This window comes from Salinibacterium sp. UTAS2018 (genome assembly GCF_004118935.1).
Classification (GTDB): Bacteria; Actinomycetota; Actinomycetes; order Actinomycetales; family Microbacteriaceae; genus Rhodoglobus.
Map to the genome: position 1 here is coordinate 2,063,204 of NZ_CP035375.1, position 56,717 is coordinate 2,119,920.

Annotated in this window: 55 protein-coding genes (1 of these 55 cut by a window edge); 32 read left to right on the forward strand and 23 right to left on the reverse strand. The window is 61.7% G+C overall.

What is annotated here, in order from left to right:
• Positions 1–433: 433 nt before the first annotated feature.
• On the forward strand, positions 434–1,117 hold the full coding sequence (locus ESZ53_RS09840; RefSeq protein WP_129072656.1) for a hypothetical protein: 684 nt from the start codon (positions 434–436) through the stop codon (positions 1,115–1,117).
• Positions 1,118–2,488: 1,371 nt separating this feature from the next.
• Positions 2,489–2,713: a hypothetical protein gene (locus tag ESZ53_RS09845; protein WP_129072657.1), complete on the forward strand. Its 225-nt coding sequence runs from the start codon at positions 2,489–2,491 to the stop codon at positions 2,711–2,713.
• A 285-nt stretch (positions 2,714–2,998) separates the two neighbouring features.
• Here the strand turns inward: ESZ53_RS09845 and ESZ53_RS09850 are convergent, their stop codons facing one another.
• Entirely contained in the window at positions 2,999–3,517 is a 519-nt protein-coding gene (locus tag ESZ53_RS09850; RefSeq protein WP_129072658.1) for a hypothetical protein, read from the reverse strand.
• Between the two features lie 470 nt (positions 3,518–3,987).
• On the opposite strand from ESZ53_RS09850, the gene ESZ53_RS09855 reads away from it, so the two are divergent.
• Positions 3,988–5,337, forward strand: coding sequence for a hypothetical protein (locus ESZ53_RS09855; RefSeq protein ID WP_129072659.1), 1,350 nt, complete (start codon positions 3,988–3,990; stop codon positions 5,335–5,337).
• A 118-nt stretch (positions 5,338–5,455) separates the two neighbouring features.
• Positions 5,456–5,869: a hypothetical protein gene (locus tag ESZ53_RS09860; RefSeq protein WP_129072660.1), complete on the forward strand. Its 414-nt coding sequence runs from the start codon at positions 5,456–5,458 to the stop codon at positions 5,867–5,869.
• On the opposite strand, the gene ESZ53_RS09865 is transcribed toward ESZ53_RS09860, so the two are convergent.
• Both ESZ53_RS09865 and nucS read right to left on the reverse strand, forming a co-directional pair.
• Positions 5,862–6,524 (reverse strand): HAD hydrolase-like protein, encoded by a 663-nt coding sequence (locus ESZ53_RS09865; protein ID WP_129072661.1) that lies wholly within the window; start codon positions 6,522–6,524, stop codon positions 5,862–5,864. The genes ESZ53_RS09860 and ESZ53_RS09865 overlap by 8 nt on opposite strands.
• A gap of 50 nt (positions 6,525–6,574) precedes the next feature.
• The gene (gene nucS, locus ESZ53_RS09870) at positions 6,575–7,270 is read right to left on the reverse strand and encodes an endonuclease NucS (RefSeq protein ID WP_129072662.1); all 696 of its coding nucleotides are present in this window, start codon (positions 7,268–7,270) and stop codon (positions 6,575–6,577) included.
• A gap of 122 nt (positions 7,271–7,392) precedes the next feature.
• Here nucS and ESZ53_RS09875 point away from each other — a divergent pair, with 122 nt between their 5' ends.
• A complete protein-coding gene (locus ESZ53_RS09875) occupies positions 7,393–8,121 on the forward strand; it encodes an alpha/beta fold hydrolase (RefSeq protein ID WP_129072663.1) in 729 nt (242 codons plus the stop codon).
• Here the strand turns inward: ESZ53_RS09875 and pip are convergent.
• The gene (pip, locus tag ESZ53_RS09880) at positions 8,112–9,056 is read right to left on the reverse strand and encodes a prolyl aminopeptidase (protein ID WP_129072664.1); all 945 of its coding nucleotides are present in this window, start codon (positions 9,054–9,056) and stop codon (positions 8,112–8,114) included. The genes ESZ53_RS09875 and pip overlap by 10 nt on opposite strands.
• A gap of 115 nt (positions 9,057–9,171) precedes the next feature.
• Between pip and ESZ53_RS09885 the strand changes: the two genes are divergently transcribed.
• Together ESZ53_RS09885 and ESZ53_RS14495 are read left to right on the forward strand one after the other, a co-directional pair.
• Positions 9,172–9,648, forward strand: a complete 477-nt coding sequence (locus ESZ53_RS09885) for a hypothetical protein (protein WP_210403788.1) — start codon at positions 9,172–9,174, stop codon at positions 9,646–9,648.
• Positions 9,649–9,764: 116 nt separating this feature from the next.
• Positions 9,765–9,983, forward strand: a complete 219-nt coding sequence (locus tag ESZ53_RS14495) for a hypothetical protein (protein WP_246837288.1) — start codon at positions 9,765–9,767, stop codon at positions 9,981–9,983.
• A gap of 33 nt (positions 9,984–10,016) precedes the next feature.
• Here ESZ53_RS14495 and ESZ53_RS09895 read toward each other — a convergent pair whose 3' ends face one another.
• The gene (locus ESZ53_RS09895; RefSeq protein WP_129072666.1) at positions 10,017–11,438 is read right to left on the reverse strand and encodes an MFS transporter; all 1,422 of its coding nucleotides are present in this window, start codon (positions 11,436–11,438) and stop codon (positions 10,017–10,019) included.
• 75 nt (positions 11,439–11,513) lie between these two features.
• Here ESZ53_RS09895 and ESZ53_RS09900 point away from each other — a divergent pair, with 75 nt between their 5' ends.
• Both ESZ53_RS09900 and ESZ53_RS09905 read left to right on the forward strand, forming a co-directional pair.
• On the forward strand, positions 11,514–13,481 hold the full coding sequence (locus tag ESZ53_RS09900; protein ID WP_129072667.1) for a M13 family metallopeptidase: 1,968 nt from the start codon (positions 11,514–11,516) through the stop codon (positions 13,479–13,481).
• The gene (locus ESZ53_RS09905) at positions 13,475–14,389 is read left to right on the forward strand and encodes a serine hydrolase (RefSeq protein WP_129072668.1); all 915 of its coding nucleotides are present in this window, start codon (positions 13,475–13,477) and stop codon (positions 14,387–14,389) included. Before ESZ53_RS09900 ends, ESZ53_RS09905 begins: the two co-directional genes overlap by 7 nt.
• 18 nt (positions 14,390–14,407) lie before the next feature.
• Here ESZ53_RS09905 and ESZ53_RS09910 read toward each other — a convergent pair whose 3' ends face one another.
• The 5 genes from ESZ53_RS09910 to ESZ53_RS09930 all read right to left on the reverse strand — a co-directional run bounded on the left by ESZ53_RS09910 (position 14,408) and on the right by ESZ53_RS09930 (position 18,400).
• On the reverse strand, positions 14,408–15,403 hold the full coding sequence (locus tag ESZ53_RS09910; RefSeq protein WP_129072669.1) for a DUF2510 domain-containing protein: 996 nt from the start codon (positions 15,401–15,403) through the stop codon (positions 14,408–14,410).
• Positions 15,404–15,469: 66 nt separating this feature from the next.
• Entirely contained in the window at positions 15,470–15,829 is a 360-nt protein-coding gene (locus tag ESZ53_RS09915) for a hypothetical protein (RefSeq protein WP_129072670.1), read from the reverse strand.
• Positions 15,830–15,881: 52 nt separating this feature from the next.
• The gene (locus ESZ53_RS09920) at positions 15,882–16,301 is read right to left on the reverse strand and encodes a roadblock/LC7 domain-containing protein (protein WP_129072671.1); all 420 of its coding nucleotides are present in this window, start codon (positions 16,299–16,301) and stop codon (positions 15,882–15,884) included.
• Positions 16,301–16,864 carry an ATP/GTP-binding protein gene (locus ESZ53_RS09925; RefSeq protein ID WP_129072672.1) on the reverse strand — a complete coding sequence of 188 codons (564 nt, stop codon included), beginning with the start codon at positions 16,862–16,864 and terminating at the stop codon, positions 16,301–16,303. The genes ESZ53_RS09920 and ESZ53_RS09925 overlap by 1 nt, the downstream gene beginning before the upstream one ends.
• A gap of 300 nt (positions 16,865–17,164) precedes the next feature.
• The gene (locus ESZ53_RS09930) at positions 17,165–18,400 is read right to left on the reverse strand and encodes a glutamyl-tRNA reductase (protein ID WP_129072673.1); all 1,236 of its coding nucleotides are present in this window, start codon (positions 18,398–18,400) and stop codon (positions 17,165–17,167) included.
• Between the two features lie 17 nt (positions 18,401–18,417).
• On the opposite strand from ESZ53_RS09930, the gene hemE reads away from it, so the two are divergent.
• The 11 genes from hemE to ESZ53_RS09985 all read left to right on the forward strand — a co-directional run bounded on the left by hemE (position 18,418) and on the right by ESZ53_RS09985 (position 28,053).
• The gene (gene hemE / locus ESZ53_RS09935; protein WP_129072674.1) at positions 18,418–19,476 is read left to right on the forward strand and encodes a uroporphyrinogen decarboxylase; all 1,059 of its coding nucleotides are present in this window, start codon (positions 18,418–18,420) and stop codon (positions 19,474–19,476) included.
• A gap of 4 nt (positions 19,477–19,480) precedes the next feature.
• Complete coding sequence (locus ESZ53_RS09940; protein ID WP_246837289.1) at positions 19,481–20,806, forward strand: NAD(P)/FAD-dependent oxidoreductase; 1,326 nt, start codon at positions 19,481–19,483, stop codon at positions 20,804–20,806.
• A 57-nt stretch (positions 20,807–20,863) separates the two neighbouring features.
• Positions 20,864–21,544, forward strand: a complete 681-nt coding sequence (hemQ, locus tag ESZ53_RS09945) for a hydrogen peroxide-dependent heme synthase (protein ID WP_129072675.1) — start codon at positions 20,864–20,866, stop codon at positions 21,542–21,544.
• On the forward strand, positions 21,541–22,710 hold the full coding sequence (locus ESZ53_RS09950; protein WP_129072676.1) for a ferrochelatase: 1,170 nt from the start codon (positions 21,541–21,543) through the stop codon (positions 22,708–22,710). Before hemQ ends, ESZ53_RS09950 begins: the two co-directional genes overlap by 4 nt.
• The gene (gene hemC / locus ESZ53_RS09955) at positions 22,707–23,621 is read left to right on the forward strand and encodes a hydroxymethylbilane synthase (RefSeq protein WP_129072677.1); all 915 of its coding nucleotides are present in this window, start codon (positions 22,707–22,709) and stop codon (positions 23,619–23,621) included. The genes ESZ53_RS09950 and hemC overlap by 4 nt, the downstream gene beginning before the upstream one ends.
• Positions 23,618–24,613, forward strand: coding sequence for a porphobilinogen synthase (gene hemB, locus ESZ53_RS09960; protein ID WP_129072678.1), 996 nt, complete (start codon positions 23,618–23,620; stop codon positions 24,611–24,613). The genes hemC and hemB overlap by 4 nt, the downstream gene beginning before the upstream one ends.
• The gene (locus ESZ53_RS09965) at positions 24,610–26,016 is read left to right on the forward strand and encodes a glutamate-1-semialdehyde 2,1-aminomutase (protein ID WP_129072679.1); all 1,407 of its coding nucleotides are present in this window, start codon (positions 24,610–24,612) and stop codon (positions 26,014–26,016) included. The genes hemB and ESZ53_RS09965 overlap by 4 nt, the downstream gene beginning before the upstream one ends.
• Positions 26,017–26,192: 176 nt before the next feature.
• Positions 26,193–26,576, forward strand: a complete 384-nt coding sequence (locus tag ESZ53_RS09970; protein WP_129072680.1) for a YtxH domain-containing protein — start codon at positions 26,193–26,195, stop codon at positions 26,574–26,576.
• An 8-nt stretch (positions 26,577–26,584) separates the two neighbouring features.
• Complete coding sequence (locus ESZ53_RS09975; protein ID WP_129072681.1) at positions 26,585–27,013, forward strand: phage holin family protein; 429 nt, start codon at positions 26,585–26,587, stop codon at positions 27,011–27,013.
• Positions 27,013–27,258 (forward strand): DUF3618 domain-containing protein, encoded by a 246-nt coding sequence (locus ESZ53_RS09980; RefSeq protein ID WP_246837291.1) that lies wholly within the window; start codon positions 27,013–27,015, stop codon positions 27,256–27,258. The genes ESZ53_RS09975 and ESZ53_RS09980 overlap by 1 nt, the downstream gene beginning before the upstream one ends.
• 42 nt (positions 27,259–27,300) lie before the next feature.
• Complete coding sequence (locus ESZ53_RS09985) at positions 27,301–28,053, forward strand: uroporphyrinogen-III synthase (RefSeq protein ID WP_129072682.1); 753 nt, start codon at positions 27,301–27,303, stop codon at positions 28,051–28,053.
• Between the two features lie 9 nt (positions 28,054–28,062).
• On the opposite strand, the gene ESZ53_RS09990 is transcribed toward ESZ53_RS09985, so the two are convergent.
• The 6 genes from ESZ53_RS09990 to ESZ53_RS10015 form a co-directional block, all read right to left on the reverse strand.
• On the reverse strand, positions 28,063–28,470 hold the full coding sequence (locus tag ESZ53_RS09990) for a DUF1304 domain-containing protein (RefSeq protein ID WP_129072683.1): 408 nt from the start codon (positions 28,468–28,470) through the stop codon (positions 28,063–28,065).
• A gap of 53 nt (positions 28,471–28,523) precedes the next feature.
• Positions 28,524–29,513: an MDR family oxidoreductase gene (locus tag ESZ53_RS09995; RefSeq protein WP_129072684.1), complete on the reverse strand. Its 990-nt coding sequence runs from the start codon at positions 29,511–29,513 to the stop codon at positions 28,524–28,526.
• A gap of 99 nt (positions 29,514–29,612) precedes the next feature.
• Positions 29,613–30,638 (reverse strand): 6-phosphofructokinase, encoded by a 1,026-nt coding sequence (locus ESZ53_RS10000; protein ID WP_129072685.1) that lies wholly within the window; start codon positions 30,636–30,638, stop codon positions 29,613–29,615.
• A 67-nt stretch (positions 30,639–30,705) separates the two neighbouring features.
• The gene (locus tag ESZ53_RS10005; protein WP_129072686.1) at positions 30,706–31,593 is read right to left on the reverse strand and encodes a rhodanese-related sulfurtransferase; all 888 of its coding nucleotides are present in this window, start codon (positions 31,591–31,593) and stop codon (positions 30,706–30,708) included.
• 69 nt (positions 31,594–31,662) lie between these two features.
• The gene (locus ESZ53_RS10010; protein ID WP_129072687.1) at positions 31,663–32,031 is read right to left on the reverse strand and encodes a hypothetical protein; all 369 of its coding nucleotides are present in this window, start codon (positions 32,029–32,031) and stop codon (positions 31,663–31,665) included.
• Positions 32,028–32,381 (reverse strand): hypothetical protein, encoded by a 354-nt coding sequence (locus tag ESZ53_RS10015; protein ID WP_145963171.1) that lies wholly within the window; start codon positions 32,379–32,381, stop codon positions 32,028–32,030. The genes ESZ53_RS10010 and ESZ53_RS10015 overlap by 4 nt, the downstream gene beginning before the upstream one ends.
• Positions 32,382–32,423: 42 nt before the next feature.
• Between ESZ53_RS10015 and ESZ53_RS10020 the strand changes: the two genes are divergently transcribed.
• Positions 32,424–33,359, forward strand: a complete 936-nt coding sequence (locus tag ESZ53_RS10020; RefSeq protein ID WP_129072689.1) for a DNA-3-methyladenine glycosylase — start codon at positions 32,424–32,426, stop codon at positions 33,357–33,359.
• On the opposite strand, the gene ESZ53_RS10025 is transcribed toward ESZ53_RS10020, so the two are convergent.
• Positions 33,356–33,934: a hypothetical protein gene (locus ESZ53_RS10025; RefSeq protein ID WP_129072690.1), complete on the reverse strand. Its 579-nt coding sequence runs from the start codon at positions 33,932–33,934 to the stop codon at positions 33,356–33,358. The two genes, ESZ53_RS10020 and ESZ53_RS10025, sit on opposite strands and share 4 nt — an antisense overlap.
• Before the next feature lie 339 nt (positions 33,935–34,273).
• Here ESZ53_RS10025 and ESZ53_RS10030 point away from each other — a divergent pair, with 339 nt between their 5' ends.
• Together ESZ53_RS10030 and ESZ53_RS10035 are read left to right on the forward strand one after the other, a co-directional pair.
• Positions 34,274–35,482, forward strand: a complete 1,209-nt coding sequence (locus ESZ53_RS10030; RefSeq protein WP_168187221.1) for a heparan-alpha-glucosaminide N-acetyltransferase domain-containing protein — start codon at positions 34,274–34,276, stop codon at positions 35,480–35,482.
• Positions 35,479–36,474, forward strand: coding sequence for a hypothetical protein (locus tag ESZ53_RS10035; protein ID WP_129072692.1), 996 nt, complete (start codon positions 35,479–35,481; stop codon positions 36,472–36,474). The genes ESZ53_RS10030 and ESZ53_RS10035 overlap by 4 nt, the downstream gene beginning before the upstream one ends.
• A gap of 74 nt (positions 36,475–36,548) precedes the next feature.
• On the opposite strand, the gene ESZ53_RS10040 is transcribed toward ESZ53_RS10035, so the two are convergent.
• The 4 genes from ESZ53_RS10040 to ESZ53_RS10055 all read right to left on the reverse strand — a co-directional run bounded on the left by ESZ53_RS10040 (position 36,549) and on the right by ESZ53_RS10055 (position 41,024).
• Positions 36,549–37,394 (reverse strand): PHP domain-containing protein, encoded by an 846-nt coding sequence (locus ESZ53_RS10040; RefSeq protein WP_129072693.1) that lies wholly within the window; start codon positions 37,392–37,394, stop codon positions 36,549–36,551.
• Positions 37,391–38,806 carry an ADP-ribosylglycohydrolase family protein gene (locus tag ESZ53_RS10045; RefSeq protein ID WP_129072694.1) on the reverse strand — a complete coding sequence of 472 codons (1,416 nt, stop codon included), beginning with the start codon at positions 38,804–38,806 and terminating at the stop codon, positions 37,391–37,393. Before ESZ53_RS10045 ends, ESZ53_RS10040 begins: the two co-directional genes overlap by 4 nt.
• A gap of 71 nt (positions 38,807–38,877) precedes the next feature.
• Positions 38,878–40,077, reverse strand: a complete 1,200-nt coding sequence (locus ESZ53_RS10050; protein WP_129072695.1) for a hypothetical protein — start codon at positions 40,075–40,077, stop codon at positions 38,878–38,880.
• The gene (locus ESZ53_RS10055) at positions 40,074–41,024 is read right to left on the reverse strand and encodes an ARPP-1 family domain-containing protein (RefSeq protein WP_129072696.1); all 951 of its coding nucleotides are present in this window, start codon (positions 41,022–41,024) and stop codon (positions 40,074–40,076) included. Before ESZ53_RS10055 ends, ESZ53_RS10050 begins: the two co-directional genes overlap by 4 nt.
• A gap of 88 nt (positions 41,025–41,112) precedes the next feature.
• Here ESZ53_RS10055 and ESZ53_RS10060 point away from each other — a divergent pair, with 88 nt between their 5' ends.
• The 4 genes from ESZ53_RS10060 (at position 41,113) to ESZ53_RS10075 (ending at position 46,909) form a co-directional block, all read left to right on the forward strand.
• Positions 41,113–41,838, forward strand: a complete 726-nt coding sequence (locus ESZ53_RS10060; RefSeq protein ID WP_129072697.1) for an NUDIX hydrolase — start codon at positions 41,113–41,115, stop codon at positions 41,836–41,838.
• Positions 41,839–42,412: 574 nt separating this feature from the next.
• Complete coding sequence (locus tag ESZ53_RS10065; RefSeq protein WP_168187222.1) at positions 42,413–43,846, forward strand: DNA methyltransferase; 1,434 nt, start codon at positions 42,413–42,415, stop codon at positions 43,844–43,846.
• The gene (locus ESZ53_RS10070; RefSeq protein ID WP_129072699.1) at positions 43,839–45,584 is read left to right on the forward strand and encodes an McrB family protein; all 1,746 of its coding nucleotides are present in this window, start codon (positions 43,839–43,841) and stop codon (positions 45,582–45,584) included. Before ESZ53_RS10065 ends, ESZ53_RS10070 begins: the two co-directional genes overlap by 8 nt.
• Positions 45,584–46,909 (forward strand): McrC family protein, encoded by a 1,326-nt coding sequence (locus ESZ53_RS10075; protein ID WP_168187223.1) that lies wholly within the window; start codon positions 45,584–45,586, stop codon positions 46,907–46,909. The genes ESZ53_RS10070 and ESZ53_RS10075 overlap by 1 nt, the downstream gene beginning before the upstream one ends.
• A gap of 8 nt (positions 46,910–46,917) precedes the next feature.
• On the opposite strand, the gene ESZ53_RS10080 is transcribed toward ESZ53_RS10075, so the two are convergent.
• A complete protein-coding gene (locus ESZ53_RS10080) occupies positions 46,918–47,934 on the reverse strand; it encodes a class I SAM-dependent methyltransferase (protein WP_129072701.1) in 1,017 nt (338 codons plus the stop codon).
• 293 nt (positions 47,935–48,227) lie between these two features.
• Here ESZ53_RS10080 and ESZ53_RS10085 point away from each other — a divergent pair, with 293 nt between their 5' ends.
• Entirely contained in the window at positions 48,228–49,145 is a 918-nt protein-coding gene (locus ESZ53_RS10085) for a hypothetical protein (protein ID WP_371683532.1), read from the forward strand.
• Between the two features lie 96 nt (positions 49,146–49,241).
• Here the strand turns inward: ESZ53_RS10085 and ESZ53_RS10090 are convergent, their stop codons facing one another.
• A complete protein-coding gene (locus tag ESZ53_RS10090; RefSeq protein ID WP_129072703.1) occupies positions 49,242–52,760 on the reverse strand; it encodes a bifunctional RecB family nuclease/DEAD/DEAH box helicase in 3,519 nt (1,172 codons plus the stop codon).
• A gap of 155 nt (positions 52,761–52,915) precedes the next feature.
• On the opposite strand from ESZ53_RS10090, the gene ESZ53_RS10095 reads away from it, so the two are divergent.
• From ESZ53_RS10095 to ESZ53_RS10110, 4 genes are all read left to right on the forward strand, one after another.
• On the forward strand, positions 52,916–53,824 hold the full coding sequence (locus ESZ53_RS10095) for an endonuclease/exonuclease/phosphatase family protein (RefSeq protein WP_129072704.1): 909 nt from the start codon (positions 52,916–52,918) through the stop codon (positions 53,822–53,824).
• A 67-nt stretch (positions 53,825–53,891) separates the two neighbouring features.
• Positions 53,892–54,440: a thioesterase family protein gene (locus ESZ53_RS10100; protein ID WP_129072705.1), complete on the forward strand. Its 549-nt coding sequence runs from the start codon at positions 53,892–53,894 to the stop codon at positions 54,438–54,440.
• Positions 54,441–54,695: 255 nt separating this feature from the next.
• The gene (locus tag ESZ53_RS10105) at positions 54,696–56,012 is read left to right on the forward strand and encodes an ABC transporter substrate-binding protein (protein WP_129072706.1); all 1,317 of its coding nucleotides are present in this window, start codon (positions 54,696–54,698) and stop codon (positions 56,010–56,012) included.
• A gap of 72 nt (positions 56,013–56,084) precedes the next feature.
• Positions 56,085–56,717 carry the 5' portion of a carbohydrate ABC transporter permease gene (locus tag ESZ53_RS10110; protein WP_129072707.1) on the forward strand. Its footprint extends 480 nt past the window's final position, so 633 of the gene's 1,113 nt are visible here — the first part of the coding sequence; the start codon lies at positions 56,085–56,087; its stop codon lies off the right edge, out of view.

Sequence of the window (56,717 nt, forward strand, 5' to 3'; positions counted from 1 at the left end):
GCGCCGACCAGTGCGGGTCAATCTTTGCTCAGAGCAACTGACGCACTAGAGCAGGTGGCGCATTGGACAAGGTTTCAGCAAGTACGCCAGTAGGGCCGACAGTCTGGAAGTGGACATTGCGATGACCTAATTTCGAGGAGAGGTGAGAGGCTCCTCGACCAACCACACGATGGCCGCGTTGATGATGAAGACAGTGCGAACAGCCGTGCCCTAGACCGGGTTATGGGGTACTGCTGGAAGAGCAGTTTGGTCGAACGCCGGCTTCGAGGCTCAGCGCAACAATCGGGCGAAGCTGAATCCGCAAGCTTCGTGGAAGGTTATATCCGCAGTGCGGGTACGGTCGCAAGTTGGCATTTGAGGGGACTGCGAGATCAGCACCATATCGCTACACTCATGAGCATGTATTGAAAATTCTTCAGAAAGGAAAAAGGAAATGGAGCTTCAGTTGAAAATATTCCGCAGGAGAACTGCATCCATCGCCGGCGTCGCGGCCCTCATTCTAGTCGCCGTCGGAGCGGCGACTGGTGCCTCTGCTGCCGACAATACGTCCGATAGCACCCCACATATCACCGACGAGGTAAGGATTACGCCATCCGACGTTTCCTCTGAAGTAGAGAAGTTGACATTGCCTGCGATACCGCTCGAAACGCAAGAGTACATCGACGCGCTTCAAGGCGAACTTGACGGCGACGCGCGTTTCAGTGCGGTTGAGGTCAGCGAAAATCGCAAGCAAGTCACAGTGTGGTGGCATGGTGAGGTGAGCGAAGGACTCTCAGCTCTGCTCCGTGATTCGGTTGCTGTTGTCGAGGTGAGCGTGGCTCAGACAGCGTTCCTTCCCGGCGATTTGCGAGATGCAGCTCAGCACGTCTTGCGTGAGGGCGCGGCGCTTGGTGTTGAGCGAGTCACCGTTGCCGTCGATGGCTCACACTTGGAGGTTGCCACCGCCGGTATAGGAACATCGCGGGGAGATGTTCAACCTTCCGAAGAGCTGATTTCTCGTCTAGCGCAATTGACCGAGATTCCACTCACCGTCTCGCAAGGTGGCGTCAAACCGGCCGCGACGCGCCTAAACGATAATGACTACCACCTCGGCGGGGCACGCATCACCAATTTTTAGACAGGAAGCGCTTGTACAAGCGGCTTCTCTGTCCAGAAGGGCGAGGCTGAAGGAACCATGTTCGCAGCGCACTGCGGGAGCGTCGGTGACTTCTGGGTGACAACTGAAGGGCTGACCGCATGGAATTACGGCACAACCGAGTCCCGCCAAACAGCCTTCGATGGTGCGATTATGGCCAGCAACTTCTCGCAGCCATACGTGTGGTATGGACCGTATGATGCCTCAGGGGTGGGAGCGATCTCCGGGTCGGCCATTCCCGCAGTCGGAAGTGAAATTTGCTATTCGGGCTCATTCTCCGGCACTGTATGCGGAAACGTCGTCACAGCTAAGGACGTATATACGAACTTGGGAGGCGACCTGACATCAGTCCGGTCCATCGTCACGTTGAATAGCGCTGGGCTCCCTGCCGCAGGCAACGGCGACAGCGGGGGTCCTGGGTACATCCTTAGCGCATCAGGCGGCACCGTGGTTAGATTGGCAACAAGCATAATCTCCGCAATCCCGGGTAACTCCGGCTCTACGTGCAACGGAGTCCCCGGGGACAGCGGGACGAACGGTCGCAAATGCAGCTCCACCGTCTATAGCACGGAGGTGTGGCGCATCGCTAACGCGTCGGGGTGGTCTATTCAGGTGGCGCCCTAGGGCTACTAATGTGCCAATTCAAAGTAGGAGATCAGTGATGAGGGATGCTTCGAGGCGGAACGCCGTACGGTATTTCGGGGCACCCCCATCGCTGCTGCTGCCACATCCCGTCACGGAAGACACGCGTGGCAGATTCCACGGAGTCACAGTGACGGCTGAACTGCAGCGCGCAGCTGCCCCTTCTGCCCGATCGTACACCCGAAGTCCTCGCATAGGACGTGTATGGGGGCTACGGCAAGCTCTGACTGTGGGCGTCTTGGTAGGAATCATCCCTTTAGCAGGGTGCGCCGGAGCCTCCACCCCGAGGATAGTGGACGGTGATGCGCCCGTGTGGTCGGTAAGTGTTTCGAATCCCCGTTTTGCAGGCGAAGACCGCTGCGACGGAGACAGGATGGTTGACACGTCTGTCTCAACCGCAGATCTACCACCCTCTGGCTTTGGTATCACCCTCGTCCCCGGGGCGACTGAGGGCGACGCGGTGCAGGTAGCCGAATGCCTTCAGGATGCCCTCACGAGCGGCGAAATTACAATTATTAGGCCGAACTCTTCGTGAGGGTTGGACAACTCTCTCGCCGAGGGGCGTCACAACCATGCCGAGGCGGACACCGAGCAGGAGGACACCAAGATTCCAGATCCTTCTGCACTTAGTCGTTGTAGGTACTGCGGTCTTGGGCCTGCGCGGAACGTCATTGGTCGCCGGCGCGCGTTGGGGGCCTCCCAGGGCTCATCGTGGGGCTGCTCCTCACGCAGGTCGCAGTTCTGAGCAGCATTGGCGCGACCATCGGAAGTGTCGCCGCGGCGATCGGACTGCAGCTGAGCGGTGACCCGCTACCGGGGTTGAACTTCTTCCTCGCAGTAGCCATCTTGGCGATCGTCACCGGGCTCATTGCTGCCCTCATCCCGGCGCTCGCCGCCGCGCGCCGCGATCCCCTTAAAGAGCTTCGGGTTCCGTAACGGGGCGCTCAGCGCAGCCCCGCCAAGGGCAAGAGCTGCTCAGGCGGGCGTGGCGTCATCCCAAGGTTCAGTCGTGAGTTGGTAATGGCGGGCTGAAATTCAATCGGCAGCCGGCCGACTTGATTGGCCCAACAGCGACGTTCGGGCGGGATTCTGACGAATCGGATCTAGATCACCAAGCACGAACGTGGGGACGAAATCTTCCGGTTTCGCGTCGACTGATAGACATGGCGGTTGAAAAGCATGGGTATTGCCTCAAGTGGTGTGGGATTCTCACGACATATGTCAACCAATTGGGCCGTCGTACAGGAGTACGGCTTGCGGACACTCTGAATTGAGTGCTTCAAGCTCCGCCTTACCCTGGGCTTGAATGAGCGCTTGCGTGTGGGGGAGTGGGAAGCCGCCATTTTCAGCTGAAAGGTAGTAGCTGTCTATGTACGTCTGTTTTGTTGGTATTTCGATTAGATAACCCAAAGCTTCTAAACACTGCTCGGTTTCCAACTCAAACTCGTACATCGCGGCCAACTGGGAATCGGTCATTTCGCCAGTGGCATCGTATCCGTGACGGAGTTCACATTCTGCGACCGCTGCGTTGTAAGGTTCGATTTGTTCAAAACTGGTTTCCGCCGTCACGCCAGTGCCCTGAGCTTCAGCCTCAAAGCCGAACTCGTTCAGACACTCCACCATGAGCTTCCCGTAGTCCGCGATGGAGGGGGTTTCGGCGGCAGTGTCGCTCCTCGGCGGCCCAGAACATCCCGTCAGGATTAGAAGCAAGACCATTGCGCTGAGCGATACCCGATACATGATGATTCCCGGACCGTAACTAGATGCAGGTCGCGCCGCCGCTCCATAGAGTGCCTTCTGAATGAACGGTGTAACTGGTAGATGTACTAGAGCTATATGTCTGGAACTGGCCTCGAACCCCGCTCGCTTGTGAGGTGTTTACGAGCTTTGGGACGGATTGGTAGTAGTGGTAACCGGGACCCGTCTGATCTGAATAGATCGCTACTGACTTCGGAACAGAGCAGGACCGGCTCGCGTTTAGCGTGCCAGCAGAGGCAGGCGCCGCGACACTCATCGCTATTACGGCGGCCAGAAGTATCGGTCCAGCTATCCATTTGGTGCTTTGCCTTTTCACAATAACCCTTTCGCAATAACTGAAATATTCTCGTGGGCAGAATCTACGTCGTCATGCACGCTTTGTCTACCCCCCGTAAGAGGGGTAGACAAAGCGTGCACGAGTGATAGCTTTATCGAAAACTTTGGGGACTCAAATGGTTTTCGCCAGACGTTTTACAATCGTTTTGCTGGTGTGGTCGCTGAGTGTGGTCGGAGTCAGCACAGCATCAGCTTTTGGGGTTCCGGAAAGCGGGACAGGTTTTGAAGAGGCATCTAGCCCGTCTCTTCTTTCGACCAATGTCATTGATGATCGTGGCGTCAATGACGTCAAGTTGGTAGAGGTCGTCACGTCGGTAGGGGCTGCTCCTGAGCTTTCGCAAGAATCGCGGGCCGCAATTACTGCAATTCTAGAATCTGACGCAGGTGAAAGTATCAACACTGTCACTTGGGATAGCGATCGCGACAAGCTAAGTTTCTTCGTCTATGGAGATGCCCGAGTTGCAACTTCTGCTGTTCGGCTCGATCTTCCAGTAAAACAGGACTGGGAGATCGTATCTAGTGAGCGCCCGCTGTCTAAGCTCGAATCAATAATTGAATCGATCGCCGCCGACACAGCGGTTCTCGGGCATGATATTGAGTTTGCAGGCGGATTCCCCGCGGAAGATGGCTCAAAGATAACTGTCGCACTGACCTCAACGTCATTTAGCACTTACAGGCAGGGTGGTTTGGAATTGGCCGCTGAAGTTGAAGGCGTTCGAGTCGAGTACATTGAGGGTGAACTTGCACAGACGACTGCGCGGGCACGCAGCTCAGCGCCAGTACTGTCTGGCGGGCTGATGGCACACGAAGATAATACTTCGATCTGCACCACGGGATTCCCAATCCTTCGATTTGCTGATCTTGCGCACGCATACCTTTCTGCCGACCACTGCGGCAAAAACGGAGAAGCGTGGAACTGGGGTAAGCACAACGGTTCGTTGCGAGTGGGCTACTCGACGATGCAAGCGGCGGGCGGTAGCGATATCGAGATCTACACGGAAACCGAGCAGATGTCAGCGCTACAGATGATCGGTGGCTACACTGACACAACTAGTGTCGTCCCAATTCGTGGATACTACGCCCCAGTCGGCGGAGACAGCACCTGCTTCAACGGCGCGCTCTCCGGCCCAGTGTGTGGAAACGTGCTCCAGAATGTGGATGTGCTTACGCCGACAGATGCCGGTCTGTATTGGCTGCGGTGGACTTCTCAGGCAAACGGAATTCCGGCAGCCGGAAACGGCGACAGTGGAGGACCCGTGGGCGCATTCCAAGTGAGAAGCTCGGACGGCAGCATCGGCGCTTACGGCTTGGGGATCATATCCGCAAAGAACCCGTTTCCTCTAGCTACGTGTACGGGCGAACCGCCGACCGATACGAGGTCGTGTTCAGACAACGTGGCATTCGCTCCCCTGTCTAGGTGGGTTGGCACCCAGTACACCCACGGCCTAGCGGTAAGCAATTATTAGCGTGGGAGAAAAAGGAAAGCCTACCGCGCTGGCGGTGGCCCAGAGGTGTTCGGCCTGCTGCCACGCCAGGCCAAGATCCAGGTCGTTGTGTGCATGTTGCGTTCAGCGTCGGACAAGATTGAGAAGTACTGGGCTTGCCACCCTCCTTCTCGCGTGCGGTCTGGCCCTCACGGCCTGCGTCGGTCCGAGCGTCGCGCTCAAAGATGCCGGCGACTGCAACGATGCCGAAGTTGTGGCGGAAGACGACACCGGCGCCCTCGTCGCCTGCCTCATTGATGACGAGAAGGTCGGCATCCGCACCGGAGGGAGTAGCGGTCGGCAATGGACACCAACGAAAGCGTATGCGGCTGAAGACGGCGTGATGCACGTTGAGTTTCGTCAACCACCATCGCTGCTGCCGAGCATGAACAACATTGAGTACACGCTGCACGTGCTCGAGATCCCTGACGGCGTCGATCGAGATCCGCTCGTGATCGAGCAAACCTTCAACGATGAGTTCCCGAAAACGGTCGAGCTGCGGCCTTCTAGCTAGGAAGCAGCAGCGGCAGCAGTTCTTCTGCCTTTGACACGACAGCGATTGAGCCGTCGGACTCGCCGGAGTTGCCGTAACCCCAGTCGACATAAATGGTGGGGATGCCGTGCTCGGCCGCACCCTCGATGTCGTAGAAGCGGTCGCCGATCATCACCGGGTTGCTCACGTCGGCACCGATCATCTTCAGGCGGGTAATGGCCTCGGCCACGACGTCTTTCTTGGCGCTACGAATCTCGTCGATCGAGGCGCCGGCCATCACGCGGAAGTACTGCGTGAGGTTCGCTAGGTCGAGAATCACGGATGCCGGAAATTCGGGCTTCGAGGTTGCCAGCGACAGCGGAATCCCGGTCGCGTGCAGCGTCTTCAGCACCTCGGGCATACCGGGGAAGATGTCGCTTCCGTTGGCGCTGTTGCCCTCCATGTAGTGGCGGCGGTAAATCGAGAGGGCCTGCGCTGCTTCAACGGCGGTGAACCCGGCGCGGTCGCGAAACGAGTTCACAATGGGCGGGCCGACGTAGGCGCGCAGTTCTTCAGCGGAGGGAACGGGGTGGCCCATTTCCTCGAACATGAACGCGAGCGACGCCGTAATTCCGGGCGCCGAGTCAGCGATCGTGCCGTCAAGGTCAACGAGAATACAAGTCCAATTAGTAGCCATCGCTACCAGCCTAGGCCGTGTGCCTGAACACTGGGACAATCACCTGAAGACTAGAACAACCGCATGTTGGGGTCGTCGAGGCCGCGCATCTCGTCGTAATCCAACAGCACACAGCGGATGCCGCGGTCCTTCGCGAGCGTGCGTGCCTGCGGCTTGATTTCCTGGGCTGCAAAAATGCCGGTGACGGGAGCCAGCAGAGGGTCGCGGTTCATCAGCTCGAGGTAGCGCGTCAACTGCTCAACACCATCGATGTCGCCACGACGCTTGAGCTCCACGGCAACGCTCGCACCCTTCTCATCGGTCGCGAGAATGTCGACCGGCCCGATGGCGGTCATGTATTCGCGGCGAACGAGACGGTAGCCCTCGCCCAAAATGTCGATGTGCTCGGCAAGTAACTTTTGCAGGTGAGCCTCGACGCCATCCTTCTGCAGTCCGGGGTCGACGCCCAGCTCGTGGTTCGAGTCGTGCAGGATTTCGTGAATCGAGACGATGAGCATGTCGGCCGATTTGGTGTGGGCGACTTTCCAGATTTCGGTGACTCCGGCATCCGACTGCTCGGCTTCGGGCTCAAGGGTGGAAAGCACACAGGGCGGGCTCATCCAGTTAAGCGGCTTGTACGAGAGCGCATCGGAGTGCACGAGCACACTGCCGTCGGCCTTCAGTAACAGCAGTCGCGTCGCGAGGGGCAGATGGGCACTGAGACGCCCGGCGTAATCAACGGAGCATTTGGCTATGACAAGTCGCACCGTCCTACGGTACTCGGAGAAGGCCGGTGGTGAATCATCCTGGGCGAGATTCGTTGGCTCTCCGCCAAGCTTTACGCCCGCCGTCGGCCGTCCACCTGCGAGCACCTGTCAGGATGGTGACCATGTATGTCGCCACCTCCGGACCAGCCGATGCCCCGCCCGTACTACTTCTCCACGGCGGCGGTGTTGCTGGCTGGATGTGGGATTCACTGCGAGAGCGGCTTGAGACCGATTACCGGGTGATCGTTCCCGACCTCCCGGGCCACGGACATTCAGCCGACGAACCCTATGTTTCGCACGCGGCGACGGTCGCAGCGTTGGCACGTCTCATCACGACCCCGGTCACCGTAATCGGGTTCTCGCTGGGCGCGCAGCTTTCGATTCTGCTCGCATCGCACTACCCCCAACTCGTCACGAACGCCGTGATCGTGAGCGCGCAAGCGAAAGCCATGCCCTTCACGGGTCTCACACTCGCCGCCCTGGGGGTCAGCGCTCCGCTTGCTCGCCAGCGCTGGTTCGCCAAGCTGCAAGCTCGCGAATTGTTCGTTCCTCCTCACCAGATCGAGGACTACATCGAGACGAGTGCCGGCGTCACGAAGCAAAGCTTGCTCGCCGCCGTCGGCGAGAACATGAGATTCGAACTCCCGGCGGAGTGGTCGATCTTCGACGGCCGTGTACTCGTGATGGCAGGAACGAAAGAACGTCGGGTGATGCACGAGTCGGCCGCCGCGATCCACGAAGCCCAACCCGCCAGCACCTTCACGCTCGTCGAACACTGCGGGCACGGCATCCCGCTTCAACGCCCGGACTGGTTCAGTGACCGCGTGCGAGAGTGGCTCGCTCAGGCCTGAGCGACCAGTTTCGAGAGAGCGGCCGCAGCGTATTCCATCTCACGGGGTCCACCATGGCCTTCGTCTTCGACCACGATGAGTTCACTGCTCGGCCAGCTGTGGTGAAGGCGCCAAGGGGTGCTGACGGGCCCGCTGATGTCATGGCGACCGTGAATCAGAGTCGTAGGAATCCCCGTGAGCTCTGCGATGCGATCGTGGATTCGCGCGTCACCGCCGAGAAAACAGTCGTTTGCCCAATAGTGAGTCACGAGGGTGGCGAAGTTCTGCCGGTCACGATCGTTGTCGAACAGCGGGCCGGGAACCCAATGAGGGTCGAGCGATATGTGGATGCTCTCCCAGGTTTCCCACGCGCGGGCCGCGTCAGCTCGAACCTGGGGATGCTCGTCTCGCAGAAGCCGCGCGTAGGCAGCGACTGGGCGCTCTCCCTCGCGTGCTACTGAACTGAACTGCGCCCACGCCTCAGGGAAAATCGCGCCAACGCCTTCGGTGATCCACTCGATTTCTTCGCGGGAGCCGGTGGTGACGGCGACGAGTACCAGGCCGAGCACTCTGTCGGGATGCTCGAGCGCGTACGCCATCGCCAACGTGCAGCCCCACGAGACCCCGTGCAGAACCCACGCATCTATACCGAGGTGCTCGCGCAAGGCTTCGAGGTCGGCGATGAGCGCTTGAGTGGTGTTGGTATCGAGCGAATCGAGTTCGTCGATGGCGAGCGGGGTACTCTGCCCGCAGCCACGCTGATCGAGCCCAATGATTCGATATGCCGTGTGGTCGAAGCGTCGCCGGTAGCCTCCGGGGCCCAGCCCGCTGCCGGGCCCACCATGGAGGTAGAGCGCTGCCTGCCCGTGTGGGTTGCCGGATTCCTCCCAAAACAAGCGCACTCCATCGGGTCGGCTCAGCCAGCCGTGCGAATAGGGCGCGATTGGTTCGAACACACCTCTAGCCTAAGAGCGCAGTCGTGAGCATTAGTGACTTATTTTTGCGGCCAGCATTGCTGAGAATTCGAGCCGCATTGTTGCCAATTCAGAACGTGTTCGGAATAATGGAGTTATGTCAATCGCCACACCGCGTCCTGCGGTCACCTCTCAAGTGCAGTCCTCAGAACTGTCGCGCAACTCTGCCGAGGTCTTTCACGCTGCCGAGCGCGGCCCGGTCTTGGTGACGCGGCGTGATGCTGAGCCTTTGGTCCTCACCTCTAAAGCCGCGGCGGACGAGACCGATCAGGTTCTGTCGGCCGCTGCTTCACTTATTGGGGTAGCCGTCATGGTCGATCCCGAGGTTTTTGCTCAACGACTAACCGACGCGTTCCCGTGGGCAGCGGTGCTTTCAGAGAACGAGCGTGCACTCTTTGCGGACGAGCTTGTTGCATCGGCGCGCGCCTGTTTCTCTCTCAAACAGCACAACCTTTTCCTAGGCACGCTGAACGGTTGGCGCGGCACAGCCGAGGCTTACGCCGCTGGACTGCGAAACACGACCAACGACTGGCTCGATGTCGCGGCTGAAGTCACCGACCCGCGCGCATCTTGAGTCCCAAAAACCAATCGGTACCGCGACCGCTCAAACGTGCTGAGTACGGGATCGTTTGTGCGACCACCTCCGCCGAAAAGGGCTGGCGTGACGTTCGTGCGACCCAACTCAGTACGGTGGTCGACGCGTGGGACCGCCTGACGCGCGATCCGCAGAGCATCGACGGCACTTGTCATCCGCTTAAGGGCGACCTTGCGGTAGTGGTGCGTGCAGGTAAAAGCCACGACCAATGGCAGTACGAACTCAAAAATGGCGCGCGCATTTGGTTTTATGTTGAGGGCAAAACTGTGAACCTAGTCGCTGTTCACACGGCGCACCCGAATCAAACGAAGTAGACCCCCGAGAATCATCGAGGGAGCCGCCCGGTGCTACTTCCCGCCGGGGCGCTTGCGCTTGAACTTGCCTAAGCCGCGACGCTCGTTCTCGCGCTGCGCTTCTTCGATCTGCTCGGGGGTGATGACGAAGTGCATTTCGGTGGTCGCCATTGTGATGGCAATGGATGTCGTACCCGGCGACGAGAAGTCGACGTACGGGAACGCGTGGCGGCCTGCAAGCTCGCGGGCGTACGGCGAAAGTAGCCCAGAGATGATCGCGAGAACGACGATCAGCAGCAGCGCATTCAGCACACCGACCTGGTCGCTGAGCACGCCGATCATGGGTGGGCCGATGAGCGTGGAGGCGTAGGCGATGGTTGCGACGGCCGTCACTCTCGCGGTGGCGCGCTTGGGGTCATCCGCAGCGGCCGAAATGCCGACGGGGAAGCCGAGTGCGGCCCCTGCACCCCAGAGTGCGGTGCCGATGACGGCGAGCCAGACAGCCGGCGAGAAGATCACGAGCAACAGTCCGGCAGCAGCGAGACCAGCGGATGCCCGGAGCACGGGAACACGACCGAAGCGGTCGAGGGCGCGAACCCCAAAGAAGCGCGTCGCCGTCATGGCCGTCACGAAGACACCAAAGATCAGAGTGCCGAAGGCATTAGAGATTTCGTAGCCATCGACCATGGCGAGAGCGAGCCAGTCGATGGCCGAGCCCTCCGCGAAGGCCATGCCGAGCACGATGATGCCGATCAGGATAGTGCGGGGCTCGAGCCAGACGCTTTTCAGCTTCGGGGCGGTCAGCTCTCCCGCGGCGATCTTCATCTCGACAGTGTTGGGTGGCGGATCCGCGAGCCGCTCCGGAAGGATGAACCCCGACACGACGAGCGCAGTGATGAGCACGATCGCCGAGACGATCACGAGGTGAGTGGCGAGCGGAACGCTCAGCGCTTCCGCCGCAGCGCCGAACCCGGCACCCGCCATCGTGCCGAGGCTGTAGAAACCGTGCAGAGTCGGCATGCTCGAACGGCCAAGGAGCCGTTCGTTCGCAGTACCCGACAGGTTGATGGCCACGTCGTAGGTGCTGAACGCCAACCCAAAGACCGCGAGCGAGATCACCGCACCGAAGAAGCTGCCGAGCACTCCGATGATGAGCGCAGTAGCAGCGAGGGAAGCGACAAACAGCACCACGCAGGCGCGCACGACGATTTTGGCGCCGAACCGCTCGACGAGTTTGCCGGCAACGACGAGTCCGAGCAGCGAGCCGATCGCGAGCCCGAAGAGCAGGATGCCAATTTCCGAATGGCTGGCACCAAAAGTGTCGCGCACCGTCGGGATGCGGCCCACCCAGCTGGCAAAAGAGAAGCCCGCGAGAGCGAAAAGGGTGGCGATCGCATTGCGCCACGAGAGCACTTGGCGGCTGGTGAGGCCGTGGGGAAGAGAGGGGGGTGTGGCGGCCGAGTCAGAGGCTGTCATCACTTAAGTGTAGGGCTATCCACCGGTATTAGATTCGCGGCGTGTGCATAGGAATAACGCTCTAGGCTGGGTGGCATGAGTGCCGAATCGTCATTGTCATCCGGAATTGCCGTCAACGATCTTGATGAGAAGGTGCGCCCGCAAGACGACCTCTTCCGTCATGTTAATGGCGCCTGGATCGACCGCACGGAGATCCCCTCTGACAAGGCTCGCTATGGCTCGTTCATGGTTCTCGCGGAAGAAGCTGAAGAGGCAGTTCGCGACATCATCATCGAGTCGCAGTCGGCAGAGCCCGGCACCGAACAGCGCAAGGTGGGCGACCTTTACGCCAGCTTCCTCGACGAGGCTCGCGCTGACGAACTCGGGGCGACCCCCATCGCAGCGCCGCTTGCCGAAGCTGCCGCCGTTGACTCGATCCCCACTCTTCTCAGCACACTCGGTCGCCTCGAACGCGGCGGCACGAGCGGCTTCTTCCAGCTCTTCGTTGACAACGACCCCGGCAACCCCGAGCGCTACCTCGTCTTTCTCGAGCAGGGCGGTCTCGGTCTTCCTGACGAGTCGTACTACCGCGACGAGAAGTTCGCCGAGATCTTGGCCAAGTACGAAACGTTCATTGAGCGGATGCTGACGCTCGCCGGCCTCGACGCTCCTGCCGAGCGTGCCGCCCGCATTGTCGCCCTCGAAACTCAGATCGCGTCGAAGCACTGGGATAACGTCGCCAACCGCGACAGCGAGAAGACCTATAACCCGATGACCTGGCAGGCCGCCAACGACCTCGCCGGTGCTGTCGACTTGAACGTGTGGCTCGACGCCATCGATGTTCCGGCCCGCGCCTTTGACGAGGTTGTTGTGCGCCAGCCCAGCTTCGCCGAAGGCCTCGAAGCGCTCTTGAGCGACGACCACCTGCAGGCCTGGAGCGACTGGTTGTCGTGGCAAGTCATCCGCAACAACGCCGCCTACCTCTCGGGCGATTTCGTCGAAGCCAACTTCGACTTCTACGGCCGCACGCTCTCAGGCACTCCCGAACTTCGTGCTCGCTGGAAGCGCGGCGTCTCGCTCGTGGAGGGCGTACTCGGAGAAGCCGTCGGCAAGATTTACGTGGATCGCCACTTTCCGCCGACCGCAAAGTCGGCGATGGACGTTCTTGTCGCGAACCTTGTAGAGGCGTACCGCCAGTCGATCAACGGCCTCGAATGGATGACACCCACCACGCAGCAGCGTGCGCTCGAGAAGCTCGACAAGTTCACGCCCAAGATCGGTTTCCCCGACAAGTGGCGCGACTACTCCACGCTCGAGATCAGCGTGGATGACTTGGCCGGCAACGTGCGAGCTGCCAACGAGTTTGAGTTCCAGCGTGAACTCGGCAAGATCGGCAAGGAGCTCGACCGCGACGAGTGGTTCATGACACCGCAAACCATCAACGCGTATTACAACCCGGGCTTCAACGAAATCGTGTTCCCCGCCGCCATCTTGCAGTACCCCTTCTTTGACGAGGGTCGCGATGATGCCGCCAACTACGCCGCCATCGGTGCCGTCATCGGCCACGAGATCGGCCACGGCTTCGACGACCAGGGTGCCAAATACGACGGCGACGGTCGCCTGATCGACTGGTGGACTCCGGAAGACAGGGCCGCCTTTGAAGAGCGCACCAAGTCGCTCATCGACCAGTACAACGCCCTCGCCCCGGCCCAGGTGCCGGAGCATCACGTCAACGGTTCTCTCACGATCGGCGAAAACATTGGAGACCTTGGCGGTCTCGCGATCGCATGGAAGGCCTACCAACTCTCTCTCGATGGTGCCGAAGCTCCCGTGATTGACGGGCTCACCGGCGCGCAGCGCTTCTTCATGTCGTGGGCGCAGGCCTGGCAGCAAAAGGGCCGCGATGAAGAGGTCATTCGCTTGCTGGCGATCGACCCGCATTCGCCCAATGAGTTCCGATGCAACCAAATTGTTCGCAATCTGGATGCGTTCTATGAGACATTTGGTGTGACGAAATCCGATTCGTTGTGGCTGGACCCGAAAGATCGCGTCACTATTTGGTAGAGATCGAGCAAACCCGAGAACGCCGGAGTCGAATTCGCACCCCCCGAGTTGCGAAACACGCCGGAACTGGAGAAGAACCCAACTTCGCCAGTACCTTTGCCGCGCTTGGAAAACTGCGGCTCGCTGATCGCAGCATGCGCGTTTCCGCCAGCGCTGTCGATATCAACACTGGCCGCACTGTGCTCAGCATCGACGATCGCGTCGCGCTGCCCACGGCCAGCATCGGCAAAATTTTGCTGCTGATCGAGGTCTCCGCACGCTTCGAAGACCGCGACTTTGCGCCCTACGGCATCCTCGACAAAGTGCCCGGAGCAGCTGTAGGAGCGGCCGGGCTGTGGCAACACATGCAGGCACCGTCGTTGCCCGTCGCCGACCTCGCCGCCCTCGTGGGCGCCACCAGCGACAACCTGGCCACCAACATCCTGCTTCGTCTCATCGGGTTGGATGCTGTGCGGGCTCGCACCGAATCCCTCGGCCTGACCAAGACGGCACTTCTCGATCTCGTGCGCGATACTCGTGGCCCTGACGACGCCCCTCAGCTCTCCGTCGGATCAGCGGTGGAACTCAGTTGGTTGTTCGGTGCCCTCGCCCGCGGCGAAATCGTCAACTCTCTTGCCAGCCAGCGCGTGCTCGGCTGGCTCTCGCTCAATACCGATTTGTCGCTCGTCTCGAGTGCATTCGGGCTTGATCCGCTGGCTCATCGCGGGGCAGACCACAACACCCTGCTGGTGAACAAGACCGGCATCGACCGGGGCGTGCGAGCGGAAGCCGGGGCGCTGCGAGGCAACAAGCGCGCGGTGGCCTACGCGGCATCCATTCAGTTCGATGACAAGAGCATGCACGCTCGACTGCAAGTAATCGAAGCGCTGCGCACTTTCGGTTTCGACCTCATGGAGTACGTGCACTAAGACGCCGTACCGCTGGTATTAGCGGCTGAAGCGCGCCTTCAAGCGAGAGAAGATGCCCTCTTTCGAGGCTGAAGGCGTCAGGGGCTGGCGTGCGTGATCCGAGATCGTGTCGATCGTGTGCGTGAGCAGTCCCATCAACTCGAACGTGGAGATGAGGCGGCGGGCGTCGTCGACGTCGACCTTCGCAAGCGATGCGAGTTCGGTGACCGTCAAGAAAGCGGCGCCCAGCATGGCGGTCATGCCCATTTGCTCGGTGGTGTGGCTCAGAGTGGTGAGGTTGGGCCAGCGGCGCAGCTTGAAGCGTGCGCCAGAGAGGCTCAGAGGGTCGAAAGACTCGGGCTCGGCATGAGTGCCAATGAGCCACACGAGAGGCTCCCAGTCACGACCCGCCTCGTTCTGGGTGATGCCGAGCGGACGAGCCACGGTTTCGACATCGCCGTCGGCGGTCGACGTGGCAAGGTGGTCGAGAGATTCAGCCCACCAGTAGGCGCAGCCGCGCGCGTCGATGACGAGCGTCGGGGCATCGGAGAATCGAAGCTCCACGAGCGGTGCAGTCGGGGAGTTGACCGCGTCGGTAATGGCACGGTTGAGCTTGTTCCACGTGTCGGACGTGAGCGCGATGTCGGAGAACTGTGACTGACGGGTGGCGTTTGCTGCGGCAGCCGCGGCGGCCTTGATGCTGGCACGGGTCGGTTCTTCGATAACGGTGGTTGCGTCATCCGATGCCGCCGCGTTCGTGGCACTGCGTGTTACGGGCGACGCCTCAGCGTGACGGGTGTCGCGGGTGCTGCGTTTGCTCGAAGTCGGGTGAATGATCATGACTTCAGGTTCGTGTGCCGCTGTAGTCGCAGCGTCGGGACGTGTCCCTGACGTGGTCGTGGCATTCGGCGGCTGAGGCGAACTGTCGAGTTGAGCGGTGTGCTCGGTCCACGAATTAGCGTCCCACCAACGCAGGTGCGCGCCGCCCAAAGGGTCGCGATACCACCCTGCAGGAACCTCAATGCCGTCGGTCATCGTGCGTCTTTCTGGGCAATTAACCCACTGTGGCGGTCACCAGGTGACCGCCACAGGTGAAGTTATTTAGAGGCTCAAGCTCGTGTCTGCGGACTTGACGTTGATGCGTGCAAGCGCGAGGTTCGACTTTGCCTTGTCGAGCACGAAGTAGATGAAGACCTCGGGGTTCGAGGAGAGCGGGCGGATGATGTGGTACTGGCTCGACAGCGTGATGAGGATGTCATCGATCGAGTCGTTGAGGCCCAGTGCCTTCATGGTCTTGAGCTTGGCGCGCACTACCTCGGTGTTGCCGGCTGCTGCTGCGTCGAGGTCGATGCCGCTTCCGGCGCTGCCGAGGAGCATGCCCGATCCGCTGTCGACAACAGCTGCTGCCATGGCGCCGTCGGTCTCAAGAAGGCTTGCGAGGGTTTCCGTGATGTTTGACATTGTGTTCTCCGTTTATGGTGTCGGGTTTGGTGTTACTTCTAGCGGTGCGTGGTTACGCAATGAGCTCGGCCATGCGTCGCGCGGCGATGCGAGCGATCGAGAGGCCTTTGCCCAAAGTTTCGTGAGTGTCGAACAGTGCGGCGAGCACGATGGGGTGTCCCTGAACGCGCAGCTGGATGACGTGGCCGGCTTCAGACGCGATGATCACGTATTCGTTCGTGCCGATTTTCAGTTCGTGGGCGACAGCGTCGCTGAGGGCCTGCACCGAGCTGGACATGCTGGCGAAGCGCCCGCCGTCAGCGTTGCCGCCATTGAGGTGCACGATCTCGAATCCGTCATCCGTAAGCAGGGCGGCGAAGGTCAGGGAGCTCGCGAGGTCTTGCATTTCGGCGAGCGTGCGGTTGCCGGCGTCGATGTGCACCGGGTTCAGGTGCGAAGGAACGGCGGCAGCGGGTGCGAATGGCTGGTTCATCAGATCTTTTCGGGTGCGGGGGTAAGGAGTTCACGCATCTCGACGCTGGCAACGAGGCTCAAGAGCAGCGTGCGCATCTCTTCAGCATTGCGGGGGTCAACGGTGAATACCGGAATGAGCTGTTCGGGAACAGCGGCGGTGAGGGCGGCTGAGTAGTCAGCGACGGTGGGACTGGATGCGACATCCGTTTTCGTGACACCAACAATGACGGCGCCTCGTTCGTGAAGCTCGCGGAAGTCGCTGAGGTACTCGATGAGTAGATTGACGGAGTTGGGTGCATCGTTGTTGATCAAGAGCAAAAGGCCCCGAGCGCGGCCAGCCAAGATCGTCCACATGAAATCGAAGCGCTTCTGGCCGGGGACGCCGTACAGGCGCACCTTGGTGACATCGTCAATCGTAATTTCGCCGTAGTCGAGCGCCACGGTCGTGGTCTCTTTGTCGGCAGTCGCACGATCGGTGTTAGCGGCCTCGGTCGACACCACATCGATCTCGCTCAGGCTGCGGATAGCCGTCGTCTTGCCCGAGCCCATGGGCCCAGCAAATAGTACGACGTGCTCAGACATAGTTCTCTCTCGGGTCAGTAAGTCATTCGGAGCCGATCCACCCAACGATGGGTGAAGAAGGGGCTCTCACGCGATCGGTTGTCGCGTGCGGTATTAACAGAATCTGGCGGCGTGCAAAAAATCGCGAGTCCCCAGTCGGGGGGCGCGAGCGAAACACTCGCGGGAAACAGGGCCAGAACGTTCTGTCTTTCCCCGTAAATGGGTGTAAGTTTTGCTCGCAAAAGCCGCCGGTTGTGGGGCGATTTCTCAGGTTATAACAGTGAGGCAGTGAGGCAGTGAGGCAGTGAGGCAGTGAGGCAGTTAGGCCGAGTGCGGGCGGGCGTTGGCCTGCGCCGACTTTGCGGACCGCTCTACCGGGATGTTGTAGAGAGCGGAGAGCGCAGCATCGAACTCTGCGACGCGACCATCAGCCGCAAACTCGCGAGCACGCACGGACGGGCCGTGGAGCAGGACGCCGCCGAGGTGACGCAGCGCGGAGATGGTTTCGTCGCCGGCTCCGCGGGCGGTGGCGCGAGCGATTTCCGCCTCGAGGAGGGCGAAGTGGTGCTTGCGAAGAGCAACGATAGCGGGCTCCGCTTGGCTTTCGGCAGCGAATTCGTGGGCGGCCGTGCGAACCAGGTCGCGAGCATCCGCATGTGCGTTCAGTTCTTCGAGCGGGGCGTGCAGGCTGATGGTTTCGAGGTCGAGCAGGTCAACGCCGTCGAGCTGGCCCACGGCGGGGTCAACGTTGCGGGGGAGGCCGAGGTCGAGCACGAGGCATTTGCTGGCGGCAGAGAAACGTTCGGTGCCGAGCACGGCGCTCGCGGTGCAGGTGACGATGACGTCAACGTCGAAGTCTTCGCTGGGGGTGAGGCCGTGCTTGAGGGCGAAGGCAGCGTCGCGGCCCGAGGGGGAGAAGACGCGCAGATCGAGAGCACCCTTGTTGCGCAGGGCGTTGACGGTTGTCACGGCGTAACGGCCGGTGCCCACGACGAGAACGCTCGCGGTTGACCAGTCGGCGACGCGGCTAGAGGCGAGTTCGAGCGCGAGACGGACGAGAGACTTACCAGCTCCACCGATAGCGGTGTTGTTCTTGATGCCGCGGCTCGTGTGCGTTGCGCGCTGAAAGAGGCGCTCGAGGTCGCGAGTGGTGGTGCCGTTTTTGCGCGCTTGGTCGAGAGCGCGGCTGACCTGGCCCGAGATTTCGGCTTCGCCGATCACGACGGACTCAAGACCCGAGGTCACCGCGAAGAGGTGAGCTGCGGCATCCGCCCCCTCATGAACAGCGATCGACGAATGCAGAGTCTCGATGCTGAGGCCAGTGCGTTCGCTCAGGGATTCGAGCAGCGAGCAGACCGTAATGGCTGAGCCAGCGGTGAGAGGTTCTTCAACATCGAGGTAGGCCTCGAAGCGATTGCAGGTGGCGACAAGAACGGCACCGGCAACAAAGTCGTTGTGCGAAACGAGGTCGACGGTGGCCGCCGGGGCGACCTCAGACAGACTTTCGAGTACGTCTAAGCTCGCGTTGCGATGATTCGAGCTAAGACACAGGAGCACGACCTAATGTTAACCCCGTGACCCTGAATATTGACCATCCCCTTCTCGACGGCCGCACAGCTAACTCGCCTATCATCCGGGCCTATCGGGGTGACCGCCCAGAAACCACTCCCGTCTGGTTCATGCGCCAGGCCGGCCGCTCGCTTCCCGAGTACCGCAAGCTGCGCGAAGGTAACGAGATGCTCGAAGCGTGCCTCACGCCCGACCTCGCCAGTGAAATCACAATGCAGCCCGTGCGTCGCCACAACGTCGACGCCGCCATCTTCTTTAGTGACATTGTTATCCCCGCCAAGCTGGCCGGCGTCGAGGTCGAGATCGTTCCCGGCCGTGGCCCCGTGTTCGCGAACCCGATTCGCACGGCGGCGGATGTCGCCAAGCTGCATCCCATCGACCCTGCGGCGTTTGCGCCCATCCGCGAGGCTGTCGCGCAAACCGTTGCTCAGTTGGGTACGACGCCGCTCATTGGTTTCGCTGGAGCCCCCTTCACTCTCGCCTCGTACATGGTCGAGGGCGGCCCGAGCAAGGACCAGCAGCGTGCCCGCACGCTCATGTACTCCGACCCGCAAACGTGGGCGAACCTCCTCAACTGGTGTGCGGATGTTGCGGGCGAGTTCTTGATCGCTCAGGTCGAGGCCGGCGCTTCTGCCGTGCAGCTCTTCGACTCCTGGGTCGGTTCGCTCTCGGAACAGCAGTACGTGCGCCGGGTTGCCCCGCACTCCAAGCGCGTTCTTTCGCACTTGCGCGGCTACGACGTTCCGAAGGTTCACTTCGGTGTCGGCAGCGGCGAAGTGCTGCAGGCCATGCACTCCATCGGCGCCGACGTGATGGGTGTTGACTGGCGCATCCCGCTCGATGAGGCCGACCGTCGCCTCGGTGGTGGTGTGCCACTTCAAGGCAATATCGACCCCGCCCTGCTCGGTGCGCCGTGGCATGTTCTCGAAGCTCACGTGCGCGACGTCATGAACCGCGGCCGCGTTGCTCCCGCTCACGTCGTCAACCTGGGTCACGGTGTTGGCCCCGAGACCGACCCGGATGTGCTCACCAAAATCGTGGAGCTCGTTCACCAGGAAGGCTAGTGCCGTGAGTACGACAGAATTCACCGTCGTCGGCGGCGGCATTGCCGGGCTCGTCGCTGCGCGCAGGCTCGCGATGGCGGGTCGAACCGTGCGCCTCATTGAGGCAAACGATCATCTCGGTGGCACCGTGGCATCCCACCTCGTCGGTGGCCTCAATCTGGATGCCGGAGCCGAGAGCTTCGCTACCCGCGGCAATACTGTGGCCGACCTCGCTCGCGAGCTGGGGCTCGGCGACGACATCGTTTCTCCGGGCGACGAGGGTGCGTGGCTGCAGCCCGTGGATGGCGCAGCCCTGCCGTTGCCCGCCACTGGCATTCTCGGCATCCCGGCTACGCCGCTCGACAAAGACACCATCGCGGTGATCGGTCTCGGCGGCGCGTTTCGCGCGCAACTCGATTCGCTGATTCCGTGGTTTGGCAAGCGCACCGATATTTCGCTCGGCGCTCTCGTGCGTCGGCGCATGGGCAAGGCAGTCGTGGAGAAGCTTGTTGCTCCCGTCGTGCACGGCGTGTACTCGCTGCACCCCAATGACTTGCCGCTCGACCGCGTCGCGACCCTCACCGAACGCCTCGCGCTGCACGGTTCGCTGGCGGCAGCGGTGCGCTCGATGCGCCACGCGATGCCGGCCGGAACAGCGGTTCAGGGCATCCGGGGTGGCATTAATCGGCTCGTCACCGAGCTGGCGGCCGACCTCACGACCTACGGCGTCATCGTCGAATTCGAGCGCCGCATCGAGAGTGCTGAGGCGCTCGCCGACCTCGACGGCACGGTGATCGTGGCAGCCCCCGGCATCCTCGCTCCGGTTCGCGGCCGTACCGTCACACTCGCGACTCTCGTGCTGGATGCACCGGCTCTGGATGCTGAACCGCGCGGTTCGGGAGTGCTCGTTGCGCCCGGCTGCACGAAGGTTTCCGCTCGCGCGCTCACGCACGCGACGGCGAAGTGGCAGTGGCTGAAAGAACAGGCGGAGGGTCGCCATGTGGTGCGCCTCTCGTATAACGAAGTGCCGGCCGGTGATCTTGCCGAGGTTGCTCGCCGCGATGCCGAAGTGCTTTTGGGCGTCTCGCTTCCTGCTTCGGCAGTCGTCGACTTTGCTCGCCGTGAATGGACTCGCCCCGCACCGCTGGCCCCCGCTGAACGCACGGATGGCGTGGTCGTTGTCGGTGAAACCGTCGGCGGCACCGGGCTAACCGGCATCGTCACGCACGCCAACGCTGCGGTCGACCGACTGCTGGCGCTCGCTGACTCAGAGGCGGTGAGCGACGGCAGTGCGGTAGCTGCTGAGGCCACCGGCGACGGGCCGACCACGCCCGCCAACGAGGTAAACTAGTTAGGTTCACCTAACTCACAGGTATTCTCCCCATTTGCCCAGAAGGCAGGGGAGAGAATGGAAGACATGACCGACGTCGAGAAGACCACCGAAGTTTTGGGCTACACCCTGTGGGCGGTGTTCCGTCGCGACCCGCACCACCCTGCCGGTGCGGGCGATCTGGCTCCGGCCGTTGCGGCCGTTGAAGCCCGCGGAGTCACCGTTCGTGGCTTCTACGATGTGTCGGGATTGCGGGCCGACGCCGACCTCATGGTCTGGCTGCACGGCAACAACCCCGAAGACATCCAGTGGGCCCTGCGTGAACTGCGCCGCAGCGAGCCGCTCGTCTCGTTGCTCCCCACCTGGAACGCCATGGGAGTGCACCGCGACGCCGAGTTCTCCAAGAGTCACATGCCCGCGTTCATGCGCGGCAAGGAGCCCGAAGCCTGGCTCACCATTTACCCCTTCGTGCGTAGCTACGAGTGGTACCTGCTGCCCGACGACGAGCGCAGCACGATGCTCCGCGACCACGGTATGAAGGGCTCCGAGATGCCGCAGGTGCTCGCCAACACCGTCGCGAGCTTTGCACTCGGCGACTACGAGTGGATGCTCGCGCTCGAAGCCCCCGAACTCGTTGATCTCGTTGATCTCATGCGTCACCTTCGCCAGACGGATGCCCGCATGCACGTGCGCGAAGAGGTGCCGTTCTACACGGGCCGCCGCATCACGCTCGACGAGATTGCCGAGGTGCTGTCGTGACTCGCATTCTGGGAGCAACGGATGCCGCAGCATCCGGCCCCGAACACGTTGAAGAAGCGGTGGCCTACGACGCCATTCTGCTCGCCAGCTTTGGCGGGCCCGAGGGTCAAGACGACGTCATCCCGTTCTTGCGCAATGTCACACGCGGCCGCGGCATCCCCGAAGAGCGCCTCGAAGAGGTTGCGCACCACTACCGCGCCTTCGGTGGCGTGAGCCCCATCAACGACCAGAACCGCGAACTCAAGGCCGCCCTCGAAGCGGAGCTTGCTCGCCGAGGCATCGACCTGCCGGTCATTTGGGGAAACCGTAACTGGAACCCCTACTTGAGCGACGCGCTCACCGAAGCGAACGAGCGAGGGTTTAAGAAGCTCATCGCCGTGGGCACGAGCGCGTACAGCTCGTACTCGAGCTGCCGCCAGTACCGCGAAGACTACGCAATCGCGCTCGAGCAGACCGGTCTCGAAGGCACGATCCAGATCGACAAGGTGCGCCAGTTCTTCGACCACCCCGGTTTTGTGCAGCCGTTCATCGACGGTGTGCGCGAGGGCCTCGCGAAGGTGGCCGCTCAGGGCATTGCTCCCGAGAAGACGCACGTGCTCTTTGCTACTCACTCGATTCCCTCCACGGATGCTGCCAAGAGTGGCCCCGATTTCCGTGGCTTTGGTGAGGGTGGCGCGTACGCAGCGCAGCACCTCGCGGTCGCTGAAGTTGTGATGGCAGCGCAGGCGAGCGATTCGCCTGACGCCCCGCTGCCCGCGCACAGCCTCGTGTACCAGTCGCGCAGCGGCCCGCCCTCGATGCCGTGGCTTGAGCCCGACATCAACGATGCGATTGATGCGCTCGCCGCCGATGGCATCGAAGCGGTCGTCATTGTTCCGGTCGGCTTCATCTCCGACCACATGGAAGTGAAGTGGGATCTCGATACGGAGGCGCTTGAAACCGCGGGAGGCCACAACATGTTTGCCGTCCGCGTTCCGACGCCTGGCGTGCATCCGGCATTCGTCACGGGTCTCGTCGACCTCGTGTTGGAGCGCCGGGATGGAGTGCCGGCGGCAGATCGCCCCGCACTGACTAAGCTCGGCCCCTGGTACGACGTGTGTCGTCCCGGGTGCTGTGAGAATGTGCGGCTCGGCTTTAAGCGCGCAGCCGCGGGGGTAGCACCGTGACCGTTATTCGTATTGGCACTAGAGGCAGCACGCTCGCCATGGCGCAGACCACCACGGTGGCGCGCCAGCTCGAAAGCAAGACCGGTGTTGAGACGGAGATCATCCCGATCTCCACTCAGGGCGACCGCTCGACCGAGTCACTGTCGACCATTGGCGGCCAGGGCGTTTTCGCGAACGCCCTTCGCGAAGCGCTGCTCGCCGGTGAGTGCGATGTCGTCGTTCACTCCTTGAAAGATCTACCGACCGCCAACGTGCCCGGCCTCACGATTGCTGCCGTGCCCAAGCGCGTCGACGAACGCGACGTGCTGTGCGCCCGCGACGAACTCACTCTTGAGACCCTTCCGGCTGGTGCCCGTGTCGGCACCGGTTCGCCGCGTCGTCAAGCACAGTTGCGTTCGCGGCGCCCCGACCTTGAGGTCGTTGACATTCGCGGCAACATCGACTCGCGTCTCGACAAGGTGACGAACGGTGAGTTGGATGCCGTCATCCTTGCCGCTGCTGGCCTCGATCGTGCCGGTCGTGCTGCTGCCATCACCGAATACCTCGGCATCTCGGGTTGGCCCACCGCTCCCGGTCAGGGTGCTCTCGCGATCGAAGTTCGCGACGGCGACGAGAAGCTCGTCAGGGTGCTCGACCACAAGCCCAGCCGCACCAAGACCGACGCCGAACGCTACGTTCTCGCGATGTTGGACGCCGGATGCTCGGCTCCCCTCGGAGCCCACGCCGTGATCGACGACGGCCTCATCTTCTTAGATGCGCGGGTCTACGCCCTCGACGGCTCCCGCTACGTCACCAGCTCGCACGCGCTGTATGTCAACGATGTCGAAGACCCGGCGCGCGAGGTTGCCCAGCGGGTCGCCGACGAACTGCTGGCTCAGGGTGCTGGGGATCTCACCGGAGCTCGAGCGTGATCATCCGCCCCCGTCGTTTGCGGTCGACCCCGGCGATGCGTCGTCTGGTCGCCGAGAACCGCACTCACCCCAACCAGCTGATTTTGCCGATGTTCGTGCGCGAAGGTCTGAGCGAACCGGTGCCGATTAGCTCGATGCCGGGCGTGCAGCAGCACTCGCTTGACTCGATGCGCCGCGCGATTGCCGAAGCCGCCGAGCTGGGCGTCGGTGGCGTCATGCTGTTCGGTGTTCCGGAGCACAAGGATGCCGAGGGCTCGGGCGCGATTGACCCGAACGGAATCCTCAACGTCGCCACCCGCGCGGCTGTCGCCGAGGCCGGGGACGCCCTCGTGGTGCAAACCGATCTCTGCCTCGACGAATTCACCGACCACGGGCACTGCGGGGTGCTGCGCGAGCGCATCCACCCCGTGACCGGTACGAGCGAACTCATCGTCGACAACGACGCCTCGCTTGAGCGCTACCGCGAAATGGGCGTTGCCCAAGCCGAAGCTGGTTCTCAGCTGCTCGGCCTCAGCGGCATGATGGACGGCCAGGTTGCCGAAGTGCGCGACGCGCTCGACACCGCCGGTTACACCGACACCCCCTTGCTCGGTTACGCCGCCAAGTACGCCTCCGCGTTCTATGGACCGTTCCGCGAAGCCGTGCAGTCCTCGCTTGAGGGCGACCGTCGCGCGTACCAGCAGAACCCGGCCAACCGCCGCGAAGGCATCCGCGAAGTCGAACTCGATATCGATGAAGGCGCCGACGTCGTGATGGTCAAGCCGGCCATGAGCTTTCTCGACGTGCTGGCCGACGCCAGCGCGATCAGCAGCGTGCCCGTGTGGGCGTACCAAGTCTCCGGCGAATACGCGATGATCGAGGCCGCCGCCGCAAACGGCTGGATCGACCGCCGCCGCGCAATCGAAGAATCAGTACTCAGCATCCAGAGGGCCGGCGCCGAAGCGGTACTCACCTACTACGCAACCGAACTTGCAGAATGGCTACGCCGATGAGCACCAGCACCCCGAACAGCGTCACCACAAGCGGCACCACCCCCGCAGCCCCCGTCACCAACCAGCAGTCGTTCGACCGCGCTCGCGGCGTGCTGCCGGGCGGAGTGAACTCGCCCGTGCGCGCCTTCGGCTCCGTCGGTGGAACGCCTCGCTTCTACGTGAAGGCCGCAGGTTCTTACGTGACGGATGTTGAGGGCCGGTCGTACATCGACCTCGTCAACTCGTGGGGCCCCGCCATCCTCGGCCACGCTCATCCCGAAGTGATCGACGCCGTTCAGCAGGCAGCGTCGCGCGGCCTCGGCTTTGGAGCATCCACTCCCGCCGAGACCGAGCTCGCCGAACTCGTGCGGGCCCGCATTAGCGTCGGGGGAGTGAGCCCGATCGAACGCTTGCGCCTCGTTTCCACCGGCACCGAAGCGACCATGACGGCCATCCGCCTCGCTCGCGGTGCCACTGGCCGTCGCTTGCTCGTGAAGTTCGCCGGGCACTACCACGGCCACTCCGACGGGCTCCTCGCCGAAGCAGGCTCTGGCCTTGCAACGCTGTCCATGCCCGGCTCCGCTGGCGTCACCGCCGAGACTGCCGCGCAGACCCTCGTCATTGAGTACAACAACATTGCAGCGCTCGAGCAGGTCTTCGCCGAACACGGCCACGACATCGCCGGCGTGATCTTCGAAGCCGCCGCCGCGAACATGGGTGTTCTCGCCCCGCAGCCCGGCTTCAACGAAGCCATCGTGCGCATCGCCCACGAGCACGGCGCCCTCGCGATCAGCGACGAAGTTCTCACGGGCTTCCGCGTCGACCCCGCTGGCTACTGGGGCTTGGATGCTCGCGCCGCAGCGGCCGCGAACCCCGAAGCCCCTGAGGCGCGCTGGGTTCCCGACCTCTTCACCTTTGGCAAGGTCATTGGTGGCGGGATGCCGTTGGCCGCCCTGGGCGGTTCGGCTCGCATCATGGAATTGCTGGCCCCCCTCGGCCCCGTCTACCAAGCCGGCACCCTCAGCGGAAACCCCGTCGCCGTCGCTGCGGGCCTCGCTACGCTGCGGCTCGCTGACGACGCCGTGTATTCGCGGCTCAACCAGGTTGCCGAAACCCTCTCGACCGAAACGTCGGCCGCCCTCTCCGCCGAGGGTGTTGAGCACGTCGTGCAGCACGCGGGCAACCTGTTCTCGTTTGTGTTCTCCGGCACCGAACCGCTGAACTTCGCGGACGTGAAGGCTCAGCAGGGTTACCGCTACGCTCCCTTCTTCCACTCCATGCTCGACTCCGGGGTGTCGTTGCCTCCAAGCGTGTTTGAGGCGTGGTTCGTCTCGGCCGCCCACGACGACGGTGTGGTCTCGAAGATTGTGGAGGCACTGCCCGCTGCCGCGAAGGCTGCTGCCGCAGCATCTGCCCCGCAGTAATCGAACGCGGCAGGTTACACGCCTGCAAACTCTGTGTGAGTTCGGGCGGTTGGGCTATGCCTATCTGAGAATATGCTCCAAACTAGCTACCTGCGATAACAGAAAACCCTGACCACGGGGTGCAGCTATCGCGAGTATGTTGGAATAACCAACCGCCAATAGAAACGGAGTTCGCCATGAAGGGCAAGATCCTCCTAGTAGTAGGACTCGGCATCGGCTATGTGCTCGGAACCCGCGCAGGTCGCGAGAAGTACGAGAAGATCAAGGCCACGGCCGGCAAGCTGTGGAACGATCCCCGCATCACGCAGCAGCGCCATAACGCTGAAGACTTTGTGAAAGACAAGGCCCCGGATGTCGCGGAGTTCCTCGCCGACGGCGCCAAGAAGGTCGTTAAGCAGGTTGCGAGCAGCAAGAACAGCAGCAGCAACGCTTCAAGCAACGCTTCAAGCACCACTGCGTCGAAGTCGTCGACGTCCTCGAGCAGCGCTGCAAAAAAGAAGCCTGCCACCAAGAAGTCTTCGTCATCGACATCAACGACGAAGTCCACTAACTCGAAGTAGGGGCTGCCATGAACGGTGACACACCGAAGTCAGACCCGCAGCGCGAACCTAAGCGTTCGCTCGCTGCGCTTATCGCCGACGTTCCTCGCCTTCTGGGCGATCTCGTTCGTGGTGAAATCGAATCGCTCAAAAGCGAGATGGTCGGCAAGCTCAAGAACGCCGGAATCGGCATCGGGCTATTTGCGGGAGCCGCGTTCTTCGCGCTCTTTGCGCTCATGGTTCTTATCGCTGCCGCGGTTCTCGGCTTCGCTGAAGTGATGCCCGCCTGGGCCGCCGCCCTAGTGGTGGCCGGCATTCTTCTCGTCATCGTGGCAATTCTTGTGTTCGTGGGGATCACGCTCGTCAAAAAGGGCACCCCGCCAGCTCCGACCGAGACAATCGAAAGTATTAAGAGCGACGTTCGTGCCATCAAAGGCACCCGAAAGCGGAGGTCATAATGTCTGACAGCATCAACGTGAAAGAAAACGCCAGCGACAACATCGAGAAGGCTCGCGCCGAACTTGAGAGCACGCTCGACGCTATCGAAGACAAGTTCAACGTCGGCAAGCGGGTTGACGAAGTAACCACTCGCGTTCGCGACTCCTACGAGACCAATCCTCTTCCGTGGATTGTTGGCGCTGCAGCAGCGGCTGTCTCAGTTGTTGCCGTCATCGCGTGGGCAATTCTTAGCGACGACGACTAGCTCGATTAGCGTCTTACTCCCCAACGGGGGGAGTATAGGAACATGGCAAGCAAAGCACTCGATGGTTTGCGCGTGCTCGTTCCACGCGGAGGCAATTGGGGCGACAGCGTCGCAGCGTTGTTGAGAGACCACTCAGCAATTCCCGTTATCGCACCCCTGATCAATTTCGCACCCTCGGAGAACGTTCCCGCGCTCGCTAACGCGTTCCATGAACTCAACGATGGGCAGTTCGATTGGATCGCCGTCACGAGCGCTACGACGGTGGATGTGCTCACTGTCAGCGGCGTGAAGATCCCTGAAAGCACCAAGATTGCTGCTGTCGGCGAGACAACCGCTAGTGCGCTCACTCTGGCAGGGCACCGCGTCGATTTTGTTCCTGAATTTGATAACTCTGGCCGCGGTCTGGTCAAGGAGTGGCCGGATGCGACTGCTGGGCTGCGCGTGCTTGCGCCGCAGTCCAATTTGGCTGACACCACACTTTTCGAAGGCCTCGGGGCTCTCGGGCACGAGGTCGTCAGCGTCTCGGCCTACAGCACGGTCGGAATCCCAGTCGCGGACAAGGTGCGCGAGGACGTCGCATCCGGTCGCATCTCGGCGATTCTGGTCAGCTCAGGGTCTGTCGCGCGTCAGGTCGCCGAACAGTTGGCACCGCTGCCCGAAACCACGATTGTGGCCTGCATCGGGCCGCGTACGGCTTTTGATGCTCGGGATGCCGGGCTCACGGTTCACGTCATCGCCGAAGATCGCTCCAGCCAATCACTGGTCGACACCCTTGCGGAGTACCTAGACCGCTAGCGCGTGGTGCTATCCGACGTTGAGCGCCAGCACGAGGAAGATGATTCCGAGTAGCGGCGGTACGCCCTGGATAATGGCGGGACGAGCCATCTGTCGGGGCTGCGAAGTAATCAAGACCACCGCTGCAAGAAGCATGCTGAGCGCCGCGAACATTGCGAGAGCGATTCCTGCCGGCCACATGCTGACGGTGCCCATGAGGACGAGGCCGGTTCCGGCGCCGAGCGCGAGGAACACGTTGTAGAAGCCCTGGTTGTAAGCCCACGGTTTCACGGCATCCACGTCTTGGGGGCGCACGCCAAAGACCTGCTGTACGCGAGGCGTGTGGAACAGCACGCTCTCCATGAAGAAGATCATGAGATGTACGAGAGCGGCGAGAAAGACAAAAGCTGATCCAAGAATGGCGAAGGCACTGTTCATGTTCAAAAGCATGACACAGCCGGGTGCCGAGGCCGGGATGTTGGTGGTGCGGTTTAGCCGTGCACGTCAACAACCGTGCGACCTCGGATGCGGCCGGCCATGATGTCCGCGCCAGCAGCGATCGTGTTGCTGAGGCCGATGGTCGAGGTCGTGGATTCGAGACTCGCGAGGTCGAGATCGCGCTCGAGGCGGCTCCACGCTTCGAGGCGCAGCTCGCGCGGGGTGAAGACCGAGTTGATGCCCACGAGGCTCACGCCGCGCAGAATGAACGGCATCACGCTCGTGTGCAGCTCGCTGGACTGCGCGTTGCCACAGGCGGTCACGGTGCCGCCGTATTCTGTCGCGGCGATGGCCGAGGCGAGCGTGGTGCCACCGACGGCGTCGATCGCACCACCCCAGCGCTGTTTCATGAGGGCTTTCGGCTCGGCGCTCAGCTCGGCGCGGTCAATGATCGTGCTGGCGCCGAGTGAGCGAAGGTAGTCGTGTTCGCTTTCGCGACCAGTGGATGCCGTGACGCTGTACCCGAGCTTGCTCAGGAGCGCGATTGCCACGGAACCGACTCCGCCGGCCGCCCCGGTCACGAGCACCTCGCCGGAGACTCCGCCGCGCTCGATCGCGAGCACCGAGAGCATCGCGGTGAATCCGGCGGTGCCGATCGCGGCGGCCTGATGGTTGCTGATGCCGGCGGGCACGGGAACGACCCAATCACCGGGAACGCGGGCGCGCTCGGCGAAACCACCATGGTGGGTTTCACTGAGGCCGCAACCGGTCACTAAGACACGCTGACCAGCTATAAAGCGTTCGTCAGTCGACTCAGCGACGACGCCGACAAGGTCGATGCCCGCGATGAGGTACGGCGCGCGAACGATGCCCGGTTTGCCCGTGAGCGCGATGCCGTCTTTGTAGTTAAGGCTAGAGAACTCGACATCGATCGTGACGTCTCCCGGCATCAGGATGGTGTCATCCAGTTGCTCAGAAAGCGCGACGTGTGCCGGAGCTTTCGGGTCGGACTCGTTCTTGGTTACTTCGATTCCACGCCACATACCGCCAGCCTAGAACCGCAGGCTGAGTTTCGCCTCAGCCACGACAAAGCGCGAGCAACGCAGGCCACGGCCCGCGATGCTCGCGCTTCGAAAGTGCGTTTAGCCGAAGAGGATGGCCGCTTCGTCGTAGCGTGACTGCGGCACCGTGTTGAGCTTGCCGAGCGCATCTTCGAATGCCACGTTGGTGATCTCGGTGCCCTGCAGGGAGACCATGCGGCCCCAGCGACCGTGGATGACGGCGTCGACGGCAGCGAGGCCGTAACGGGTGGCGAGAACGCGGTCGTAGGCGCTGGGAGTTCCACCGCGCTGAATGTGACCCAGAGTGGTCGAGCGAGTCTCGAGGCCGGTGAGGGCTTCGATCTCGGGCGCGAGCTGGTCGCCAATGCCGCCGAGGCGGGGGCGACCGAACGCGTCGAGTCCACGTTCGGAGTGAGCGTCATCCATCGTGTCGAGGGTGAAGCCTTCGGCCACCACAACGAGCGGAGCGCGGCCGCGGTCGCGAGCAGAATTTACCCACTCCACGATCTGCGCCATCGATGTCTTCTGTTCGGGGATGAGGATCGCGTGCGCGCCGGCAGCCATGCCCGAGTGAAGGGCGATCCAGCCGACGTGGCGGCCCATGACCTCGGCAACCATGCAGCGGCCGTGCGAGTCACCGGTGGTGCGCAGGCGGTCCATGGCGTCGGTGGCGATCTGCGTGGCAGTGTCGAAGCCGAACGTGTAGTCGGTGGCCGACAGGTCGTTGTCCACCGTCTTAGGAACGCCCACGATCTTGATTCCGGCATCCGTCAACCGCTTGGCAGCAGCGAGGGTGCCTTCGCCACCGATGGCGATGAGGGAGTCAACGCCGAGGCGCTCCATGTTTTCGCGAACAGTGTCCGCGCCGTTGGTGCCCTCGAAGGGGTTCGTGCGTGAGGTGCCCAGAATGGTGCCACCCTGCTTGGAGATGCCCTGGATGTCTTTGCGCTCGAGGGGCATGGCGTCGCCTTCAACAACTCCACGCCAGCCGTCGCGGAAGCCGACGAACTCTTTGTTGTACACCTGCGTGCCCTTGAGCACGATGCCGCGAATAACCGCGTTCAGCCCGGGGCAGTCGCCACCGCTGGTCAGGATTCCGATCTTCATGCAACCATCATCGCGCATACTTTTCGGCCGGAAAGCCATGAAAGCCAGAAATTGTTAACTTCGGGTGTTATTTAACACCGGTGAAGCTGGCGATCGGATGCTCGGCGCACGCCGTGGTGGCTGCATGCTCATCGCACACCACGAACTGTTCGCGGCAGGCCTTGTTGTGGCAGTTCTCGATGCGCTTGGTGGCGGTGCCGCACTGGTAGCACTCGCCGATTGCTTTCGTGTCGGCCGTGAAGTCGATGGCCATGCGCTTGTCGAACACGTACAGCGAACCATTCCAGAGGCCCGAGTCACCGTACTTCTCGCCGTAGCGAACGATGCCGCCGTCGAGCTGGTAGACCTCGCCGAACCCACGGCTGCGCATGAGGGAGGAGAGCACCTCACAGCGGATGCCGCCCGTGCAGTAGGTGACAACGGGGGTGTTCTTGAGGTGGTCGTACTTGCCGCTGTCGAGTTCGGCGACGAAATCACGAGTGGTGTCGACATCCGGAACTATCGCATCGGTGAACTTACCGATTGCGGCCTCGATGGGGTTGCGACCGTCAAAGAAGGTCACGTCCTTGCGGGCCACGAGCTCGTGGAGTTCTTCGGGGCTGAGCTTCGTGCCGCCGCCGACCACCCCGTTTTCGTCGACCTGCAGCTCGCCGGGAGCGCCGAAGCTGACGATCTCGTCGCGCACCTTCACGCTGAGCTTCGGGAAGTCGTTGCCCTGGCCCTCGCTCCACTTGAAATCGATGTTCTTGAACGCCGGGTACTCGCGCGTCTTGCGCACGTAGCGCTTGATGTCTTTCAGTTCGCCGCCGACGGTGCCATTCATGCCGTCTTTGGAGAGGATGATGCGACCGCCGAGCCCGAGAAACTCGCAGAGGTCGCGCTGCCACAACCGCACAGCCTCCGGATCGGCCAGCGGCGTGAACACGTAGAAGAGAAGAATCTTGGGAACAGCCACACGGCAAGTTTACGGCTGTTGGCTGGGGGCAGCGGCTTCGGCGGCGGCAAAGAGAAGCATGAGCGCAGTTTAGCCAGCGGCGGTGGTCTGGCCTTCGGAGAGTTCGCGTTCGGCGAGCATCGTGGCGTACTGCTTGGCTGTGAAGGAGTTGTCGTAGAGCTCGCGCACAAAGAACGCCCAGAACGACATCCCGGCTTCGGGAAAGCGATTAGTCCAACCCCAGGCGGCGTAGAGCGCGGCGGAGAGCCAGAAGATTGCCAAGAAAATGAAAGGGGCGGCCCAGTTAGTGCGGTCGAAACTGATGCTGAAGACCGCTGCGGCCGCAGAGACAAGCAGGCTGCCCACGAGGGCTGGCCGACTGGAGCGCGGCTTGCGGGCATCCACGTTGAGCATCCCGGCATAAGCGCCGAGGAGGAGCATGGTGGTGAAGGTGATCATCGCGCGGGGTGGGCGTTGTCATCGCCGAGAAGCATTGAATACTCCCTGCGGAGAGCGCGCGGGTGGGTGAACTGACGCACTGCAAGCTGCCAATAGGTGAAACCTGCCTCGGGAAAGACCTTCGACCAGAGCCACGGGGTGTAGGCAACTTGTGTGACGATCAAGCCCCCAAGGAACCCATAGCTGAGGGATGGGCCGCCATTGGTCGCTGCAACGAGCAGCATTGTCGCGACCATCCCCAGCGTGAGTGCGACAAGAGTGGGCAGCGCTCTGTAGAGGGGAGTGCGCGCATCACACCAGAGAACTCCGGTGCCTATTCCGATGATCACCGCCACAGCCATCCATATCATGAGACAAACTCTACGTCAGGGGTGGCGCGTAATCTAGGGCGCATGACTGACGCGCTCGCCGCCGCCGAGCCTCTGCGCCTGCGTTTCGCGCCCGGGCGGCCCGTCGATGTGCGCGCAACGCTGCGGCCGCTGAAGCGTGGTGCCGGCGATCCGACCATGCAGGTGGATGCCGCGGGCACCTGGCGCACGATGCTCACCCCGGCTGGTCCCGCAACTTTGCGTCTCGTGCAGCACCAGTCGCACGTGGAGTGCACTGCGTGGGGCGCCGGAGCCGAGTGGGCGATCGACAGCGTTCCCGAGTTGCTGGGGGAGGGCGACGACTGGAGCGACTTCGATGTATCGGCGCTTCCGTTCGCGGCTGAGGCCCAGCGGCAGAATCCAGGGCTAAGGCTCACTCGCACCAAGCTTGTGTTCGAGGCGCTCGTGATGGCGATTCTGGAGCAGAAGGTCACGGGCATCGAGGCGAAGCGCGGGTGGCGCATCCTCGTCACCAAGTTTGGGTCGCCAGCGCCCGGGCCCGCTCCGGCCGGGATGCGGGTCGTGCCGTCGCCGCAGGAGTGGGCGCGTATTCCGTCGTGGGAGTGGCACCGCGCGGGAGTCGGGCCCCAGCGCTCGGCGACCGTGATGCGCGCGACGCAAGTGGCGGCATCCCTCGAACGCACGGCCGATTGGGGGCGTGGCGGGCCACGCATCGAAGCCGCGCTGCGATCAGTCGTGGGCGTTGGCGTGTGGACGGCCGCCGAAACCATGCAGCGCTCCCACGCCGATCCCGATAGCCCTAGCGTTGGCGACTACCACCTTGCCGCGGTCGTCGGCTGGGCCCTCATTGGTGAACCCGTCGACGATGAGCGGATGCTCGAACTGCTCGAGCCCTGGCGCGGCCACCGTCAGCGGGTTGTGCGACTCATCACGGCATCCGGCTTTCGAAAGCCAGCGTTCGGGCCGCGCATGACTATTCAGGATCACCGCGGGCACTAACCGCGAATCGGTAGTTCAATTCCGGTGATCGGCGCCGTGAGGCCGAATCGTGAATGGGGAGAGAACCCCGCCGGTGTGGCGATCATAATCTCGGCGCCATCGATAGTGATGGTGTTGCCGCGGTCGTCGCAGCCCAGTAGCGTCGCGACCTCAGCGGAGGTAAGGGTCACGCCGTACCGGCCGTCGGCCCAGCGAACAAACTGCTCCGCGACGCCGTCGGGCAGTGTGATGCCGCCGGGGATGCGGACCTCGGGTTTGTAGAGGTAAATGCGCCAGATAATGCCGGAGACCAAGGCAACAAGAAACCCCAGCCCTGCAAGGATCAGCACAGCTGACCCTAGGATTCTCCAGTCTGCGAGTTCCCGTGCCAGGAATGCTCCGCCTGCGAAGGTCACCCATCCACAGATCATGATGACTAGCGAGCGTTTGAGCGCTGGGGGCGGGGCGAAGCGCGACTCGTCAACGACGACATCGAAGACCTTCCAAGAAAGGTAGCCATCGCTATCCACGGGCAGCTTCTTCATGTGGTTGATCTCTTTTTTCGAGGGGGCGGCGTCGCGGCGGGGTGAGGCCATAGCGGTTCGATGCCCAATCGATGGAACTGTGAGCAAAGTCTTCTGGCGGATCTGTCGACGAGAATTCTATGCTGAGCCAGTTGCCAAAGCGCGTGCGCCCTTGTGGGGCCAAGAGGGCAAAGATGTGCCTCGTGAGATAGCCATCGGCGTCAACCAGAAAATTGCTGGTGTGAAGACTCTGTCACGTTGCGGAGTATCCATTCGCCCACGATCATGATTCGTGTTGCGAGCCGTTCGTGGTGCGCAAGCCCGGTGGTATTCTGCTGCACAGCAGTCCACGCCCGCAGGCGGCACCGATTGCATCAGTCACGTCGGCCGCAAGCCGGGATTCGGGAGCGCATGGCCAACGAGCGCGAGTCGGCAAACACCGCTCCAGCGGCGGCGGCACCAGCGGCAGCGGCTTCAGCGGCGTCGGCACCAGTGACGAAGGGGCGCATCGACGCTCTCGACTGGGCGCGGGGCTGGATGCTCGTCGCGAGCTTGGGCGTCAATAGCGCCATCATCTCGATCCCGCTGCTTGGCCACGCGTCGTGGGCAAGTGTCATGCCCATCGACCTGATCTTTCCGCTCTTCGTCACGCTTGCCGGCTGCGGAATGGCGTTTGCCTTCCACCGTCGAGTCGAGCCGTGGGGAGTCGTGCGGCGCGCACTCGTGCTGCTCGCGCTGGGCCTCGCTTACAACGCGGTCGTCGATGCCACCACGTCGTTGACAGAACTGCGATTCACGGGAGTGCTGCAGCTCTACGCCGTAGTCATCATCGTGATGGCACTGCTTCATCTCGTGACGCGCAGCTGGCGCGGCTGGGCGCTGCTCACCATCCTGCTGGCGGTCGCCCACACGGCACTGCTCTCGATCTTCGCGCGCGCCTGCGTCGCCACCCTGCTGACGCCCGAGTGCAACCCCTCGGGCCCGCTCGACTCACTCCTCTTCGGGGCATCCCATATCTATACGAACGGTGTTGCCGGGCATGACCCGGAGGGCATTGTCGCGATCTTCGGTGCCCTCGTGTCGACGGCAGCCGGCGCGACTCTCGGCCACCTCATCCTGCATTTCCGCAGGAGCGAAGCCTCGAGCTCGACGCGCCTTCCGATCACCACTGTGCCGATCGTTCTCGCGATTGCCGCGCTGGTGGGTTTTGCACTCGTGCTGTGGCTCGGCTCCGACCTGCTGGCCGGTGGCCCGGTGCCCCCGATGAAGCGACTCTGGACGGCACCCTTCGCCCTCAGTATTGCGGCGCTCGCCGCGGTGCTGCTCTGGCTCGGCCAAATCGCCCTGCCCTCCAGCGGATTCCGCACTGAGAGACAGAGCAGATTCTGGATGCCGTGGGTCGCCCTCGGACGCAACAGCCTGTTGGCCTACTTTGGCTCTCACCTGCTGATGGCGCTGCTGCGCCGGCCATTGCCAGGAGGCGTGTCAATCGCTGACCACTTTGCTCAGCTGTTCCCCTCGGCGATGCTCGCGCAAGTGGTGTGGACAACACTGTGGCTCGCGGCGTGGGTGCTGCTCGCGATCGTGCTGCACCGTCGTGGCTGGTATGTGAAGCCATGAGGGGCCAGCGCGTAGCGAAGTGGGTGGTGGCCGTCGCCTCCATAGTGGCGGTGACCGTGGGGTTGGGCGCGATTGCGCAGGCCCGCAACACGGTCGAGCCGAGCGCCGTGATCTATGTTGGCCCGCATCCGGATGACGAGTTTCAGTACTGGTCTCTGTTCGAGGATCGAGCGGATGTGTATAGCGTCGTTGTGTTGCTGACCCGCGGCGAGCAAACCGGTTTCTGTTCCCCCGAAGGGCTCGAAGCGGGCTGGCAGCCCGAGTTGGAGCCGGCGCCTGAGCCGCTGCCCGAGGCGCAGTACAGCGAGGCGTGTGCTGAGGCGCGAGTGAACTCGTTTGTGAACTACTTCGTCGACATGGCTGACTCGGATGCGACCGTGCCCGGTCGGTTTGCGCCGGTCGAAACCTCGGCACCGGTGCCCGATCCCGACGGTGTCGTCTGCCGCATCGACGAAACCGACGAGTGCCTCGTGTCGACCACCGTGGATGTGTATCGCGATCTCGACGACCGCGGAGCCCTGCTGGTCTTCGATCTCGGCGATGGCGACCTCAGCGAAGCCGAAGTGGCCTGGGCGCTGGACTCAACGATCGACACTTTTGTGCCACAGCTGGTGAGCGACGATGTTCGCATCGCCGGAATCGTCGGCTCGTACTCCACCCCTGAGGGCGGCTACGAGGGATGCTTCGCGTACCCGCATCCCGACCACATCGCGATCGACGACACCCTGTGGGCCACCGACTTCGGTGCCGGCTTCCAAGCCGCCGCCACCTGCGCCACCGACCCGCGTCGCCAACTGTTCGACCGAGTATCGGATGCCGCCACCGACGCCGCCTTCGCGACCGAACCCATCGAGGGCTCAACCGACGAGAAGCGCACCGGAGCCCACACCGCAAACTTCGGTTGGCTGCATGGCACCTACTACCCGGTCGCCCGCCACGGCGAGAGCGAACTGTTCCACCAGGATCAGCAGTTCTGGGTGCGGTATTGGTGAGGTTGCGGAGCGATGTTTTTGTTGATCGCCCGCAGTCTCCCTGACCGGTGTCGCCGGCACGTTGTGCTCCCTGACTACAGGAGCCCCATCCCCGAGGTCGCGCTCGCGAGGAGCTCCTCGAGTACCTCGGGGGCAGTGGTGTTTTCGCCGAGGCGATTGGGCTTGACTGTCGAGTGGTAGTCGCTGGAGCCGGTCATCCGCAGTCCTAAGTCGGTTGCGAGAGCGGTGAGTTCTGCGCGGGCAAGGGCGGTGTGCTCGCGGTGGTCAACTTCGAGACCAAAGAGTCCGGCATCCCGCAGCTCAGCGATCTCGGCGGCGGTAAGGCCATTGCCCCGCCCTCCGTCTCGCGGATGCGCGATGACCGTGACTCCGCCGGCTTTCTGTACGAGGTCAACAGCGGTGAGCGGGCTCATCCGTATCAAGGGGACAAGGTATTTGCTGCCGTCCGCGAGAATATTCGTGAAAGCGTCACGCGGAGTAGGGACCGCTCCTATCGCCACTAGCTCGGCCGCGATGTGCGGCTTGCCCAGCATCGTGCCGACACCGGCGCGCTCGGTAATCGACTCGAACGAGACAGCGAAATCCTGCTGGAGGCGCTCGATAATCGCCCGGACACGATCCTCCCGTTGCTGGGGAGCTTTCGCGAGTTCTGCGAGCAGCTCAGGCGCGTTCGGATCGAACAGGTACGCCAGCATGTGCACTGTGCCGCCCCGGGCATCCGTCGTAGAAAGCTCGGCACCACGAAGTAAGCGGATGCCCTGCTGCTGTGCGGCGACGGATGCTTCTGCCCAGCCCGCCGTCGTGTCGTGATCGGTGAGGCCGATGACCGACAGCCCAGCTTCGGCGCCCAAACGCATCAGCTCGGCAGGGGAGTCGAGACCATCGGAGACCGCCGAGTGCGTGTGGAGATCGATCATCATTCGGATGCTCCCTTTGTTGGGACCAAACTAGCGTCGGCAAGCGCCGCCCGAAACGCCCCGTTCGGGCGAGCGTTCGGCAGGGCCGCGCGCACCTCAGCCAACGCGGTGTCTATCGGTACCCCGAGGTGCCGCGCGGCATAGAGCGCAGCGACGGTGGGGGTGCGGCTGTGCGCCTGCACGCAGTGGAGCAGCACCGTGTGGCCTTCGGCGCGCAGGGCGGCCACGGCATCCGCTGCATCGGCGAGCACGAAGAGCAGGTTCGGGTTTTCGGAGGGCGTCGACTTGTCGATCAGGCGCACCTCGACACGGTGGCGGATGCGGGCAGGCACCTGCTTAGAGCCGATGCGGCAGAGTGACACCACGGCATCCACTTCGGGCGGAAGGATGTCGAGCGCGCCGACTGCCCCGAGCCAGACGCCAGCGTCGTGCGGATGCTGCACCAACGTCGACACGTCGCCTAACTCGGTGTAGTCGATGCGTTCGGGCACCGGCTCGCCCCGCACGGTCTTGCTGGAGAGACGCACGAGGTCGAGGCTCGTGAGGTTCGGCCAGCCGTGCACGATGCGCTGCCAGGCGGCGGGAATCGCGGAGAGTCCCCAGCGGGCACCCACGAGACCACCCGCGATCGCGGCAACGGTGTCGGCATCACGGCCACCCCGCACGGCACGCTCGAGGGTGTCGACGAGGCTCTCGCCGTTGACGATCGCCGACCACGCGGCCTGCAGCGCTTCCACAACCCAGCCGTTCTTGGTGAAGTCGCGGGGCTGCCGGGTCTCGGCGTCCGCGATGAACGCGGCCCAGCGGGTGGCGCGGTCGGGGGCGAGGGCCGAGAGCCCGACCCGAACATCCGCTTCGCCAGTGAGGATCGCGTGACGGATCGCGAGGCTCCAGAGCACGCAGGCGTCGCCGGCATCCTCATCGAAGTGGGTGAGGTCGCTGATCGCGCGGGCCGCCTCGGCGAGCCCTTGCGCGTCACCGAGGTAGGCGAGCGCGACCGGGGCGGTGCGCATGAGCGAGCCGTTGCCGCCGCTGCGACCGCGAGCATCGTGCACGCGGCGGGCGGATGCGCGGGCGGCGCTCGCGGTAGGTTCGATGCCGCGCAGCACTCCGCTGGTCTGCACCCCGACATCCGGAGCCGTCTTGGCCCAGTTGACCCAGGCCGCGACGATCTCGTCGAGCACAGCCTCGTCGCGCAGGTCGCGACCGGTGGCCGCGGCGCGCAGGATGGGCACGGCCATGGAGGTGTCGTCGGTCCATTCGCCGGGAGCCCAGCCGAAGCCGCCGCCACCCTTCATCTCAACCTCGCCCTCGAAAGGAGGCCCGAATTCGTAGCCGGCGCCGAGAGCATCGCCGCACGCCATCGCGAGCATCACGCCGGTGGCGCGATCAGTTTGGGCACTAGAAAGTTTCATGGGGTCTCCGTGGGGTCGGATGCTTCATCGTCAAGGGGTGAGTCGTTCGGCTGGGGTTCAGCGCGAGCGCTTCACTCGGGAGTCGCCTGCAGCAGCTGCCGGGCGTTGAAGTACTTGTTCGACAACCGCACCTGAAGGTCGTAGTCGAGCTTGCGAAAACGCCACTCGGCGAGGTTGTCATCAATGTCTGCGAGCTTCACCGCGAGAGCGACCGGATGCTGGCGGATGCGTTCGTAATAGTCGGCGTCGGCGACATCCTCTCGCCTAGTCAGCAGCACGACCGCCTCCACGATCTCGGGCAGCATGCCGGCCTTCAGCAGGTCAGTGGCGGTGATGTCGGTGTCTTCGATCACATCGTGCAGCCATGCGGCGCAGTGCTCGACCGGCTGGTTCAACCAATCGAAGCTCTCGGCCACGCGGGCAGGGTGATCGATGTAGTCGTAGCCGAGCTTGTCGGTCTGCCCGCGGTGGGCGATCGACGCAATGCCGACGGCGATGCCGTGCTGCACCATCGCATCCACTTCGGTCATGAGCATGTCGTCTTCTTCATCCATGGGGTCATCCTTTTCGTTGTTGGTGTCGGGTTCGGCGTCGGAGTTGCTGTCAGCAGCAGGGTCGTCGGCATCAGCTGCATCAGCGGCGTCGGCAGCGGCATCAGTAGCAGCAGCGTCAGCATCGGCGGTTTCGGTGACCGCGACATCCTGAATCTCGCGTTTCGGCGCGATGTCAGTGGCACCCGGCGCTACCTGCTCGATATCGCTTTCGCGGACGTTGCAGAAGTGGGTATCGTCGTCGTCTCGGTAGTAGAGGAACATGCTCTGCCCAATCTCCTGCCAGTGATCGACGATCCATTGAAAGTAGCGACGCCGGTCCTTAATGGTGATCGCCGTGAAGATGCCGACCGTGTGGAACCCTGTGTCGGTGGCCTGGGTGTAGTAGCGCTGCTCATCACCGTAGCGTCCACTCAGGAGCGGGGGTGCTTCCTCCTCGTTAGCGTCGGTGATGAACACGTCGAGGTTGAAGTGCGGGGGGATGGCTACAGCGACCCCGTCGTGGTGATCGATGAGGCGGATCTCGGTAACCGCGCGCCTTTGCTCTGAGTTCAAGCCGGGCCATTCCAGTGGGGCGTCCGCTTCGGTTCCCGTTGCGAGCGCTCGCCGCAGAATGGGGTGCTCGCTCATCTCGTGCAGCGGCACGTACGTGGGCAGCAGTGGTCGGGGCTTCATCAGCCAGTCATTGAAGTCGTCGTCGTAGAAGGGGCTCTCGCTCATGCGTTCTCCAATAGGGGGTGCGCGTCGTCAAACGCGGTGAGGTGGATGATGCTGGCTGTTGGTGCACTGGTGTGGGTGTGCATGTTGGTGTGCGCGTTCGTCTGTACGATTCCGGATGCCCGCAGTCGGCCCTGTTGCGACCGTACTGCGCGGGCGAGCCCCGCGTCTCCGCCGTCTTCGAGGGTCACGGCCTGCAGGTGACGGGTGAAGACGCGGGCATCGTGGGCGGTGGTGCGTCGCTGCGGGGCGAGCTGGGCGTCCAAGGCGGCGGCCGCGAGGATGCCCTGCCACCGGCTGCGCAGCCCGGCAGTGTTGCCGAAGAGTTCTGCTCCGATTACGCGGCCGCCGATGCCGATGATGACGCCGCGCTGGCCGTCGAGCGGGCGGGCTTCGAGTGGCGCGGAACGGTCGAGATGATCGAGCATCGACGAACTGGCCGTAGCGCCGAGGGTGTTCTCGAAGCGGCTGATGCGCTGCCACACTTCGGACTGCTGGCTACCGCCGCGCTCGCCGCTGCCGCCACTTGCGTCGCCGCGCCGCACGCTGAGCGCACTGCGGCGGCCGCTGGCCTCGTGGGCTGCTGAGGCGTCCGTTGAGCGTGCGCCCCAACGTCCGGCTTCGACGCAGAACACTTCGGCGACGCGCGCCTCGAAGGGTTCGAGCAGAAGGCTGCGGGCGAGCATCCGATCCTGCCATCCGCCTTTCAGGAGGTCGCCTTCGAGGGCGACGACGGGGCGGGTGGTGCTGTTGTGCAGCACGAGTTCGCCGACGACGGGGGAGCCTTCGCGTTCAGCGGTGCGGATGCTGCTGGCCTTCCAGTCGAGGCCGGTGACGCGGGGCGAGTCGACCCAGAGGGGGAAGATGCTGAGGGCACCGTGGTGGCTGCCGTGGCCGACGTGGAGCTGGGGGAGTGGTCTGTTCTGGTGGCGGTGAATCTCTCTGTTCATGATGCCTCCGATAGTTAGCGCACTGTTGCGCAAATTCAGAATATGACACCCCACTGACATTTAGCGCGAATCTGCGATAATCGTGCGTATGGAGATCTACCGCGACTCGCACGACCGGGCCCTGACCGACTACCCGCGCCCCTCCGTCGCCGTCGACACCGCGGTGCTCACGGTTCCGCCGCGCGGCGCGCTCAGCGTGCTGCTGGTGCGCGCTGGCGCTGGCGTCGGCGCTGGCACTGGCACTGGCACTGGCACCGGTGCTGGCACTGGTGCTGGCACCACCTGGCGCCTGCCGGGCACCTTCCTGCACGAGGGTGAGTTGCTGGCGGATGCCGTACTGCGCTCGCTCCGTACGAAGGCCGGAGTCTCGGGCTTGTCGCCCCGCCAACTCCACGTTTTCGATGACCCCGCCCGCGACAATCGCGGGTGGGTGCTCTCGGTCGCTCACCTCGATGTGGTGCCGTGGCCTAGCCTCACGATCGACGAGTCCCTCGCGAAGGTAGTGCCGGTGGCGGATGCTGGCGCCCTCCCGTATGGCCACAACGACATCCTCGACCAAGCGGTGGCCACTCTCCGCACACGCTACGCGTCAGCCCCCGACCCGGCCGGTCTGCTGGAGCACCCCTTCACCCTGCGCCAACTAAAGCACCTGCACGAAACCGTCGCCGGCGAACCCCTCATGCGCGACAGCTTCCGGCGCGCCATGGAGCCGCAGCTCGCCGCGACGGGCGAGCTCGCCGCCGGCACGGTGGGGAAGCCGGCGCGGTTATTCGAAATGTTTACGGAAGCCTGTAGTGCGACTGGTTATAGGTAACCCAAAGCAAGGCTGAGCTTAATCCAATCACTGGGATTCCGGGCAGACTGCATATCTTCGCCGAAGGCTGTGCGCGGCTAGGCATGAAATCGCGCAACAACGCATTCGCGGTGCCCCCTTTTCGTACCCTCGCGTTAGCCCTTGGGCGTGCAGTAGAGGGTTACTTCGAGGGCGGTCGCGCACAAGAGCGCTTTTCGCCCGAGCCGCCGAAGAAGGGTCAACTCACGAATAGGAAAAGCCTTTCGCGCAGTGCTCTTATTGCCGTGCCGAAGGTCGGGCGGCTAGCGGAGGAGGAAACGTCGGCTTCGGCTCGTCCTGCTCGGAAGTAGATGGGGTTGTTGTGGCGTGGGGTGCTCCGTTGGTGCTGCGTGATCGGATTTATTGACCCGTACGCCCAGTGGCGCGCAGGGGTTCGATGGCCCAACGTGCCGACGTTGAGAGAATTCGATCGCCGCCGGCACCAACTTCGATCGAACGACGCCTAAAATGGCGAAGCATGCGTTCTTGCGGGAACGGTTTAGTTTCGCGACGCGCATGATCAACGCAAAATCCTCGGAAGGCAAAATTGGCAGCTGTGTCGAAGTCAACTGATAGTGTCGCAATCTCCGGAGAGGGGGGGCTTGACGCCTTGGAAGCTTCCGCAGAAAAACTCAATGAGTCGATTGACTCTCAGGTGCGCAAGCAGGAAAAAATTCTCAGCGTGCTTGACTCATCGTTCAACGTGTTCGAAGATAGCTCCGCCGCCGATCTTGTCCACTCCTCGCCAAACAGCGGCGAACGTTTTCAACGCTGGTTCCGATATCGCGAAGGATTCTCTCCTGAATTGATTGATCGCGCGGTTAGACAACTCGACATCGAAACTGTCTCAATTCTCGATCCATTTTCTGGCGCTGGTTCGACCCTGGTGGCGGCGCACCAAGCAGGTATACCCTCGATAGGCTTTGAGGTAAACCCTATTGTGTCAATTGTGGCGAGAGCCAAGACGCACAACTACTCGACAGCGGACATCGAAAGTATACGACGCGTTCTTCGACAGGTGCAGATGGCCGCTCCCGGTCAGCCTATGGCCAAGCGGCCTGCTCTCGGTATCTTGGACAAAGTGTTCAGGACCGACGTTCTAAACGCTTTGTTGACTATACGTCAGATAATCGATGAAGTGCCGGCGGGCAATGTCAATGATTTCCTCATGACTGGCTGGTTGTCCACCCTCGAGGGCGTTTCCAATGTCTTCAAAGAGGGCAACGGCATCAAATATCGGAACAGAAAGCGCACCTCGAACGGCTACACGACGATTCCTTGGGAGCAAGTCCCGGGATTCGAAATCGAAGGGTGGGGCTTGGTTAAGTCTCGGCTAGCTTCGCAGTTTCACGCGATGCTTGAGGATGTGGAGCCGGACGTCCAGTTGGCGTCTCCGGTTGTGCATGAAGTGTCTTCAGTTACAGGAATTGATGGAGTGAAAGATCAGTCAATTTCACTCGCCATCTTCTCGCCGCCTTATTGCAACAACTTCAACTACATGAAGATATTTAAGGTCGAGCTTTGGATGTCGGGCCTTGTGGAAACTTACGCTGATGTTAGAGCGATAGGCGAGCGAGCTCTGCGCTCACACGTAGAGATGCCGATTGTGGTGCCAGAGGCACGTACTTTACCTAGCGAGCTATACGCGCTCGTTGAGCAAATCGACCCTACGAAGCTCTGGAACTCTAAGATCCCGAAAACCATATTCGCCTATTTTCTGGATATGCGCGAGTTGCTAGCGGGCGTCTACAGGACTCTGTCCGACGGCGGCGAGTGCCATATTGTGATCGGGAACTCTGCATACGGCGGTGTTGTCATTCCCACCGACGTGTTGCTCGCCAAGATTGCCGTCGAGCTCGGCTTTGGCGTGGATCGAGTGGCGGTAGCTAGGCACCTTACTACCAGCTCGCAGCAACGTAGAGCGATGGAGCCACTTGTAGGGTATCTCCGCGAGTCGATCGTTGTGCTAAAGAAGGAGAGAAATGCCTGACCAAATCGAAGCTTCCTCTAACAACGCTAATGGCGGTGCGGGTGACTTCTATTGGCATCAGGCTAGGGATAGTTCGTTGACGCCTCGCGCGATCCAAATGTTTCAGATAGCGGCGAGACACGACGGCGAAGACTTCGACGCTGCCAAGCATCTAATCGACGATGAGTACGCGACAATCACTGGAAATGTGTCCGAACGCCACGGAGGCAAGTTTCAAACCGCGATTCAAGCGTATCGAGAGACCGGGTGGATCGCGGTCCATGAAGGAAAAATCAGTGTCACGGCTGCGGGGCATCAGGCTTTAGCTTTGCTCGGTGACCTGCCTAGCTTCCTTGGAGCGGTACCGCCGTTTCTTTTGGAGCTGCTGGCTAGATTTCAACTCAATAATCCGGAGAGGCCCACGGGCCGAGGTGAAGGCACCACGACGCTACGGGACTCCAGCGATATTTTCCCATACTGGACGATATGGAAGATAATGCGCGAATGTGATGACCGAGTCACGATCAAGGAGCTGCAGAGGTTTGTGTTCCGGCTTCATCGCCAGGAGGACATTCAGGCAACGATTGAATCGATAAGGGAATTCCGTTCCAACGCGAACTCAGGTAAGACTGAGGCTGAGCTTGATTTGGTATTTCCTCCGCGGTTAACCGGTGCGAATGCCGAGCCTAAGTATTGGATGGGCCGAGCTGGAACACAGATCGGTCGCTTACCACCCCTTATAGAAAAGCCGGATAGCTCGACCTACCAATTCAACCGATATTACTTACCGATGATCGATGCGGTACTGGCGAACGAACCCGTCTTCCAGGAGGCGTTGTCGGCGGAGAGCTGGATGGCAGATTTTGGTCGCCCAGTAGATCTAGAGCCTGCTGCCGGCGATTCGAACGGCCGTAGCAAACCCACTGACGAAAGTGAGCAGATCGACGTCGGAATCGATGACGACGATGCCCTTGCGCTTGAAGTGGAACAACTGATTAAGGATGGTTCTCGGTCCTTCCTGCTTACGGGGCCGCCAGGTACTAGTAAGTCTTGGTACGCGCGACAGCTTGCCAGCAGAATCGTCAGTGGAAACGCTGCACAGATTCGGCTTGTGCAATTTCACGCATCGTATGGGTATGAGGACTTCATGGAGGGCTTCGTGCCCGAACTGGTTCCTGGGCAACAACTTCCAAGTTTTGTGAGGCAATGGAAGGTCTTCGCGGAAGTCTGCAGGCTAGCGGAAAACGGCGAGATGGCTGTCTTGGTAATCGATGAATTCAGCCGTGGAGATGCGGGTCGCATCTTTGGTGAGGCTCTTACATATATGGAACCAGATTACCGGGATAAGCCTTTTCGACTGTCGTCGGGCAGAACTCTATCAATACCCGCAAATCTCGTCATCATCGCCACGATGAATCCTAATGACCGCTCAGTTTCAGCGATTGATGTGGCTATGCAACGACGTTTCGAAGTTATACAGATGAAGCCGGATTCTAAAATTCTCAAGGATTTGCTCGCTATGAATGGAGTCAGTGATGAACTGGTCGATAGAGTTCTAGTTTTTTTCAATGTGTGCCAAGAGGTAATGCCGCACGGAGGCCTGGGCCATGCGTACTTTATGGCGGTGAGAGACGAGGATAGCCTTCAGCGGCTCTGGGATTACAAACTCTCACCCTTGTTCGAGCAAGAGCTGAAATACGTTCCAGAAGATCTGGAGCGGATATCTCTGGCGTTCAACACCATGATCGCCGGATGGTAATGACTCGTCCCATCGAGTATTTAGACGTCGTCGAGCGCGGCGAGATTGTTGTCGAAGACGAGAGACATGTAAGTGCGCTCTTAGCGCTTGGGCCAGAGTTTGAGGAAAGACAATATTTTGCGATTCGGGTTCGTCGAGGGAAGTTCTTCCTAACAGCGGGCAAATACGTCGGGATTATTCCGATTGGTCGCTATTTAGTCCTTCGAGTCTCAACCAAAGTTTCCACCACGCAGCTTATCCAGATTCTTACTCTGGCTGAACAGCCGCCGTTGCTCATCAGTTTGCTCGAACGCGCCTATGGGCAAGGCTCGGATCTCAGCATGTTGGAGTTACTAGTTCGTGCGTTTCACCGTGAGTTGGCGACGTTGTTCCGACTCGGACCGATTCGTGAGTACACGAGGACACTGGGCGAAGGCCAGACGGTGCGCGGGCGTGCACTTCCAGGAGAGACTATTTCCAAGTTTTGGCCCAAAGCAAGTTTTGATCGAGTTATGTTCGAATATTTCGACTTCAGCCCTCAAAATCATCTGAATCAAGCGCTGGAATATGCGTTATGGCTCTCGCAACGGGTGTATCCGAAGGTATCTTCAAACCCAGATGCTGGTGTGATGCAAGACCTATCTGATGCACACCAAGTCTTCGGATCGATTCAACCCGATCGCAGTCGGGCGTTCCTGCCATCGCTGAGGCGCCACCTGCAAGAGAAACCTTCGGACGAGCCATTCGTGTCGTTCCGTCCACTGCTTACACTTTCGCTCATGCTCTTGGATGAAATAGGGGTGAACTTGGAGAGTGACTCCGCTGCCGATGTTGACTTGGCGCCCATGGTCGTCGACATGGAAGAGGTGTTTCAAAACATGCTCTTTCACACGCTCGCAACCAGAGCGAAAATGTTTCAAGGATTTGAGTGTTGGGACACAGCTAAAAGTCACCAGAGGCCGCTGCTCAGTTCGCGCGATCGTAGCTTGCCCGATGGATTTAGATCAATAGCTTCGAATAGACCAGCGAAGCCAGATCTGACGTTCGCATTGAACGGAGTGCCGGTTATCGTGGGCGACGCCAAGTACAAATCGAGCCGCGACATTCACGACGTTTATCAAGCAGTGGCGCACGCCGGCGCCTATGGGGCGAGGGATATATTGCTTGTCTACCCCACCGAAGGAGCAGATAAAGTCATTGAATTTACGAGCCATGGTTATATTGGCGATGTAGGGGTGTTCGTCTGCAGGTTTCCGCTCGATTCGGTTGACCTAGAGTCCGAAGCAGACACGCTTATTTTAGCTATTCACGAGCTGGTTCCCAGCGCTGCGCGTGTGAACGGGTAGCTTCGAAATTACAAGGCCGGCTTCCGAAAAACTGCCACATCTTCAAACTGGCCGAGCAAGATAACGCGATCGGTTCCCAGAGACTTATTTACAGCGATTCGTTGCCAGTGTGAAGTACGCGGGGTAATCTTTCCTGAATTTTCATCGACTTTACAAAGAATCGCGACGATGTGCTGGTGGAGCTGGAACCCGGCATCTTTGCAAGCCTTGACAGTATCTCCATATACGTCTGTCAGTTCTCCGGTCTTGCGATCCCGCTGATCTTTCGTCACGACCGCTAGGTAGCCTCCTGGTCGCAGGGAAGCGAACGCGCGGGCGTAAATTTGGCTCATTGATGCTCTAAATGTGTCTCCCTTTTGGTGGCCAATGTTTGTGACGTTGGAGGAGTAGCCTTTCGAGCGGGTACCAGCAGCTGCCTGCTCAGTGGACTCATTCCAATTGGCAAACCTGCGGACTAGCGCTTGAGACGCTGATCCGCTGGCAATTTTTTTCTTTATCCGCTCGAGCTCGTTGCCTTGATTGTGAATTGCGTCGTGATAGGGAGGCGAAAACGTGACGAGGTCTACTTCTCGGATGCCAAAGTCATCCTGTGCATCGCCAACATTGAGTGACCACTGGCCGAGCGCTCCTTGCGACTTTGCCAAATCTAAATTGGCTTTCTGGATCGCATAATACTCATGTTCGATCTCCACCCCGACATAATTACGATTTAGCCAGATCGATTCGACGCCAGTCGTCCCGATGCCACTCATCAAGTCGACAACAGTGTTGCCTTCCCGCGAATATGTTTCAACGATCCGCCGCGCGAGTTCAGGAAGCATCTTTGCGGGGTGCCCGAATGTAGCAGGCTCGTACCTGCCGCGTCGTTGCGTAGGGCTGACTTGTTGGCCCACCATCCATACGTTCATGTCGGGGGACCCAACGGTTGCGCTCTTGGCGTCGTCTGTCTGGTCCCTAGCTGTTGCCGGAGCTGTATCGGCTGTAGCAGGCGAGCTGGTTGCATCGTGAGGCATAAAACCGAACATCCATCCACTGATTAGATCTGAACTTCTAGTCTAAAGAAGGATTATCAATAGCGGGGACGGCTGAGGAGGATTTGGGGAACGCGACCTGAGCTGCTTCCGTGTCTCCAGATGCTGATGATCAGCCAGGTGAGTATTCGCAGTCAAAATTCCTGTCCTGCTCGGCGACGCTAGTGGATCCGCGACAAACTTCTTCTAGCGAATGCGCTGTTTTTGTCGTTTCGTGATGTCCTGAGCCAATGAACACTGCTGTCGGCTGCAACAATCGATCTATGCAAGTGGTCTGTGAGGTTTAGATGGAACTTGACATTTACGGACCCCAGCGGCGGACTGACCCTAAACTATCGCGTCGCATACGCGCGCATCAGTCTTGGTACCGCGTCGAAGTGCTACGAGCACAGGAGTGGGGGGCGACGCCCCCTCCCAACGCTCGAGAAATGGGAAGCATCCTCAGCGCGAAATGGGCCGAAAAAGGGGTTAATTTCACCTCGCCGGAGGCGCTTGCGGCATATCGCGAACGCAGGCTGATCGGGTGGGGAGTCGAACCGTATCGTTGCGAGCATTACCTCACGTCTAGCCAAACGCTCACTCTCAACCTATTCGCTCCCTTAGGCAACGATCTTGGATGGTTGACGCGCGTGCTATCTGCGTTGGGTATGGAAGAAGTCGGCCGCGCGGAAAATCTGCAGATTGAGTACCAACCTGCACTGAGGAGCGCGGGGCATTTGGATAGAACAATAGCCGACGCTTTTGTTGGAACGTCGCACGGTGGCGTTGTCATTGAAACAAAGCTTGCCGACCAATTCAGTAAAAGAAAAGCATCCGAGGGTGCGCAGGGATTTTACGAACTAGCGAATTCGAAGATGCGGATTTGGCGCGGACGGCAGTCGAGTTTTGAAAAAGGAGCGCAGGACCAATTGTCTCGACTACATGCGCTCGGATCATTGATCTCTGACATTCCGGCCCACGTACTTTTCGTGCACCATCCTCTGGACACGAAGTCACCTCTGGGGGCGGAGCGTTATCGCGACGTGATGGAAGATCCCGAATTGCTTCACGTCATTGATTTGGGGCGTCTTATGGGTGTCCTTCGCGACACAGCTAGAAGCTCGCGACAGCGTTCTCAGGTGGATAGTTTGTATCTTCGTTACCTCGCTACCGGCCTGAGTGACGGGGTTTTTGAAGAAATGGAGGCGGTTCGTCTAAGTGGTTAACAGAACGCCCTCGAAGGAATTCGAGAGGCGATTTCGCGTGACTACACACCCTCGGAGCCCTTCTATTCAGTGGACTGCAGTTGAAATGCCGCGTGGTCACACTTGCCCTGAGATTGGGACTCTAACACCCTCCACCAACGAGATAAACCGACTCAACGTCGCGACCCCTTCCGCAGTCTGCGGCAGCGAGTCGAGCAGCGCTGGGGAGTAGACGAGGTAGGCCGCCCACTGGGCGCGCGAGATGGAGACGTTGAGGCGGTTGCGAGAGAGCAGAAAGTCGAGGCCGCGGGGCACATCGTCGGCGCTCGAGGCGGCGAGGCTCACGATCGAGATGACTGCTTCTCGTCCTTGGAACTTGTCGACGGTGCCGACGACCACGCGCGAATAGCCCGCAGCATCGAGGCGGCCGCGGATGAGTTCCACCTGCGCGTTGTACGGCGTCACCACGATGATGCCGTCCTCATCGAGCGGCTTCGGGGAGCCGTCGGCCTGCGAAGTCCAGAGGGCTCCGAGGTGTTCGCGCACCAGCTCCACCACGCGATCGGCTTCCTCGCTTGCGAACGTCGAGTTATCGACATGAGCGGTCGGAACCGAGTGCAGGCCAGGGGCGACGCCGGCGAGCATCCGCCCCTCGGTTGACGCGTGCGAGCGCAGCAGGCCGTCATACGAGAGTTGCGAGACGGGGCGCGTGACGGCCTCATCCATGCGGCGGCTCTCCTCGAGGAAGTAGCCGAAGTCATCCGGAAGCACCGCCAGCTCGCCGATCACATGACCCAGCGCCGAACCATCAACCGGCGCCGGATGGATGCCCTGGCTCACCTGCGGAAGCTGCTGCGGGTCGCCAAGCAGCAAGATGCGTTTCGCGCTCGCCGCCACACCGATCGTGTTCGCGAGCGAAAACTGGCCCGCCTCATCGATCACGAGAAGGTCGAGCTGGTCGGCCTGCACTCGCTTGCGGTTCGTCAGATCCCACGCCGTGCCGCCGATGACGTAGCCCGAATTCTCGTGCTCGAGGGCGAAACCCGCGTGACCGTTGTAAGGCAGCTCGCTGAAGGGACCGTCGGCGTAATAGCCCGCGTCGAAGCCCGTTGGCACCGCTTTCGCGACTAGCTCCGGGTTCAGGTTCGCATCGAGCACCACCGCATCGAGAACGTTCTCGACCACCTTGTGCGACTGCGCAGTGATGCCCACCTTCCAGTGATGTCTCTCGACAAGTTCGTGGATGACATGGGCGGCGAGATACGTCTTGCCCGTGCCGGGAGGGCCCTGCACCGCGAGGTAGCCGCTCTCTCGGGAGACCAGCGAGGCGATGACGGCACGCACGCCATCATCCGCACTCGTCATCGGTTCGAGCGCGCTCACCGTGGCGGGCGCCTTGTGCAGGAGAAGATCGGACATCGCGTCATCGGGCCACTCGGGAGCGGCCGCAACGACCGTCTCGCCCCAGGCCTCGATCGCGGCGACGATGCTGTCGGCGCGCGGGGGTGGCCCGGGCGTGATGTGAGTGGGCATTTCGTCCCACGCCGGAATCTCGTCGGGGCGGGTCTCGATCACGAAGATGCCGTCGGCATCCTCGGCGGGGTCAGAGAAACGCACGGCGCGGGCGAGGCGTTGCCCGGTGCGATGGCCCGGCGGAACGTACGGAAGCGGGTTGCCGTAGACGAGAAACACGTCGCCACCCGGCCGCGGCGCGCTGCTGCCCGGCGCCCACTGGCCGCGCAGATACAGGTGCCGTCGTTCGTTGCGCTGGCGTCCCTCTTTATGCCAGTCAAGCGTGAGCATTGCGCTGTCGACCACGAAGATTCCGCGAGTGTCTTCCCACAGTTCGGAGGGCTGCTCAAGGCGGTCGTAGTGCTCCCACCAGAAACTCTTGACCTCACGGCGGTGATAATCGATGGCGGCAGCGGCCATGCGGTAGGCGCTCGCGGCAGTGTCATCATCTCGCTCCTCGGCGTCGTCGCCGAGGGCTTGCAGTTGAAGGTCGAGCGCGCTGGGCTCGAAAGCTTTGACGTCTAGCTCGGTCTCGTCGACGTCGACGGTCATGCCCTGCACCTCGGGCAGCGCCCGCAGCCAATCGCGCAGCTTGAGCGTCGAGACGCAGTCGTACTCGTTGTAGCGGGCGATCGCATCCCGAATCTCGGTCGCACGTTCCATGTTGCCGTTGGCGGCCGCGACGCTCGACTCCACGTACTCGCCAATCGAATCGGCGGCGTTCGTCACCCCGGCACGCTCCTCGTCGCCCATATAGAGCGGCTCGAGTTTCTTGATCGAATACGACGGCGTTCCGATGCGCAGCGCACCCCGCACGATCGGATACAGGTCAACGAGCACACCCTCGCGCAGCAGCTGATCGACAACATCCTCACCCTCGCCATGCCGCGCGGCAATGCTCAGCAGATGCGTCTTCTCATAGGCGGCGTAGTGATAAATGTGGAGGCCAGGATGCTGCTGCCGCTGCTCAGTGACGAACTTCAGGAACGACCGCAGCGCGATTCGTTCCTCATCAAGGGAGTGCGCCCAGAGGCAGTCGAAGTCGCCCGCGGCATCCACCCAACCGAAGAGGTAATCGAGGCCCCAGCGCGGCGTTCCGCCGATACCGGGCTCCGAATACATGGGGTCGCCCTCGAAGTCGAAGAAGAGGTCGCCGGCATTGGGCGCGGGCAGGCTAGCGATCGGCAGGGGGTCGACGACCACGACAGGCGGTTTCGCGTGGCTGTCCGCCGGGTCGACCGTGTGCTGCAGCTTGGCCTGAAGATGAAGCTTCGCGAAACTCGCCTTCGGGATCGCCAGGTCGTCGGGACGCTCCTCGGTTTCCGCGAGGTCTGTCAGGGTGCGGATGCCCGCCGCCAGGAACTTCGTGCGCTGCCCGGCCCGCAATCCCGCGACCGTAAACAGGTCATCGGCTGCCTGTGATGGTTCCTTGCAGAACTTGCAGCGGCCATCCCGCGCATACCGTTCGTCGTGCCAGTCGACCGGCTTACCTTCAGCGCGGTGCTCGGCGATGATCGCGTGCATGCGGGTGCGACGGCGCCGAAACACGGGGGCGATATCGGCCACGGCAGCGAGCTCGGAGGTGTCATTGCCGAGGATCAGTTCGACGGTGCCGTCGGCGGCAACGCCCAGCTTCAGAAGTTGCTCGTGATACGCCGCTAGCTGGAGCAGCGCGGTGACGCGCACGTGACGCGAGAGCTTCGAGTCGACCACCCGATAGCTGCCGTCGGGCTGCTTCACGAGAAAGTCGGCGTACCCAATGAATGGCGACTCCGGGTCGGATTCATCAAAGAACACGCCCTGAAAAACGACGGGCGCGCCGGCCAGCAGAGCATCGCGCGTGCGTGCCGCGTAGTCGCGCAGCACCGCGGCATCCCGCCCCGGAGGCTTATCGAACTCGACCATCGCGTCACCGAACTCGTCGCGATAGCGATCCCGCAGCCGGGCCTCATGCGCGTTGCCGAGTTCGGCCGCCCGCATGAGCATCGCGTCGTCGTCGGGCAGCGGATCAGTCGAGAACCCCAACCGCTTGTCGAGCACGCGCAAAAAGCCGAACTCGCAGTTCGAGGCTTGGGTCAGATCGCTGGCGCTCGTGACGAGAGCGGTATCGGTGAGAAGGTACATGTCTCAATCAGAATATGGCCGGCGAGCGACATCCTTGGTGACCCGTGCCGCAACCGCCCAAATCGAGCATCGCCAACGAAGCCAGCCAGTGAGCACCGCGAGCGAAGCCAGCTTCCACGCCAGCAGAGCCAGCGACCACGCAATAGGCTAGAAGCATGACGGGAATCACCGCCCCACGGTCGAAGCACTTTTCTGCGCTCGCCCCGGAGCGTGAGCCGCGACTGGCGTTCCCCTCCCGCGGCAGTTCGCTGATCGGCCCCGTCGATGCTCCCGGATTGCATGTGATGAGCTACAACATCCGGCGTCGTCTGCCGAAGCTTTTGCCTCGCAACCCCGACCTGTGGCGACACCGCCAGCCGCTGATGAGACGGCTACTGACAGCAGAACAACCGGCGCTCATCGGCGTGCAAGAAGCACTCTTCACGCAGAAGCAGTTTCTGCAGCGGGCGCTGGGGGAGCGCTATCGCGCGCTCGGGCATGGTCGCGAAAAGAACTCGGGCGGCGAAGGCTGCCCCATTTTTTATGACTCCCAGCGGCTGGAGATGGTGGAGTGGCGGCAGTCCGCGCTCTCCGAGACTCCAACAGTGGCGGGATCGGTGTCGTGGGGCAATCGCACCCCGCGCGTTGTCGTCGAGGCAATTTTTCGTGACCGGGCCACCGGCATCCACTTTCAGGCGGTGAACACTCACCTCGACCATCGCTCGCGCACCTCGCGCCTTCGCTCGGCCGACGCGCTGCGAAACATTGTGCAGGCGACGCCGCATCCCACGATCATGACCGGCGATTTCAACACGGATGCTGACACCCACCCGTATGCCGAACTCACCGGCAATGGGCTGCTCATCGACACCTGGAACTCTGCCGAAGCGCGCCTCACGCAGGAGTGGGGCACGTTCCCCAATTACGGCCCGCCGAAGCGCAACCGCAAACGGATTGATTGGATTCTGGCCACGCCGGGAGTTATCGCCAAAAGAACCGGCATCAACGTCACGCGATACGAAGGCGGCTGGCCCTCGGATCACACGCCCGTGCAAGCCGTGGTGCGGTTCGCCGAGCCGCGCTAGAGCGAGTCGCTAGAGCATCTCTACAAACGATTTACCAACTCGACCACGATTCACCTAATCTGGCCGAGTGAATCTGATCTTCCGCACCATCCTGCACCGTATTCTCAGCACGCGTCGTTCGCCGCTCGGCATCACCGATGTTGGGAGCATGACACTGCGAGTGTTGCCCACGGATGTTGACCTGCTGCGCCACATGAACAACGGCCGCTACTTCTCGATCATGGATATCGGTCGTATGGACCTGCTGATCCGTGCCGGCGGCTGGCAGAAGCTCGAGCGCAAGGGCTACTACCCGGTCATGGCCAACGAAACGATTAGCTTTCGCAAGTCGCTCGATCTGTGGAAAGAATTTCAGCTTGAGAGCCGCGTTGTTGGCTATGACGAGAAGGCCGTCTTCGTTGAGCAGCGCTTCGTTGTCGACGGGCAGATTTACGCCCAGGCCATGACCCGCGCTCGCTTCCTCAAGCGCGGTGGCGGCACAGTCAGCGTCGCCGAACTGCTCGAAACCATCGGCTGGGATGCCGCCGCACCCGTCATGCCTGAGTGGGTTCAAGAGTGGGCTGATCATGTTGCGCTGCCTGTCAGTCGCGCAGACGCGCCCAGTACCTGGGAGTAAGCGCCTCCAGTTTTTCTCAGCAGCCCCCGCACTCGGCCACGAACTCGGCCAGAGTGCGGGGGCTGCTGCGGTTTACGGCCGGCGCAAAAACAGCAAGCGCTTGCGGTGAACATCACGTTTCACGATTTGTGAGAGCGCTCTCTTGACATTCGTGAGAGCGCTCTCTTAGACTCAATCCGCAATCGTGAGAGCGCTCTCATTCCTGATGGGGGAACTCTTTCGGCACCAATATCCCTCATTCACAAGGAAGTGACCGTGAAAACTCAACGACGCACCAAGATGGTTGCAGCCGTCGCCGGCGCAGCATCCATCGCCCTTCTCGCCACGGGTTGTTCAGCAGCAGGAGATGGCGGCGACAGCGATGGCCCCATCACCCTCACCGTGACCACCTTCGGCACGATGGGTCTCGACGGACTGTACGCAGCGTACGAAGCCGAGAACCCCAACATCACCATCAAGCCCACCAACATCGACACCGGTGGAAACGCCCTCACCGACTGGAAGACCAAGCAGGCTGCTGGTGCCGGTCTCGCCGACGTGCAGGCTGTTGAAGAAGGATGGCTCGGCCAGGTCATGCAGGTCTCCGACACGTTCGTTGACCTCCGCGAATACGGCGCCGACGACATCAAGGACCGCTGGGTCGACTGGAAGCTCGCTCAGGGCACCGACGCTGACGGCCGCATCATCGGGTACGGAACCGACATCGGCCCCGAGGGCCTCTGCTACAACGGAGACCTCCTCGAAGCCGCCGGCATGCCCGGTGATCGCGAAGGAGTCGCCGAGCTCTTCGGTGGCGACGACGCAACGTGGGATGAATTCTTCCAGGTCGGCAAGGACTACAACGAAGAAACCGGCGCAGCCTTCTATGACCACTCCGGCTTCGTGTGGAACGCCATGGTCAACCAGCTCGATGAGGGTTACTACACCGCAGGTGGAGAGCTCGACATCGAAGGCAACGCTGACCTCAAGAGCCAGTGGGACAAGCTCGCCGACGGCGCAGCATCCGGTCTCTCGGCACAGCAGAGCGCGTGGGACTGGGGCGGGGGAAAGGCCTTCGTTGATGGCTCATTCGCCACGTTCATGTGCCCCGGCTGGATGCTCGGTGTCGTCAAGGGACAGGTTGAAGCAGCAGGCGGAGACGCCGACAGCGGCTGGGACTTCGCCGACGTCTTCCCCGGTGGAGCAGCTAACTGGGGCGGCGCCTTCCTGACCGTACCCACTCAGTCAGAGCACCCTGAAGAGGCAGCAAAGCTCGCCGCTTACCTCACCTCGGCTGAGTCCGAAGTCGCGGCCTTCCAGGCTGCAGGAACGTTCCCCAGTGTTGTAGCAGCGCAGACGGATGACGGCGTCACCGGCGGCAGCGAACTCAGCACCTTCTTCAACGATGCTCCCATCGGCACGATCCTCGGATCTCGTGCAGAGGGCGTCACGGCTCAGTTCAAGGGCCCGAACGATGCAGTCGTTCAGGAGCAGGTCTTCGGCCCGGCTACCAAGGAGCTCGACTCGGGTGTTGACGGCAACACCGCGTGGAACAACGCGCTTGAGGTTCTGAAGAACCTCGACCTCAACTAATCACCTAGAAGCATCTGAGGCCCCCGGCGTCCCCTCTGCCGGGGGCCTCATTTCTTGAAAGCGACTCCCCACATGACGACCATGACGAGCCCGCCCCGACCCGATGCCGGTCAGGCGAAGAAACGCTCCGCGGCTTCCAAAGCCCAGCTCACCAGACGGCAGCGTCTTAGTCGTCTCGATGTGAAAGCATCCCCCTACCTCTACATCGCCCCCTTCTTCGTGCTCTTCGCACTCATCGGGCTCTTCCCTCTCATCTACACCTTCGTTGTTTCCCTCAACGACTGGGACATCCTCAGCGGCCCCGGCGAATGGATCGGCTTCGACAACTACGTCGCCGAACTCAATGACCCCTACTTCTGGAACTCGCTCTTCAACACGATGAGCATCTTCCTGCTGAGCGCGATCCCGCAGCTCGTTGCCGCCGTCTTTATCGCGGCCCTGCTCGACCAGAACATTCGGGCGAAAACGTTCTGGCGCATGAGCATCCTTATCCCGTACATCGTCACTCCGGTCGCGGTCGCGATCATCTTCTCGAGTGCGTTCGGTGAGAAGTACGGCCTCATCAACAACATCCTGACCTCGTTCAACATTGAGCCCGTGATGTGGAAGAGCGAAGTGTTCGCCAGCCACTTCGCGATCGCCTCGATGGTGAACTGGCGCTGGACCGGCTACAACGCCCTCATCCTGCTCGCCGCGATGCAGGCT

Coding starts and splice junctions, on each gene's coding strand:
- ESZ53_RS10000 (WP_129072685.1), bottom strand. CDS start 30,638: ATGAAGATCGGAATCCTGACCAGCGGTGGCGACTGCCCCGGGCTGAAC.
- ESZ53_RS09920 (WP_129072671.1), bottom strand. CDS start 16,301: ATGAACCAGCCATTCGCACCCGCTGCCGCCGTTCCTTCGCACCTGAAC.
- ESZ53_RS10020 (WP_129072689.1), top strand. CDS start 32,424: ATGACTGACGCGCTCGCCGCCGCCGAGCCTCTGCGCCTGCGTTTCGCG.
- ESZ53_RS09965 (WP_129072679.1), top strand. CDS start 24,610: ATGAGCACCAGCACCCCGAACAGCGTCACCACAAGCGGCACCACCCCC.
- ESZ53_RS10045 (WP_129072694.1), bottom strand. CDS start 38,806: ATGAAACTTTCTAGTGCCCAAACTGATCGCGCCACCGGCGTGATGCTC.
- ESZ53_RS10090 (WP_129072703.1), bottom strand. CDS start 52,760: ATGTACCTTCTCACCGATACCGCTCTCGTCACGAGCGCCAGCGATCTG.
- ESZ53_RS10030 (WP_168187221.1), top strand. CDS start 34,274: ATGGCCAACGAGCGCGAGTCGGCAAACACCGCTCCAGCGGCGGCGGCA.
- ESZ53_RS09900 (WP_129072667.1), top strand. CDS start 11,514: ATGAGTGCCGAATCGTCATTGTCATCCGGAATTGCCGTCAACGATCTT.
- ESZ53_RS10025 (WP_129072690.1), bottom strand. CDS start 33,934: ATGGCCTCACCCCGCCGCGACGCCGCCCCCTCGAAAAAAGAGATCAAC.
- ESZ53_RS10060 (WP_129072697.1), top strand. CDS start 41,113: ATGGAGATCTACCGCGACTCGCACGACCGGGCCCTGACCGACTACCCG.
- ESZ53_RS10040 (WP_129072693.1), bottom strand. CDS start 37,394: ATGATGATCGATCTCCACACGCACTCGGCGGTCTCCGATGGTCTCGAC.
- ESZ53_RS09875 (WP_129072663.1), top strand. CDS start 7,393: ATGTATGTCGCCACCTCCGGACCAGCCGATGCCCCGCCCGTACTACTT.
- ESZ53_RS10085 (WP_371683532.1), top strand. CDS start 48,228: ATGGAACTTGACATTTACGGACCCCAGCGGCGGACTGACCCTAAACTA.
- ESZ53_RS09970 (WP_129072680.1), top strand. CDS start 26,193: ATGAAGGGCAAGATCCTCCTAGTAGTAGGACTCGGCATCGGCTATGTG.
- ESZ53_RS09995 (WP_129072684.1), bottom strand. CDS start 29,513: ATGTGGCGTGGAATCGAAGTAACCAAGAACGAGTCCGACCCGAAAGCT.
- ESZ53_RS10035 (WP_129072692.1), top strand. CDS start 35,479: ATGAGGGGCCAGCGCGTAGCGAAGTGGGTGGTGGCCGTCGCCTCCATA.
- ESZ53_RS10095 (WP_129072704.1), top strand. CDS start 52,916: ATGACGGGAATCACCGCCCCACGGTCGAAGCACTTTTCTGCGCTCGCC.
- ESZ53_RS09840 (WP_129072656.1), top strand. CDS start 434: ATGGAGCTTCAGTTGAAAATATTCCGCAGGAGAACTGCATCCATCGCC.
- ESZ53_RS10010 (WP_129072687.1), bottom strand. CDS start 32,031: ATGATCACCTTCACCACCATGCTCCTCCTCGGCGCTTATGCCGGGATG.
- ESZ53_RS10050 (WP_129072695.1), bottom strand. CDS start 40,077: ATGAGCGAGAGCCCCTTCTACGACGACGACTTCAATGACTGGCTGATG.
- ESZ53_RS09925 (WP_129072672.1), bottom strand. CDS start 16,864: ATGTCTGAGCACGTCGTACTATTTGCTGGGCCCATGGGCTCGGGCAAG.
- ESZ53_RS09850 (WP_129072658.1), bottom strand. CDS start 3,517: ATGTATCGGGTATCGCTCAGCGCAATGGTCTTGCTTCTAATCCTGACG.
- ESZ53_RS10055 (WP_129072696.1), bottom strand. CDS start 41,024: ATGAACAGAGAGATTCACCGCCACCAGAACAGACCACTCCCCCAGCTC.
- ESZ53_RS09980 (WP_246837291.1), top strand. CDS start 27,013: ATGTCTGACAGCATCAACGTGAAAGAAAACGCCAGCGACAACATCGAG.
- hemQ (WP_129072675.1), top strand. CDS start 20,864: ATGGAAGACATGACCGACGTCGAGAAGACCACCGAAGTTTTGGGCTAC.
- ESZ53_RS09985 (WP_129072682.1), top strand. CDS start 27,301: ATGGCAAGCAAAGCACTCGATGGTTTGCGCGTGCTCGTTCCACGCGGA.
- ESZ53_RS10075 (WP_168187223.1), top strand. CDS start 45,584: ATGACTCGTCCCATCGAGTATTTAGACGTCGTCGAGCGCGGCGAGATT.
- ESZ53_RS09915 (WP_129072670.1), bottom strand. CDS start 15,829: ATGTCAAACATCACGGAAACCCTCGCAAGCCTTCTTGAGACCGACGGC.
- ESZ53_RS09895 (WP_129072666.1), bottom strand. CDS start 11,438: ATGACAGCCTCTGACTCGGCCGCCACACCCCCCTCTCTTCCCCACGGC.
- ESZ53_RS09885 (WP_210403788.1), top strand. CDS start 9,172: ATGTCAATCGCCACACCGCGTCCTGCGGTCACCTCTCAAGTGCAGTCC.
- ESZ53_RS09855 (WP_129072659.1), top strand. CDS start 3,988: ATGGTTTTCGCCAGACGTTTTACAATCGTTTTGCTGGTGTGGTCGCTG.
- ESZ53_RS10070 (WP_129072699.1), top strand. CDS start 43,839: ATGCCTGACCAAATCGAAGCTTCCTCTAACAACGCTAATGGCGGTGCG.
- ESZ53_RS09910 (WP_129072669.1), bottom strand. CDS start 15,403: ATGACCGACGGCATTGAGGTTCCTGCAGGGTGGTATCGCGACCCTTTG.
- ESZ53_RS09865 (WP_129072661.1), bottom strand. CDS start 6,524: ATGGCTACTAATTGGACTTGTATTCTCGTTGACCTTGACGGCACGATC.
- ESZ53_RS09990 (WP_129072683.1), bottom strand. CDS start 28,470: ATGAACAGTGCCTTCGCCATTCTTGGATCAGCTTTTGTCTTTCTCGCC.
- ESZ53_RS09975 (WP_129072681.1), top strand. CDS start 26,585: ATGAACGGTGACACACCGAAGTCAGACCCGCAGCGCGAACCTAAGCGT.
- ESZ53_RS10015 (WP_145963171.1), bottom strand. CDS start 32,381: ATGATATGGATGGCTGTGGCGGTGATCATCGGAATAGGCACCGGAGTT.
- ESZ53_RS10080 (WP_129072701.1), bottom strand. CDS start 47,934: ATGTTCGGTTTTATGCCTCACGATGCAACCAGCTCGCCTGCTACAGCC.